At 61.7% G+C, this 55851-nt stretch carries 59 protein-coding genes and 1 pseudogene; 30 read left to right on the forward strand and 30 right to left on the reverse strand.

The window, feature by feature from the left end; all coding sequences use genetic code 11:
* Together DBR46_RS30485 and DBR46_RS05485 are read left to right on the forward strand one after the other, a co-directional pair.
* Positions 1 to 259 (forward strand): annotated as a pseudogene (locus DBR46_RS30485) (serine/threonine protein kinase); the annotation flags it as partial.
* Positions 252 to 1040: a VacJ family lipoprotein gene (locus tag DBR46_RS05485; protein WP_124525329.1), complete on the forward strand. Its 789-nt coding sequence runs from the start codon at positions 252 to 254 to the stop codon at positions 1038 to 1040. The pseudogene DBR46_RS30485 and the gene DBR46_RS05485, both read left to right, overlap by 8 nt.
* 57 nt (positions 1041 to 1097) lie before the next feature.
* Here DBR46_RS05485 and DBR46_RS05490 read toward each other — a convergent pair whose 3' ends face one another.
* Complete coding sequence (locus DBR46_RS05490; protein WP_124525330.1) at positions 1098 to 2012, reverse strand: DUF808 domain-containing protein; 915 nt, start codon at positions 2010 to 2012, stop codon at positions 1098 to 1100.
* 133 nt (positions 2013 to 2145) lie between these two features.
* On the opposite strand from DBR46_RS05490, the gene DBR46_RS05495 reads away from it, so the two are divergent.
* Both DBR46_RS05495 and DBR46_RS05500 read left to right on the forward strand, forming a co-directional pair.
* Positions 2146 to 2751: a TetR/AcrR family transcriptional regulator gene (locus DBR46_RS05495; RefSeq protein ID WP_124525331.1), complete on the forward strand. Its 606-nt coding sequence runs from the start codon at positions 2146 to 2148 to the stop codon at positions 2749 to 2751.
* A gap of 205 nt (positions 2752 to 2956) precedes the next feature.
* Positions 2957 to 3415 (forward strand): transposase, encoded by a 459-nt coding sequence (locus DBR46_RS05500; RefSeq protein ID WP_124525332.1) that lies wholly within the window; start codon positions 2957 to 2959, stop codon positions 3413 to 3415.
* A 134-nt stretch (positions 3416 to 3549) separates the two neighbouring features.
* On the opposite strand, the gene DBR46_RS05505 is transcribed toward DBR46_RS05500, so the two are convergent.
* A complete protein-coding gene (locus DBR46_RS05505) occupies positions 3550 to 3990 on the reverse strand; it encodes a heme-binding protein (RefSeq protein ID WP_124525333.1) in 441 nt (146 codons plus the stop codon).
* 256 nt (positions 3991 to 4246) lie between these two features.
* On the opposite strand from DBR46_RS05505, the gene gcl reads away from it, so the two are divergent.
* The 8 genes from gcl (at position 4247) to DBR46_RS05545 (ending at position 13712) form a co-directional block, all read left to right on the forward strand.
* Positions 4247 to 6022: a glyoxylate carboligase gene (gene gcl, locus DBR46_RS05510; protein WP_026136466.1), complete on the forward strand. Its 1776-nt coding sequence runs from the start codon at positions 4247 to 4249 to the stop codon at positions 6020 to 6022.
* A gap of 10 nt (positions 6023 to 6032) precedes the next feature.
* Positions 6033 to 6815: a hydroxypyruvate isomerase gene (gene hyi, locus DBR46_RS05515; RefSeq protein ID WP_124525334.1), complete on the forward strand. Its 783-nt coding sequence runs from the start codon at positions 6033 to 6035 to the stop codon at positions 6813 to 6815.
* Positions 6816 to 7004: 189 nt separating this feature from the next.
* Positions 7005 to 7895: a 2-hydroxy-3-oxopropionate reductase gene (locus DBR46_RS05520; protein ID WP_124525335.1), complete on the forward strand. Its 891-nt coding sequence runs from the start codon at positions 7005 to 7007 to the stop codon at positions 7893 to 7895.
* 172 nt (positions 7896 to 8067) lie between these two features.
* The gene (locus tag DBR46_RS05525) at positions 8068 to 9348 is read left to right on the forward strand and encodes a glycerate kinase (RefSeq protein WP_124525336.1); all 1281 of its coding nucleotides are present in this window, start codon (positions 8068 to 8070) and stop codon (positions 9346 to 9348) included.
* Complete coding sequence (gene pyk, locus DBR46_RS05530; protein ID WP_124525337.1) at positions 9338 to 10753, forward strand: pyruvate kinase; 1416 nt, start codon at positions 9338 to 9340, stop codon at positions 10751 to 10753. The genes DBR46_RS05525 and pyk overlap by 11 nt, the downstream gene beginning before the upstream one ends.
* A gap of 129 nt (positions 10754 to 10882) precedes the next feature.
* Entirely contained in the window at positions 10883 to 11746 is an 864-nt protein-coding gene (locus tag DBR46_RS05535; protein WP_124525338.1) for an urea transporter, read from the forward strand.
* Positions 11747 to 11777: 31 nt separating this feature from the next.
* Positions 11778 to 12602 carry an ion transporter gene (locus tag DBR46_RS05540; protein ID WP_124525339.1) on the forward strand — a complete coding sequence of 275 codons (825 nt, stop codon included), beginning with the start codon at positions 11778 to 11780 and terminating at the stop codon, positions 12600 to 12602.
* A 105-nt stretch (positions 12603 to 12707) separates the two neighbouring features.
* The gene (locus DBR46_RS05545) at positions 12708 to 13712 is read left to right on the forward strand and encodes a sulfate ABC transporter substrate-binding protein (RefSeq protein ID WP_124525340.1); all 1005 of its coding nucleotides are present in this window, start codon (positions 12708 to 12710) and stop codon (positions 13710 to 13712) included.
* Between the two features lie 44 nt (positions 13713 to 13756).
* Here DBR46_RS05545 and DBR46_RS05550 read toward each other — a convergent pair whose 3' ends face one another.
* Positions 13757 to 15118 carry a hypothetical protein gene (locus tag DBR46_RS05550; RefSeq protein ID WP_124525341.1) on the reverse strand — a complete coding sequence of 454 codons (1362 nt, stop codon included), beginning with the start codon at positions 15116 to 15118 and terminating at the stop codon, positions 13757 to 13759.
* Positions 15119 to 15242: 124 nt separating this feature from the next.
* Positions 15243 to 15857: a DUF5666 domain-containing protein gene (locus DBR46_RS05555; RefSeq protein WP_124525342.1), complete on the reverse strand. Its 615-nt coding sequence runs from the start codon at positions 15855 to 15857 to the stop codon at positions 15243 to 15245.
* 171 nt (positions 15858 to 16028) lie between these two features.
* On the opposite strand from DBR46_RS05555, the gene DBR46_RS05560 reads away from it, so the two are divergent.
* Positions 16029 to 17225, forward strand: coding sequence for an MFS transporter (locus DBR46_RS05560; RefSeq protein ID WP_124525343.1), 1197 nt, complete (start codon positions 16029 to 16031; stop codon positions 17223 to 17225).
* Between the two features lie 39 nt (positions 17226 to 17264).
* Here DBR46_RS05560 and DBR46_RS05565 read toward each other — a convergent pair whose 3' ends face one another.
* The 3 genes from DBR46_RS05565 to DBR46_RS05575 form a co-directional block, all read right to left on the reverse strand.
* On the reverse strand, positions 17265 to 17669 hold the full coding sequence (locus tag DBR46_RS05565; protein WP_016978509.1) for a type II toxin-antitoxin system HicB family antitoxin: 405 nt from the start codon (positions 17667 to 17669) through the stop codon (positions 17265 to 17267).
* 11 nt (positions 17670 to 17680) lie between these two features.
* Entirely contained in the window at positions 17681 to 17869 is a 189-nt protein-coding gene (locus DBR46_RS05570; RefSeq protein ID WP_026136468.1) for a type II toxin-antitoxin system HicA family toxin, read from the reverse strand.
* A 107-nt stretch (positions 17870 to 17976) separates the two neighbouring features.
* On the reverse strand, positions 17977 to 19104 hold the full coding sequence (locus DBR46_RS05575; protein ID WP_124525344.1) for a cytochrome P450: 1128 nt from the start codon (positions 19102 to 19104) through the stop codon (positions 17977 to 17979).
* 76 nt (positions 19105 to 19180) lie between these two features.
* Between DBR46_RS05575 and DBR46_RS05580 the strand changes: the two genes are divergently transcribed.
* The gene (locus DBR46_RS05580) at positions 19181 to 19867 is read left to right on the forward strand and encodes a helix-turn-helix transcriptional regulator (protein WP_124525345.1); all 687 of its coding nucleotides are present in this window, start codon (positions 19181 to 19183) and stop codon (positions 19865 to 19867) included.
* Between the two features lie 126 nt (positions 19868 to 19993).
* Here DBR46_RS05580 and phnN read toward each other — a convergent pair whose 3' ends face one another.
* The 12 genes from phnN to ccmA all read right to left on the reverse strand — a co-directional run bounded on the left by phnN (position 19994) and on the right by ccmA (position 28733).
* Entirely contained in the window at positions 19994 to 20554 is a 561-nt protein-coding gene (gene phnN / locus DBR46_RS05585; protein WP_124525346.1) for a phosphonate metabolism protein/1,5-bisphosphokinase (PRPP-forming) PhnN, read from the reverse strand.
* 50 nt (positions 20555 to 20604) lie between these two features.
* Positions 20605 to 21186 (reverse strand): histidine phosphatase family protein, encoded by a 582-nt coding sequence (locus DBR46_RS05590; protein ID WP_177414001.1) that lies wholly within the window; start codon positions 21184 to 21186, stop codon positions 20605 to 20607.
* Between the two features lie 200 nt (positions 21187 to 21386).
* Positions 21387 to 21785, reverse strand: coding sequence for a hypothetical protein (locus DBR46_RS05595; protein WP_124525348.1), 399 nt, complete (start codon positions 21783 to 21785; stop codon positions 21387 to 21389).
* A gap of 16 nt (positions 21786 to 21801) precedes the next feature.
* Positions 21802 to 22986 carry a c-type cytochrome biogenesis protein CcmI gene (gene ccmI, locus DBR46_RS05600; RefSeq protein WP_124525349.1) on the reverse strand — a complete coding sequence of 395 codons (1185 nt, stop codon included), beginning with the start codon at positions 22984 to 22986 and terminating at the stop codon, positions 21802 to 21804.
* Positions 22979 to 23452 (reverse strand): cytochrome c-type biogenesis protein, encoded by a 474-nt coding sequence (locus DBR46_RS05605; RefSeq protein WP_017734370.1) that lies wholly within the window; start codon positions 23450 to 23452, stop codon positions 22979 to 22981. Before DBR46_RS05605 ends, ccmI begins: the two co-directional genes overlap by 8 nt.
* A complete protein-coding gene (locus DBR46_RS05610) occupies positions 23449 to 23985 on the reverse strand; it encodes a DsbE family thiol:disulfide interchange protein (protein ID WP_017734371.1) in 537 nt (178 codons plus the stop codon). Before DBR46_RS05610 ends, DBR46_RS05605 begins: the two co-directional genes overlap by 4 nt.
* Positions 23982 to 25970, reverse strand: a complete 1989-nt coding sequence (locus DBR46_RS05615) for a heme lyase CcmF/NrfE family subunit (protein WP_124525350.1) — start codon at positions 25968 to 25970, stop codon at positions 23982 to 23984. The genes DBR46_RS05610 and DBR46_RS05615 overlap by 4 nt, the downstream gene beginning before the upstream one ends.
* 3 nt (positions 25971 to 25973) lie before the next feature.
* Complete coding sequence (gene ccmE / locus DBR46_RS05620) at positions 25974 to 26429, reverse strand: cytochrome c maturation protein CcmE (protein ID WP_026136470.1); 456 nt, start codon at positions 26427 to 26429, stop codon at positions 25974 to 25976.
* Complete coding sequence (ccmD, locus tag DBR46_RS05625; protein ID WP_124525351.1) at positions 26426 to 26602, reverse strand: heme exporter protein CcmD; 177 nt, start codon at positions 26600 to 26602, stop codon at positions 26426 to 26428. The genes ccmE and ccmD overlap by 4 nt, the downstream gene beginning before the upstream one ends.
* A complete protein-coding gene (locus DBR46_RS05630) occupies positions 26599 to 27354 on the reverse strand; it encodes a heme ABC transporter permease (RefSeq protein ID WP_124525352.1) in 756 nt (251 codons plus the stop codon). Before DBR46_RS05630 ends, ccmD begins: the two co-directional genes overlap by 4 nt.
* A 78-nt stretch (positions 27355 to 27432) precedes the next feature.
* A complete protein-coding gene (gene ccmB, locus DBR46_RS05635; protein ID WP_124525353.1) occupies positions 27433 to 28101 on the reverse strand; it encodes a heme exporter protein CcmB in 669 nt (222 codons plus the stop codon).
* Positions 28098 to 28733 carry a cytochrome c biogenesis heme-transporting ATPase CcmA gene (gene ccmA / locus DBR46_RS05640; protein ID WP_124525354.1) on the reverse strand — a complete coding sequence of 212 codons (636 nt, stop codon included), beginning with the start codon at positions 28731 to 28733 and terminating at the stop codon, positions 28098 to 28100. The genes ccmB and ccmA overlap by 4 nt, the downstream gene beginning before the upstream one ends.
* 200 nt (positions 28734 to 28933) lie before the next feature.
* On the opposite strand from ccmA, the gene DBR46_RS05645 reads away from it, so the two are divergent.
* Positions 28934 to 30511 carry a flagellar hook-length control protein FliK gene (locus DBR46_RS05645; RefSeq protein WP_124525355.1) on the forward strand — a complete coding sequence of 526 codons (1578 nt, stop codon included), beginning with the start codon at positions 28934 to 28936 and terminating at the stop codon, positions 30509 to 30511.
* Positions 30508 to 30837: an EscU/YscU/HrcU family type III secretion system export apparatus switch protein gene (locus tag DBR46_RS05650; protein WP_003210638.1), complete on the forward strand. Its 330-nt coding sequence runs from the start codon at positions 30508 to 30510 to the stop codon at positions 30835 to 30837. The genes DBR46_RS05645 and DBR46_RS05650 overlap by 4 nt, the downstream gene beginning before the upstream one ends.
* Positions 30838 to 30966: 129 nt before the next feature.
* On the opposite strand, the gene glp is transcribed toward DBR46_RS05650, so the two are convergent.
* Both glp and moaB read right to left on the reverse strand, forming a co-directional pair.
* The gene (glp, locus tag DBR46_RS05660; protein ID WP_124525356.1) at positions 30967 to 32184 is read right to left on the reverse strand and encodes a gephyrin-like molybdotransferase Glp; all 1218 of its coding nucleotides are present in this window, start codon (positions 32182 to 32184) and stop codon (positions 30967 to 30969) included.
* On the reverse strand, positions 32177 to 32716 hold the full coding sequence (moaB, locus tag DBR46_RS05665) for a molybdenum cofactor biosynthesis protein B (RefSeq protein ID WP_017734379.1): 540 nt from the start codon (positions 32714 to 32716) through the stop codon (positions 32177 to 32179). The genes glp and moaB overlap by 8 nt, the downstream gene beginning before the upstream one ends.
* A gap of 76 nt (positions 32717 to 32792) precedes the next feature.
* Here moaB and mobA point away from each other — a divergent pair, with 76 nt between their 5' ends.
* On the forward strand, positions 32793 to 33395 hold the full coding sequence (gene mobA, locus DBR46_RS05670) for a molybdenum cofactor guanylyltransferase MobA (protein WP_124525357.1): 603 nt from the start codon (positions 32793 to 32795) through the stop codon (positions 33393 to 33395).
* A gap of 79 nt (positions 33396 to 33474) precedes the next feature.
* A complete protein-coding gene (locus tag DBR46_RS05675) occupies positions 33475 to 33696 on the forward strand; it encodes a YgdI/YgdR family lipoprotein (RefSeq protein WP_016978480.1) in 222 nt (73 codons plus the stop codon).
* Positions 33697 to 33751: 55 nt separating this feature from the next.
* Here the strand turns inward: DBR46_RS05675 and DBR46_RS05680 are convergent, their stop codons facing one another.
* From DBR46_RS05680 to DBR46_RS05690, 3 genes are all read right to left on the reverse strand, one after another.
* Positions 33752 to 34642: a pseudouridine synthase gene (locus DBR46_RS05680; RefSeq protein WP_124525358.1), complete on the reverse strand. Its 891-nt coding sequence runs from the start codon at positions 34640 to 34642 to the stop codon at positions 33752 to 33754.
* 43 nt (positions 34643 to 34685) lie between these two features.
* Positions 34686 to 35021, reverse strand: a complete 336-nt coding sequence (locus DBR46_RS05685; RefSeq protein ID WP_003189932.1) for a hypothetical protein — start codon at positions 35019 to 35021, stop codon at positions 34686 to 34688.
* Positions 35022 to 35095: 74 nt separating this feature from the next.
* On the reverse strand, positions 35096 to 35332 hold the full coding sequence (locus tag DBR46_RS05690) for a glutaredoxin family protein (protein ID WP_124525359.1): 237 nt from the start codon (positions 35330 to 35332) through the stop codon (positions 35096 to 35098).
* A 243-nt stretch (positions 35333 to 35575) separates the two neighbouring features.
* Between DBR46_RS05690 and DBR46_RS05695 the strand changes: the two genes are divergently transcribed.
* Positions 35576 to 37300, forward strand: coding sequence for a monovalent cation:proton antiporter-2 (CPA2) family protein (locus DBR46_RS05695; RefSeq protein WP_124525360.1), 1725 nt, complete (start codon positions 35576 to 35578; stop codon positions 37298 to 37300).
* Here DBR46_RS05695 and DBR46_RS05700 read toward each other — a convergent pair.
* Complete coding sequence (locus DBR46_RS05700) at positions 37287 to 38495, reverse strand: ammonium transporter (RefSeq protein WP_124525361.1); 1209 nt, start codon at positions 38493 to 38495, stop codon at positions 37287 to 37289. The genes DBR46_RS05695 and DBR46_RS05700 overlap by 14 nt on opposite strands.
* A gap of 346 nt (positions 38496 to 38841) precedes the next feature.
* Here DBR46_RS05700 and DBR46_RS05705 point away from each other — a divergent pair, with 346 nt between their 5' ends.
* The 8 genes from DBR46_RS05705 to DBR46_RS05740 all read left to right on the forward strand — a co-directional run bounded on the left by DBR46_RS05705 (position 38842) and on the right by DBR46_RS05740 (position 47631).
* Positions 38842 to 39156 (forward strand): YqjD family protein, encoded by a 315-nt coding sequence (locus DBR46_RS05705; RefSeq protein ID WP_124525362.1) that lies wholly within the window; start codon positions 38842 to 38844, stop codon positions 39154 to 39156.
* Positions 39157 to 39158: 2 nt separating this feature from the next.
* Positions 39159 to 39542, forward strand: a complete 384-nt coding sequence (locus DBR46_RS05710; RefSeq protein ID WP_124525363.1) for a phage holin family protein — start codon at positions 39159 to 39161, stop codon at positions 39540 to 39542.
* Positions 39539 to 39880: a hypothetical protein gene (locus DBR46_RS05715; RefSeq protein ID WP_124525364.1), complete on the forward strand. Its 342-nt coding sequence runs from the start codon at positions 39539 to 39541 to the stop codon at positions 39878 to 39880. Before DBR46_RS05710 ends, DBR46_RS05715 begins: the two co-directional genes overlap by 4 nt.
* A 93-nt stretch (positions 39881 to 39973) precedes the next feature.
* Positions 39974 to 41137: an EAL domain-containing protein gene (locus tag DBR46_RS05720; RefSeq protein ID WP_124525365.1), complete on the forward strand. Its 1164-nt coding sequence runs from the start codon at positions 39974 to 39976 to the stop codon at positions 41135 to 41137.
* 71 nt (positions 41138 to 41208) lie between these two features.
* Positions 41209 to 42540 carry a deoxyguanosinetriphosphate triphosphohydrolase gene (locus DBR46_RS05725; protein ID WP_124525366.1) on the forward strand — a complete coding sequence of 444 codons (1332 nt, stop codon included), beginning with the start codon at positions 41209 to 41211 and terminating at the stop codon, positions 42538 to 42540.
* A gap of 173 nt (positions 42541 to 42713) precedes the next feature.
* Complete coding sequence (locus DBR46_RS05730) at positions 42714 to 43115, forward strand: response regulator (RefSeq protein WP_124525367.1); 402 nt, start codon at positions 42714 to 42716, stop codon at positions 43113 to 43115.
* 251 nt (positions 43116 to 43366) lie between these two features.
* Positions 43367 to 43990, forward strand: coding sequence for a response regulator transcription factor (locus tag DBR46_RS05735; protein ID WP_124525368.1), 624 nt, complete (start codon positions 43367 to 43369; stop codon positions 43988 to 43990).
* Positions 43991 to 43998: 8 nt separating this feature from the next.
* Positions 43999 to 47631 carry a transporter substrate-binding domain-containing protein gene (locus DBR46_RS05740; RefSeq protein ID WP_124525369.1) on the forward strand — a complete coding sequence of 1211 codons (3633 nt, stop codon included), beginning with the start codon at positions 43999 to 44001 and terminating at the stop codon, positions 47629 to 47631.
* A gap of 46 nt (positions 47632 to 47677) precedes the next feature.
* Here the strand turns inward: DBR46_RS05740 and DBR46_RS05745 are convergent, their stop codons facing one another.
* Together DBR46_RS05745 and DBR46_RS05750 are read right to left on the reverse strand one after the other, a co-directional pair.
* Positions 47678 to 48160, reverse strand: a complete 483-nt coding sequence (locus tag DBR46_RS05745) for a GAF domain-containing protein (protein WP_124525370.1) — start codon at positions 48158 to 48160, stop codon at positions 47678 to 47680.
* Complete coding sequence (locus tag DBR46_RS05750) at positions 48157 to 49047, reverse strand: ATP-binding protein (RefSeq protein WP_124525371.1); 891 nt, start codon at positions 49045 to 49047, stop codon at positions 48157 to 48159. Before DBR46_RS05750 ends, DBR46_RS05745 begins: the two co-directional genes overlap by 4 nt.
* 163 nt (positions 49048 to 49210) lie before the next feature.
* Between DBR46_RS05750 and DBR46_RS05755 the strand changes: the two genes are divergently transcribed.
* Entirely contained in the window at positions 49211 to 51520 is a 2310-nt protein-coding gene (locus DBR46_RS05755; protein WP_124525372.1) for a response regulator, read from the forward strand.
* Here DBR46_RS05755 and DBR46_RS05760 read toward each other — a convergent pair.
* From DBR46_RS05760 to msrB, 3 genes are all read right to left on the reverse strand, one after another.
* Entirely contained in the window at positions 51474 to 51965 is a 492-nt protein-coding gene (locus tag DBR46_RS05760) for a MarR family winged helix-turn-helix transcriptional regulator (RefSeq protein ID WP_124525373.1), read from the reverse strand. The two genes, DBR46_RS05755 and DBR46_RS05760, sit on opposite strands and share 47 nt — an antisense overlap.
* The gene (locus DBR46_RS05765) at positions 51962 to 52447 is read right to left on the reverse strand and encodes a glutathione peroxidase (RefSeq protein WP_124525374.1); all 486 of its coding nucleotides are present in this window, start codon (positions 52445 to 52447) and stop codon (positions 51962 to 51964) included. The genes DBR46_RS05760 and DBR46_RS05765 overlap by 4 nt, the downstream gene beginning before the upstream one ends.
* Before the next feature lie 124 nt (positions 52448 to 52571).
* Positions 52572 to 52964 carry a peptide-methionine (R)-S-oxide reductase MsrB gene (gene msrB, locus DBR46_RS05770; protein WP_124525375.1) on the reverse strand — a complete coding sequence of 131 codons (393 nt, stop codon included), beginning with the start codon at positions 52962 to 52964 and terminating at the stop codon, positions 52572 to 52574.
* Positions 52965 to 53166: 202 nt separating this feature from the next.
* Between msrB and DBR46_RS05775 the strand changes: the two genes are divergently transcribed.
* Entirely contained in the window at positions 53167 to 54378 is a 1212-nt protein-coding gene (locus DBR46_RS05775) for a pyridoxal phosphate-dependent aminotransferase (RefSeq protein WP_017734399.1), read from the forward strand.
* A gap of 304 nt (positions 54379 to 54682) precedes the next feature.
* Positions 54683 to 55570, forward strand: a complete 888-nt coding sequence (htpX, locus tag DBR46_RS05780; protein WP_124525376.1) for a protease HtpX — start codon at positions 54683 to 54685, stop codon at positions 55568 to 55570.
* Positions 55571 to 55851 lie beyond the last annotated feature (281 nt).

A 55851-nucleotide genomic window follows, 5' to 3' on the forward strand; every position in this document is an offset into this window, starting at 1 on the left:
GCGCGCCCGCACCGATGGCGGCAGCCTGCTGCAACTGGTTGACCAGGTCAGCCTGTACGCCCTCAAGGACTACCTGCACAGCAGCAAGAAAATCGCCGTCATGCACAACGCCGACGACGTGATCCTAGGCCCTGGCGACCTCGGCTTCCTGCGCAAAACCTTCGGCGATCGCTTGACCGTCTACCCGCTGGGCGGCCACTGCGGCAACCTCAATTACCGCGTCAACGCCGACGCCATGCTGGAGTTTTTCCGTGGCTAAATATCTTCTGCTACTCGCCGCCTTGATGTGCGCGGGCGTGGCCAATGCCGACAACAGCAAGGCCCACGAACCGATCAAGGTCGACTCCGATGGTTTCAAGGAGCCGCTGTCCAAGCTCAAATTCAACCCCGGCATGGACCAGCGTGAGTTCGAGCGTTCGTCGCTCACCGCACTCAACGTCTACGACCCGCTGGAGGCCTGGAACCGTCGGGTGTACCACTTCAACTACCGCTTCGACCAATGGGTCTTCATTCCCGTGGTCAACGGCTACACCTACGTGACCCCAAGCTTCCTGCGCACTGGCGTGAGCAACTTCTTCAACAACCTGGGCGACGTGCCCAACCTGTTGAACAGCCTGCTGCAGCTCAAGGGCCATCGCTCCCTGGAAACCACCGGGCGCCTGCTGCTCAACACCACCGTCGGCATCGCCGGCCTGTGGGACCCGGCCACCGCCATGGGCCTGCCACGCCAGAGCGAAGACTTCGGCCAGACCCTGGGCTTCTACGGCGTGCCCGGCGGTGCGTACCTGGTGTTGCCGGTCTTCGGCCCGTCGAACCTGCGTGACACCACCGGCCTGATCGTGGACTACACCGCAGAGAGCCAGATCAACTTCCTCAACGTCTCCGAAGTCAGCTCCAATCACCCGGAAATCTGGGCCCTGCGTGCGGTGGACAAGCGGTACCAGACCAGCTTCCGGTATGGCCAGATGAACTCGCCGTTCGAGTATGAAAAGGTGCGGTATATCTACACGGAATCACGCAAGTTGCAGATTGCCGAGTAAATAACGCCCACAAAAAAAGGCCATTCGATTGAATGGCCTTTTTTTATGGCCGCGAGATCAAGCCTTCACAGTTTTCCAGAGCTTGCCCAGCACGCTGACCAACGCCAGCACCACGGCCCCCGCAACAATCCCCGCCACGCCATTGAGCAGCATCGGCACCAACCAAGCCACCCCGCCTGCGCCTTGGCTTACCGTCTCGATCCAATGATGCACCACCGGCACACCATGGGTCAGGATGCCACCACCCACCAGAAACATCGCCGCCGTACCAATCACCGACAGGCTCTTCATCATGTACGGCGCCGCGCGCAGGATTGCGCCACCGATACTGCGCGCCATCTGGCCGGGCTTCTGCGTCAGCCACAGGCCCAGGTCATCCAGCTTGACGATGCCGGCGACCAGCCCATAAACCCCCACCGTCATGACGATAGCAATGCCGGAAAGCACGATCACTTGCTGCATCAACGGCGCATCCGCCACGGTGCCCAGGGTGATGGCGATGATTTCGGCGGAGAGAATGAAATCGGTGCGGATCGCGCCTTTGATCTTGTCCTTTTCGAACGCCACCAGATCGGTTGCCGGATCGGCTACCGCTTCAACCAATTGCGCGTGCTCGGCTTTGTCCTCGTCCTTGCTGTGAAGAAATTTGTGCGCGAGTTTCTCGAAGCCTTCAAAACACAGGTAAGCACCGCCGAGCATCAACAGTGGCGTAACGGCCCACGGCGCAAACGCGCTGATCAACAACGCCGCTGGCACCAGGATCAGCTTGTTGACGAACGAACCCTTGGCCACCGCCCACACCACGGGAATTTCCCGCTCGGCACGTACACCGGAAACCTGTTGGGCATTCAACGCCAGGTCGTCGCCCAATACGCCGGCGGTCTTCTTCGCGGCCATTTTTGTCATCAAGGCAACGTCATCGAGTACGGCGGCGATATCGTCGATCAGTACCAGTAAGCTGCTGCCTGCCATAAATCGGTCTTCCATAAAGAGGGGTACGCCGAGCATAGCGCGGCGCAAGGCTTTGCGGGCGCCTTGTTGAGGCTCGCGGATAGCCGGTGCTACCATGCGCAACCGCCGGTCTTGGCAAGGAATCACCTGGTTTATGAGCAGCATTCGCGAGCGCAACAAAGAAAAAATCCTGCGGGCGGCGAGCGAGGAGTTTGCCGACAAAGGCTTCGCCGCGACCAAAACCAGCGACATCGCCGCCAAGGCCGGGCTGCCCAAGCCCAACGTCTATTACTACTTCAAGTCCAAGGACAACCTCTACCGCGAGGTGCTCGAAAGCATTATCGAGCCGATCCTGGCCGCCTCCACACCATTCAACCCGGAGGGCGAACCCAAAGAAGTGCTGAGCAACTACATCCGCTCGAAAATCCGCATCTCCCGCGACCTGCCGTTTGCCTCCAAGGTCTTCGCCAGCGAAATCATGCACGGCGCCCCGCACCTCAGCGCGGAACAGGTCGAGCAACTCAACGCCCAGGCCAAGCACAACATCGACTGTATCCAGCACTGGGTGGATCGCGGCCTGATCGCGGCCATTGACCCCAATCATTTGATGTTCAGCATCTGGGCGGCGACGCAGACCTATGCGGATTTTGACTGGCAGATCTCGGCGATCACCGGCAAGGCCAAGTTGGATGAGGCGGATTATGAGGCGGCGGCGTTGACGATTATTCGGTTGGTGTTGAAGGGGTGTGAGCCGGACTGATACACCGTGGTGAGGCCATCGCAGGCAAGCCAGCTCCCACAGGTTCCTGCGTCGCACACAAAATGTAAGAACACCGCAAATCCCCTGTGGGAGTGGGCTTGCCCGCGATAGCGCCCGTCCAGACACATCCTGCCAAAAGCCGGACCATCAGCATCTACCACCGAGTTCTAACCTCTCAGAACCCCCACTGAAGAGAGGCCATGGAATGCCTGAACTCCCCGCGTCAAAACGCCTACGCTTCGGCCGGCATGATGAACCCAGCCGTATTTACCTGCTGACCACCAATACGCTTGACCGCGACCCCGTTTTCCAGGACTTCAAGCTCGGCCGCCTGGTGGTCCAACAATTCAGGATTGCCCAGAACCAGGGCCTGGCGACCTCCTTGGCCTGGGTCGTAATGCCGGATCATTTCCACTGGTTGGTCTCGCTGGAGAAAGGCTCACTGGCCGGTCTCATGCGCCAGGTAAAGTCCAAAAGCACCCGCGTCGTGAATGCGGTAGCCAGACGTCAGGGCCGCCTCTGGCAGCCGGGTTTTCACGACCATGCCGTGCGCCGCGAAGAAAGCCTTGAAGGGATCGCCCGGTATATCGTGGCCAATCCCCTAAGAGCTGGATTGGTAAAAAGATATGGCGACTATCCGTTGTGGGATGCCATTTGGGTTTGACCTGAGACCGAATCGCCGCCATCGCAGGCAAGCCAGCTCCCACAGTTGAGCGTATTCACAAATTTAGATATGTGAACCCAATCAATTGTGGGAGCTGGCTTGCCTGCGATGAGGCCCGACAGATCACCCAAAAATCAAGCCGACACCCCCGCATCCGCCAACAACCCCACCCCCTCAATCGCCGTTATCGCGCACTGCTCGTCAATATCCGACGTATCCCCGCTGATCCCGATCGCCCCCAACACCCGACCCTCCTGATCCCGGATCAACACCCCACCCGGCGCCGGCACCACGCTGCCCTGCCCCAGGCTGTTCAACGCGGCGATAAACGCCGGCCGTTGCTGCGCGTCCAGTGCCAGCAGGCGTGAGCCCTTGCCCAGGGCAATCGCGCCCCAGGCCTTGCCGATGGCGATCTGCGGGCGCAGCAGGCTGGCGCCGTCTTCCCGTTGCAGAGTGATCAGGTGCCCACCGCTGTCGAGCACCGCGATGGTCAGCGGTGCCGCCGAAATGGTGCGCCCGGCAGTAAGGGCCTGGCTGGCCAGTTGGGTGGCGAGTTTCAAGGTTAAAGCGCTCATGGTGCCGTCCTTATCTTGTTATGAGAAAAGCGGTGGAGGTCTGAAGGATCAGATGCTCGATCAAACAAATAGAACACAATGACATTTGTTTTTGTATACAATATTTTCGAACAAACCTCCCATACGTCGTAAAAATGCCTTCCGACGAACGCAAAGGCCCGCCGATAAAATGGATTGACCTGCGCAGCTCGCCGTGAATACACTTTGACCAGACACCACTTGTATACAATTACAAAACGCAAGAGGCACCAAAATCATGAGCAAAATGAGAGCAATCGAAGCCGCCGTTCTGGTAATGCGCCGTGAGGGCGTGGACACCGCCTTCGGTATCCCAGGCGCTGCGATCAACCCGCTGTACTCGGCCTTGCAAAAGGTGGGTGGCATCGATCACGTCCTTGCTCGCCACGTTGAAGGCGCCTCCCACATGGCCGAGGGCTACACCCGCACCAAGGCCGGCAATATCGGCGTGTGCATCGGCACCTCGGGCCCGGCGGGTACCGACATGGTCACCGGTCTGTACAGCGCCTCGGCGGACTCGATCCCGATCCTGTGCATCACCGGCCAAGCCCCTCGCGCCCGGATGCACAAGGAAGACTTCCAGGCCGTGGACATCACCAGCATCGTCAAGCCGGTGACCAAGTGGGCAACCACCGTGCTGGAACCTGGCCAGGTGCCTTACGCGTTCCAGAAAGCCTTCTATGAAATGCGCTCCGGCCGCCCAGGCCCGGTGCTGATCGACCTGCCGTTCGACGTGCAGATGGCCGAGATCGAGTTCGACATCGATGCCTACCAGCCGCTGCCCCTGGCCAAGCCACTGGCCACGCGCATCCAGGTGGAAAAAGCCCTGGCCCTGCTCGACCAGGCTGAGCGCCCGCTGTTGGTCAGCGGTGGTGGCGTGATCAACGCCGACGCCAGCGATCTGCTGGTGGAATTCGCCGAACTGACCGGCATCCCGGTGATCCCGACCCTGATGGGCTGGGGCACGATTCCCGATGATCACCCGCTGATGGTGGGCATGGTCGGCCTGCAAACCTCCCACCGTTATGGCAACGCGACGATGCTCAAGTCGGACGTGGTGCTGGGCATCGGTAACCGCTGGGCCAACCGCCACACCGGTTCGGTGGAGGTGTACACCGAAGGACGCAAATTCATTCACGTCGACATCGAGCCGACGCAGATTGGCCGCGTATTCACCCCGGACCTGGGCATCGTTTCCGACGCCGGTTCTGCCCTGACCATGTTCATTGAAGTGGCTCGCGAGTGGAAAGCCGCCGGCAAGCTCAAGGACCGCAGCGCCTGGCTGCACGATTGCCAACAGCGCAAAGCCACCCTGCACCGCAAGACGCACTTCGACAACGTACCGGTCAAGCCGCAACGGGTGTACGAAGAGATGAACCAGGTGTTCGGCAAAGACACCTGCTACGTCAGCACCATCGGTTTGTCGCAGATTGCCGGTGCACAATTCCTGCACGTCTATAAGCCACGCCACTGGATCAACTGCGGCCAGGCCGGCCCGTTGGGCTGGACCATTCCGGCTGCGCTGGGCGTGGTCAAGGCCGATCCAAGCCGCAAGGTCGTCGCGCTGTCCGGCGACTACGACTTCCAGTTCATGATCGAAGAATTGGCCGTGGGCGCGCAGTTCAAGCTGCCGTACATCCACGTGGTGGTGAACAACTCCTACCTCGGTTTGATCCGTCAGGCCCAGCGCGGGTTTGAGATGGACTACTGCGTGCAGCTGTCGTTCGACAACCTCAACGCCCCGGAACTCAACGGTTATGGCGTCGACCACGTGGCTGTCGCCGAAGGCCTGGGTTGCAAGGCCCTGCGTGTGTTCGAGCCGGGCCAGATCCAGCCGGCCTTGCGCAAGGCGCAGGAAATGATCGAAGAATTCAAGGTACCGGTGATCGTTGAGATTATTCTGGAGCGCGTGACCAATATTTCCATGGGCACCGAGATCAACGCCGTCAACGAATTCGAAGATCTGGCCCTGGTCGGCAACGATGCGCCGACCGCCATTTCCCTGCTCGATTAAGGAGAACCCTATGCCGCGCTTTGCCGCCAACCTGTCCATGCTGTTCACCGAGCACGACTTTCTTGCTCGCTTCAAAGCGGCCGCCGATGCGGGCTTCGAAGGGGTCGAATATCTGTTCCCGTATGAATTCAGCTCGGCTGAAATCAAGGCCCATCTCGACGCCAACGGCCTGACCCAAGTGCTGTTCAACCTGCCGGCCGGTGACTGGGCCCAAGGCGAACGCGGCCTGGCGTGCCACCCGGATCGGGTTGAGGAATTCCGTGCTGGCGTCAAGCTGGCCATCGCCTACGCACAGGTACTGGGCAATACCCAGATCAACTGCCTGGCGGGCATTCGTCCGGCCGGTGTGGATGACGAGACCCTCGAAAAAACCTTCGTTGCCAACCTCAAGTACGCCGCCGACAAGCTGCAAGCGGTGGGCATCAAGCTGGTGATGGAGATGATCAACACCCGTGACATCCCGGGTTTCTACCTGAACAACACGGCGCAAGCCCTGTCGATCCGTGAGCAGGTGGGCAGTGCCAATCTGTTCCTTCAATACGACATCTACCACATGCAAATCATGGAAGGCGACCTGGCCCGCACCATGGCCGCGCACCTGGATGAGATCAACCATATCCAGTTGGCGGACAACCCAGGGCGCAACGAGCCGGGCACCGGTGAGATCAACTACCGGTTCCTGTTCGAGCATTTGGACCGCATTGGATACAAGGGTTGGGTTGGCTGTGAATACAAGCCGTTGACCACCACCGAGGCAGGCCTCGGCTGGCTCAAAACCCACAACGCGATCTAACTGACACACCACAAAACCCAATGTGGGAGCGGGCTTGCTCGCGAATGCGGTGGATCAGTCGACGCAAATGTTGAATGAAAGACCTTTGCGAGCAAGTCGAATCGTCGCACCGCCGCTCCCACATTTGGATCTCCTGTGTCTGGCAGACCGAGACTGGCCTGCCTATCGAATAACAAGAGGATTTTCATCATGGCTAAAATCGGATTCATCGGCACCGGCATCATGGGCCAACCCATGGCCGCCAACCTGCAAAAGGCCGGTCACCAACTGTTCCTCTCCGAACACCACGGCAAGGCCCCGCAAGCCCTGGTCGACGCCGGCGCCATCGCCTTGGCCGACCCGCAGCAAGTGGCCCAGGAAGCCGAGTTCATCATCGTCATGGTGCCCGACACCCCGCAGGTCGAGGACGTGTTGTTCCGCGCCGACGGCGTAGCCGCTGGCCTGTCGCCAAACAAAGTGGTGATCGACATGAGCTCGATCTCCCCCACCGCCACCAAAGCCTTTGCCGCGAAGATCAACGCGACCGGCGCGCAATATCTGGATGCCCCGGTATCCGGCGGTGAAGTCGGCGCCAAGGCTGGCACCCTGAGCATCATGATCGGCGGCGAGCCGCAGACCTTCGAACGCGCGCTGCCGCTGTTCCAGGCCATGGGCAAGAACATCACCCTGGTGGGTGGCAATGGCGATGGCCAGACCGCCAAGGTGGCCAACCAGATCATCGTCGCGCTGAACATCCAGGCCGTGGCCGAAGCGCTGCTGTTCGCGTCCAAGAACGGCGCCGACCCGGCCAAGGTGCGTGAAGCGCTGATGGGTGGTTTTGCCTCGTCGAAGATCTTGGAAGTGCATGGCGAGCGCATGATCAAAGGCACCTTTGATCCGGGCTTCCGCATCAACCTGCACCAGAAGGACCTGAACCTGGCGCTGGCCGGTGCCAAGGAGCTGGGGATCAACCTGCCGAACACCGCTGGCACCCAACAGGTATTCAGCACGTGCACCGCCATCGGTGGCGGCAACTGGGACCACTCGGCGCTGATCAGGGGCCTGGAGCACATGGCGAATTTCTCGATTCGCGACAAGTAAACCTTGATTTGAAATGCGGTCAAATGTGGGAGCGGGCTTGCTCGCGAAAGCGGTGGACCAGTCAGCATGGATGTTGAGTGTAAGACCGCATTCGCGAGCAAGCCCGCTCCCACATTTGATCGCATTCCAATTGCTGCATCCCTAATAACAAGAATCCCCCGGGAGCCCGCTTATGTCGGTCGATCCGCAACACCTGCTTCGCGAGCTGTTTGCCACAGCCATCGACGCCGCCCACCCCCGGCAAGTCCTTGAACCCTACCTGCCCGCCGACCGCAGTGGTCGAGTGATCGTGATCGGCGCCGGCAAGGCCGCTGCCGCCATGGCTCTCGTCGTCGAAAACTGCTGGCAAGGCGAAGTCTCCGGCCTGGTGGTGACCCGCTACGGCCATGGCGCGCCCTGCAAGCACATCGAAGTGGTCGAAGCCGCCCACCCCGTGCCCGACGCCGCCGGCCTGGCCGTGGCCAAGCGCGTGCTGGCACTGATCAGCAACCTGAGCGAAGACGACCGTGTGATCTTCCTGCTCTCCGGCGGTGGCTCGGCCCTGCTGGCCCTGCCGGCCGAAGGCATCAGCCTGGTCGACAAGCAAACCATCAACAAAGCCCTGCTCAAATCCGGCGCCACCATTGGCGAGATGAATTGCGTGCGCAAGCACCTCTCGGCGATCAAGGGTGGCCGCCTGGCGAAAGCCGCCTGGCCCGCGACGGTGTACACCTACGCGATTTCCGACGTGCCGGGCGACCAGGCCACGGTGATCGCCTCCGGCCCCACGGTCGGCGACCCGAGCACCTCGGCCCAGGCCCTGGCGATCCTCAAGCGCTACAACATCGACGCCCCCGCCGCCGTGCGCAGCTGGTTGCAGAACCCCGCCTCGGAAACCGTCAAGCCCGGCGACCCGGCGCTCGCCCGCAGCCACTTCCAACTGATCGCCCGCCCGCAGCAATCCCTCGAAGCGGTGGCGGTAAAAGTCCGCCAGGCCGGGTTCAGCCCGCTGATCCTGGGCGACCTCGAAGGCGAAGCGCGGGACGTGGCCAAGGTGCACGCCGGGATTGCGCGGCAGATCGTGCAACACGGCCAGCCGCTGGCGGCGCCGTGCGTGATCCTGTCCGGCGGTGAGACCACCGTGACCGTGCGCGGCAATGGCCGCGGCGGGCGCAACGCGGAGTTCCTGCTGAGCCTTACCGACAGCCTCAAGGGCCTGCCCGGTGTGTACGCCCTGGCCGGCGACACCGACGGCATCGACGGCTCCGAAGACAACGCCGGCGCGATCATGACCCCGTGCAGCTACGCCCGCGCCGAAGCCCTTGGCCTGTCGGCCAGCGATGAGTTGGACAACAACAATGGCTACGGCTACTTCGCCGCCCTCGACGGGTTGATCGTCACCGAACCGACGCGCACCAACGTCAATGACTTCCGCGCCATCCTGATTCTCGAGACTGCCAAACATGACGCCTGACAAGAAGGTCAAAATCCTCGCCACCCTGGGCCCTGCCACTGACGGCATCGACGATATCCGCGAGCTGGTGGAAGCCGGGGTGAATATCTTCCGCCTCAACTTCAGCCACGGCGACCATACCGACCACGCCCAGCGCTACCAGTGGATTCGCCAGGTGGAGCGCCAGCTGAACTACCCGTTGGGCATCTTGATGGACTTGCAAGGGCCGAAGCTGCGCGTCGGCCGTTTTGCCGAGGGCAAGGTGCAACTGGTGCGCGGCCAGGCCCTGCGCCTGGACCTGGACCCGACACCGGGCGACCAGTGCCGGGTCAACCTGCCGCACCCGGAAATCATCGCAGCGCTGGAACCCGGCATGGACCTGTTGCTGGACGACGGCAAGCTGCGCCTGCGGGTGATCACCAAACACCCCGAGGCCATCGACACCACCGTGCTGAATGGCGGCGAATTGTCTGATCGCAAAGGCGTGAACGTCCCACAAGCCTTGCTGGAGCTGAGCCCATTGACCGCCAAGGATCGGCGCGACTTGAGCTTTGGCCTGGAACTTGGCGTGGACTGGGTGGCGCTGTCGTTCGTGCAGCGCCCGGAAGACATCCGCGAAGCCCGCGAGCTGATCGGCGACAAGGCGTTCTTGATGGCTAAGATCGAGAAGCCATCGGCCGTGCAGCGCCTGCAGGAAATCGCCGAGTTGAGCGACGCGATCATGGTGGCCAGAGGGGATCTGGGTGTGGAAGTGCCGGCCGAGAGCGTGCCGCAGATCCAGAAAGACATCATCAGTGTCTGCCGCCAGTTGGGTAAGCCAGTGGTGGTGGCCACGCAGATGCTCGAATCCATGCGCTTCTCCCCGGCGCCGACCCGTGCCGAGGTGACCGATGTTGCCAACGCCGTGGCCGAAGGCGCGGATGCGGTGATGTTGTCGGCGGAAACCGCGTCGGGCGAGTACCCGCTGGAAGCCGTGCAGATGATGAGCAAGATCATCCGCCAAGTGGAAAGCGGCCCGGACTACCAGACGCAACTGGATGTGAGCCGGCCGAAGGCGGATGCCACGGTGTCGGATGCCATCAGCTGCGCAATCCGGCGCATCAGCAACATCCTGCCGGTGGCGGTGCTAGTCAACTACAGCGAGTCCGGCAGTTCCAGCCTGCGCGCGGCGCGGGAGCGGCCGGTGGCGCCGATCCTCAACCTCACGCCGAACCTGTCCACGGCGCGGCGCTTGAGCGTGGCGTGGGGGGTGCACTCGGTGGTCAATGACCGGCTGCGCCAGGTGGACGAGGTGTGCTCTACGGCGTTGGAGATTGCCCAGGCCCAGGGCATGGCGCAGCGCGGGGATACGTTGGTGATTACCGCGGGGGTGCCGTTTGGGCAGCCGGGGTCGACCAATTCGCTGCGTATCGAGACGCTGATTTAGCGCCTGTAAGGGCCCCTTCGCGAGCAAGCCCGCTCCCACATTCGACTGCATTCCAAGGGATGTACTCGGTCAAGTGTGGGAGCGGGCTTGCTCGCGAAGGGGGCAACTCGGTCTAACTGACTTACCCCTATGCACAACCAGACCTGCCCCGACTGGGCCGAAGCCCTGCTCAACGGCTTCAGCCAGATATTCCTCCAGCGCCAGCCGCTGTGCGGCCTGCTGTGCCTGCTGGCCATCCTGATCGGCGCCCCGGCCTTGTTCGGCGGGGCGTTGCTGGGTGGCGTCGCGGGTTTGCTCACGGCCCAGCGCCGGGGCTATCCCAAGGCCGAGCGCCAGGCCGGGCTCTATAGCTATAACGGCGTGCTGCTGGGCTTGTTGATCAGCCAGCACTTCCCCTGGTCGGCCTTGTTGCCGCCGCTGATCCTCGCGTGCGGCGGGCTGGCGGCGATGCTTACGCGACAATGGCTGAAGCAGACGACCTTGCCGCCCTACACAGCGCCCTTCGTGGGCATGGGTTGGTTGCTACTGGGCACGGTGCCGCCAGGCGACCTTGCCCTGACCGAGCCAGATACCTTCGCCGTCGTTGCCGCGCCCTTTACCGGGCTCGCACAAATCATGCTGCTGGACCAACCGGCGGCTGGCGTTTTGATTGCCCTCGGCCTGTGGCTGGCCAACCGGCGTGCCGCACTGTGGGCCTTGCTCGGCGCCAGTCTCGGCGGGCTGGTCGCGCTGCTGTTGGACGAACCGACCGGCGCCCTCCTCGGGCTGCACAGTTACAACCCCGCACTCGCTGCCCTGGCCCTGAGCCAATTGCGCCGCCAACCCTGGTTGCCACTGTTCGGCATCGGCCTAGCGATCCTTTTGACGCCTGCCTTCACCTCCCTGCACCTGCCTGCGTTGACCGCGCCCTTTATCCTCGCCTGCTGGCTGGTGCGCGCCGGTGTGCGCCTGCTTCAGAAACCCCGCATGGACAGCCCCTTCGAATCCCCCTAGGCTTGCTCGACATCTGATTCAGGCGGGCTTTATGGACAGCAACAACGACTGGCGCCAGCGGCTCTACGTCATGATTTTCCAGACCGACACCAACGCCGGGCGGCGCTTTGACGGCATCTTGTTGCTGATCATCCTCGCCAGCCTGGTGATCGTGATGCTCGACAGCATCGACGAGATACACCAGAACTACGCCGACGTGCTGGCCTATATCGAATGGGGCTTCACCGTCATCTTCGCCATCGAGTACGGGCTGCGGCTGTATTGCTCACCCAAACCGTTGCGGTATGCCTTCAGCTTTTATGGGCTGGTGGATCTACTGGCCATCGTGCCGGGCATCCTCGCCCTGTATTACAGCGACGCCCAGTACCTGTTGATCATCCGCATCATCCGCATGCTGCGCATCTTCCGTGTGCTCAAGCTCAGCCCGTACCTCAAGCAGGCCAACTACCTGATGGCGGCGCTGCGCGGCAGCAAGCAGAAGATCGTGGTGTTCCTGGTCAGCGTGTGCACCCTGGTGACGGTGTTCGGCACCTTGATGTACGTGATCGAAGGCCCGGAACACGGTTTTACCAGCATTCCCAAGGGCATCTACTGGGCCATCGTCACCCTGACCACCGTAGGCTTTGGCGATATCGTGCCGAAGACGCCCTTGGGCCAGGTGATTTCATCGCTGGTGATGATCACCGGTTATTCGATCATCGCCGTGCCCACCGGGATTTTCACCGCCGAACTGGCCAGCGCCATGCGCGGTGAGCAGTTGCAGCACGACTGCCCGGTGTGCAAGAAAAACAGTCACGAGCCCAACGCCGCATTCTGCGCGCGCTGTGGGAGTAATCTTTTTCGTAAAGTGGAATAAGCAAAGTGCGTTTTAATCTTTAAACGTCTATGCAGGCCCGGCTATAGTCGCTGGCAAATTGCCGTCATTTACACCGTCACCTTCTCGAACAACAAGGAATGAGCAGTGAAAAAACTCGTTAGCGCCTCCCTACTGGCCGCCGGCCTTGCCCTGGCGGGCGCCGTCCAGGCCGCCCCCGTGACACTGCTTAACGTCTCCTACGACGTAATGCGCGATTTCTACAAGGACTACAACGCCGCCTTCCAGAAGCACTGGGACGCCGAGCACCCGAACGACAAGCTGACCTTGCAGATGTCCTTCGGCGGTTCGAGCAAACAAGCGCGCTCGGTAATCGACGGCCTGCCGGCTGACGTGATTACCATGAACATGGCCACCGACATCAACGCCCTGGTGGACAACGGCAAACTGGTGCCGGACAACTGGGTCACCCGCCTGCCGAACAACAGCGCACCGTTCACCTCCGCCACCGTATTCATCGTGCGCAAAGGCAACCCAAAAGCCCTGAAAGACTGGCCGGACCTGTTGAAAGATGGCGTGCAAGTGATCGTGCCCAACCCGAAAACCTCGGGTAACGGCCGCTACACCTACCTGTCGGCCTGGGGCTATGTGCTGAAAAACGGCGGCGACGAAAACAAGGCCAAGGCCTTTGTCGGCAAGCTGTTCAAGCAAGCGCCAGTACTGGATACCGGTGGTCGTGCGGCCACCACCACGTTCATGACCAACCAGATCGGCGACGTGCTGGTGACGTTCGAAAACGAAGCGGAAATGATCGCCCGTGAATTCGGCCGCGACCAGTTCGAAGTGATCTACCCAAGCGTCTCCGCCGAAGCTGAGCCACCGGTGTCGGTGGTCGACAAAGTGGTCGAGAAGAAAGGCACCCGCGCGGCGGCCGAAGACTACTTGAAGTACCTGTGGTCGGCAGAAGGCCAGGAAATCGCAGCCAACAACTACCTGCGTCCACGTGACCCGAAAGTGCTGGCCAAGTACACCGACCGCTTCCCGAAAGTCGACTTCCTGTCGGTGGAGAAGACCTTTGGTGACTGGCGCACCGTGCAGAAAACCCACTTCAATGATGGTGGGGTGTTTGACCAGATCTACAGCGGTCAATAAGCCCTGAGTCAGCTAAAAGCCCCTCAATCCAGGGGCTTTTACTTTTATGCACGGACACACCAGGCATTGCCATCACCTTTTTCGGGGAAAGGCACATCGATCTCCATCCCCTGCCTTTTCAGTTGCAGACGCCTAGCCTGCCCGTCCGGAAACGCCCCGACAGCGAACGGCACCACCACAAACCCACCCTCCTCGCCGCAGGACTTGCTGACCGCCAGCGCAACGGTCGCGCCTTCGAATGTGGCATGGCCTCCCGGCAGCGAAAACCGCGCCAGTAACCCCACGAAAAACTCTTCGGGCACGTGTTCCACCTGGTAAATGCCGCTCAAGCCGATGGAGCCCGCAACGGCCGCCATCGGCAGCAACAGACGTAGGGTAGCGGCATCCTGCAACTGGCTGACGACAGGGTCGATGGCCGGTGCCAGATGTCGATTGCGCTCTTTCACATCTTCTGCGATTCGATGATTGAGCCTCGCGTCTGGAACATCGACCCTTCGCGCAACGGACGCCAACAAGCGTTGCGCTGGCGCCTGCCCCTCGATGATTGCCTGCCACCCCGACGCATCCTTACCTTCCAGCAAGTAAATGGCCAAGGCACCCAATGCATAGCTTTCACCGTCCAACGACAACACCGCCGCTTCCGGGAAGCGCGCCCGCACACTTTGTGCCCATGTTTCAGACGAGTCCGGGGCACCACTCGCCAACTGCCGGGCGAGCCCCTCAATATATTCGGCGGTGCCTTCGACAATATCGTAAAAGTGGATGTCCTGCGCCTCCTGGGGGAACTCGGCCTGCCAACGATCATGCCAGTAGCGCGCCTTGCCCAGCGCGTCGGCATCGCCTTGCAGTGAGGCATATAACGCGCTGATCAGGTGCTGCCGATACTGACGGGGCAACGCCTGTTCAGGGTAGCGCGTGGAGCGCGAGCCCGAAGGCAGTTGCCAACTGTTCTGCGCAAAAAAATGAAAGGCTTCATGGGTTGCCAGTGCAAACAACTCGGGCACGGCGGCGGGATCGCTGAACAGGCGCTGCACCTCTTGCTCAGGCAACTCCTGGCCCAACCCCATGTAGACCGTCGGGCGACCGCCCCACGACAGCTGTTGAAAGTTCTCGTAGTCCGATGACAAGCCAAGCGCTTGTACCGGTTCCACGGCAATTGCTTTGTAGCCGTTTGCATCGATCAACCAGGCGGCCGTGCCGTCGTAAGCCAGTATTTGCGCCTCAGCATAGAACCCAGTCTGTCGCTTCAAGCGCTCCATTGCCGCCAACCTTGGCCAAGCGAGGGCGCTGGCGACAGCCATCCGTTCGACGTAGGCCTTGTTGCTGATCGTCGTAAGATTCTGCTCCGCGGCCCCTGTGGTTCCTGGCACAAACGCCCACAGCAACAACATCCTGATCATCCGCATGGTGACGCTCCCATCCTGATTCAGCCTGCAAAGGTGCAGGCGTCGAATCTAAAACGGATGCGTCATGCGGTCTTGCCAGACCAGCCCTATAACAGTGTCGGAATCGGCCCATACGAAAAATCCTTCACATCGGTGGTGTCACCCCATCCTTGCCCGCCGAAATTGCTTGAGCCGTGATAGTCCCATCCGCCCCCTTCGCCGCAAACAACACCACCTTCACCCCCGCCTTCAACAAGCTGCGATCCCCCGGCTCCAGGTTGACGATCGGCACATCCTCCGGCACCACGATCTTCTGCTCGCCGCCCTTGTACTTCACCGTCAGCGTACGCCCGTTGCTCACCACCAAGTCACCCACGGTGCCGTTGGTCATGCTGCTGCCTTCCTTCAAGTCAAAGGCGCGATGCCCGTCGCCGGTGCCGGCCATGGCCGGTGGGAACACGTGCACTTCCAGCGCGGTCAGGCTGCCGTCGGCATTGGGCATGGCGGCGGAACCGATGTAGCTGCCCGGCTTGATCTCATCGATCTTGGCCAGGGTGACGGCGCGCACCTGGGTGGCTGGGGTCAACAACACAGTGACGTCTTCGCCGCTGTTGACCTTGACGTGCATCGCGTCACCGTCGATGGCGGTGATGGCACCGCGCACGCCCACGCGCGGCGCTTCGGCAGCGTGGGCCAGGCCCACGGCCATGGCGGCGGCGAGGGTTGAAGCCAGGAGCATCTTGTTCAGCGTGATCTTCATGGGATTTCCTGTTTCGGCAGTTGTGTCTGAATGTATCATCACCCTTCGTGCAGAAAGTTAACGATTCACTCATCAATACCGGACATGAGTGTTATCACTGCCAGCGGCCTACCCGGGCTACGGTGTTGTCTTTAGGCTCGCCTCACTTTCCCTCGCTTTTATGAGAACACCATGAACGCTACTTCCCACGCTACAAGCACCATGACCCGGAGCATGGTGATGCTGTTTGCGTTTTGCTGCGGCGCCATCGTTGCCAACATCTACTACGCGCAGCCGATCATCGAACTGATCGCCCCGGACATCGGCCTCACACCGGCCATGGCCAGCCTGATCGTGTCGCTGACGCAAATCGGCTACGCCCTCGGCCTGTTTTTCCTGGTACCCCTGGGCGACTTGCTGGAAAACCGCAAGCTGATGATCAGCACCACCGTGCTCGCCATCGCCAGCCTGCTCGGTGCGGCGTTTATCCAGCAGCCGAACCTGTTCCTGCTGGTGTCGTTGCTGATCGGCTTCAGCTCGGTGTCGGTGCAGATCCTCATCCCGCTGGCCGCGCACCTGGCGCCGGCCGAGTCCCGTGGCCGGGTGGTCGGCAGCATCATGGGCGGCCTGTTGCTTGGCATCCTGCTGGCACGGCCGGTATCCAGCGTGGTAGCGGACCACTTCGGCTGGCGCGCGATGTTCATGGCCGCCGCTGGGTTGATGGCGTTTATCAGCGTGGTCCTGCTGATCACCATCCCCAAGCGCCAGCCAGACCACAGCGCCACCTACAGCCAACTGCTGCGCTCCCTCGGCACCCTGCTGCGCAAGCAACCGGTGCTGCGCCAACGGGCGTTCTACCAGGGTGGTATGTTCGCCACCTTCAGCCTGTTCTGGACCGCAGCGCCGCTGGAACTGGCACGCAATCACGGCCTGAGCCAAAGCGAGATCGCCCTGTTTGCCCTGGTCGGTGCCCTGGGTGCCATCGCCGCGCCCATCGCCGGCCGCCTGGCGGATGCTGGCCACACCCACCGCGCTTCGCTGCTGGCCATGCTGTTTGCAGCGCTGAGCTTCCTGCCGGCCTTTGTCCACCCGCTGTACAGCGTGATCGGCCTGGCTGTCACCGGGGTGGTGCTGGACTTCTGCGTGCAGATGAACATGGTGCTCGGCCAACGTGCCATCTACGCCCTCGACGCCAACAGCCGCAGCCGCCTGAACGCGCTGTACATGACCAGCATCTTCATCGGCGGCGCCTTCGGCTCGGCGATTGCCAGCAGCGTGTACGAACACGGCGGCTGGCTGGGCGTGATGCTGGTGGGCAGCGCGTTCCCGCTGGTGGCGTTGTTGCGGTTCTTGAGTGTTCCCCGCGAAGCCGCCCCGGTTGCCGCTTAAACGCCTGCCCCGTGGGAACTGGCTCCCACAGGACCAAGCTCAGGAGCGCACCAACTTCTCCAAGGCCGCATCCGCCAGGAATGACGAGCGGCTTTTGACCTTGTGCTCGCGCACATAGCGGTCGATACGCTGGATGACATAACCGGGCAAGGTCACATTGACCTTCTCGGTCTTGCCCAGATAGGGCGAGATGTCCAGCTCCAACATGCCCCAGCCCATGCCGGCATAGTCTTCGTGAGCATGATGATTGGCCACCGAGGTGGGCATCGGAATCGGCCCGCCCTCGGCGGCGATCTCCTGCAGCATGATGTGGGCAACTTCCACGGCGGCGTTGTACGCCTCTTCAAAACTGTCCCCGGCGGTGACGGCGCCTGGAATATCGGGGATCTGAATACCGGTGGCGGTGAAGTCATCGCCCCATTCGATACAGATTGGGTATTGCATGAATGCTCTCCTTAAAACTCAAACAAGCCAGCACGCTTTCTGATGCTTCTCACGGTGCCCAGCGGCAGGTCCTTCTTGGGGTGCGGCACCGGGATCGTGTACGGGTTATAGCGATGGGTAAAAATATGATGGCTACCCGTGACCCGATCCAACACCCAACCTGCCTCTTGCAGTTCCTTGATCAATAACCTGCTTTGCACCGCAGCCTCCTTGGCTTGGCCTGAATAAAAGTAACCCTAGAGTTATATTTACTCAAGCACAAAATACGCAAGACTGACTGACGGCTGTTTTGCTGGATGTTGAAAAACTATCCGTTCACAACGCCCGGGCCTGGCGCTACGTGGTGAAACCAGGGAATGCGGCCGTTCAGCGACGGCCAATACGTGAACGGCACAGGCAAGACCGGCTGGCGCTGCAACAACGCCAGAATCACCTGTGAAGCAAGGGTCAGCGCGAGTTGCTGGCCGGGGCACTGATGCCGGCCCACGCCAAAGCTGAACACCCGTCGCTGCGGGCGCTCAAGCAGGAAGCGGTCCGGGTCCGGGTTTGCAGCGCTATCCCGGTTGGCCGAAGCCAGAAGCACCAGAATCGTAGCGCCCACTTCCAGGACTTGGCCGCCAATCGTGCAGCGCTGCGCCACGAATCGCCGGGTGTTTTGCACTGGCGCATCAAAACGCGCCACCTCTTCCACCAGCGCCATCGCCAGTGCTGGCGCGCGTTGAACCTGCTCCAGCAGGTCTGGCCGCCGCGCGAGCGTCACCAGCGTATTGCCGATCAGGCCGGCGGTGGCTTCGCAGGTCTGCGACAACAGGCCGATCAGGTTGGCATTCAGCACGTCTGCGCCCAACCATTCACCGTTGCGGATGGCGGCCAGCAGCGCCGTCTCTTCGAGCACCTTGCTGAACATCTGCCGCAACTGCGAAGCCCCTAGATCGGCGTTGCGCAGTTGCGCTTCGTCACTCAACGGTGAAAGGCAAGCGACAAAATCCCGCGTCAACTCGGCGATCACACGCAACTGATCGCCGGGCACACCGAGCAAATGGGCAATCACCGACACCGGCAAGCGGAACATCCAGTCGTCCAACTGAGTGGCATCACCGCTGAGGTGCTGCACGACGCCCGCGACCTGCTGTGCGCTCACAGCCGCCAGCGCCGGCTCGATGGCGGCCCGTGGGCAGCGATGGGCGATGCCTTCGTTCATGCGCATCAACTGCGCAAACACCTGGCCTGCGGCGCGTTGCGCGATGGCCGCCGGCACCGGCTCGTGCAGTGGCCGTACGCGGCAGTCGGGATGGACCAAGACCGCTTCGACGGTCGTCGCGCGGCTGGCTATCCACAGTCCTAGGTCGACATCGAACAGCAAGCCGCCAGTGCGCCGCAAACTGGCGTAGTAGTCATAGGGATCAGCATGGGTCGCAGCTTGCAGCGGTGTCATTCAGCACATCCTGTTCTCATGAAGAACCGTTACTATCCGCCCCCCCGCACGGCAACGATTCGCTCAGGAACGAAATATGAATGGCTACGACGAAGACGCCGCCCTCTCACAAGTCGCCGGCGCGATTGCCGAACCTGCACGTACGAAAATGCTCTGCGCACTGATGGACGGCCACGCCCGCACCAGCACCGAAATGGCGGTGATTGCCCAGGTCAGTGCCTCCACCGCCAGCGCCCATCTGGCGCGGCTCAAGGACGACGGGCTGATCCAGCTCCACACCCAGGGGCGCCATCGTTACTACAGCCTCACTGGCCCGCATATCGCCCAGGCCATTGAAGGGTTGATGGTGATCAGCCGCCAAAGCGCCAAGGCGTTTGTGCCGAACACGCCAAGTCGCTTGCAGTTCGCGCGTACCTGTTACGACCACATGGCCGGAACACTGGCGGTGCAGTTGCATGACCACTTCATCGCGGCCGGCTGGCTGACGGGCGAAGGGACTTACCAGCTCAGCCCAGCCGGGGAAACAGCCATGCTCGAACTTGGGATTGATCTCCCCGCACTGCACGCCCAACGCCGGCGTTTTGCCTGTGGGTGCCTGGACTGGAGCATGCGCCGCCCCCACCTGGCCGGAGCATTGGGCGCGGCACTGCTGAACAGTGCGATCTGCAAGGAATGGGTGATTCAGGATCTGGATAGCCGCGCACTGGCGCTGACGCCCAAGGGCCGCAGGGCACTGGCAACGCGATTTGGAATACAGGTGTAAGGGCGGTGAACATCAAAGTGTGGGAGCGGGCTTGCTCGCGAATGCGGTGGATCAGTCAGCACATCTGTCACTGATAGACCGAATTCGCGAGCAAGCCCGCTCCCACAGGGGTATGGGGTGCTCAAATCAAATGGCGTTGTCCAGGCAACACAACAGCCGCTCGACCGTATGCTCCAGCGGCCCGGAGTTATCCAGCACAAACAACCCCGACGCATTCCCCGCGATCAGCTCTGCGGTGAACTGCGCATTACGCGCCAGGCGCGCTTCAATGTCCGCCAGTGATTCACGGCCACGCGCAATCAAGCGCTGGCGCAACACCGCCTGATCAACCGTCAGCAACAACACCAACAGCGCCGGATAACGCGCGCGGGTCTGCGCCAGGTGCGCGCGGGAGCCATTGACCAGCACGTCGTCCCCGGCCGCCAGCCAGTCGTCGATTTCCTTGGGAATACCGTAGGACAAACCATTCGCCTGCCAGCTCAGGGCAAACGCGCCCTCGGCTTCCATCGCGGCAAACTGGTCCGAGCTCACACCTTGCGCGGCCTCGCCCACCGCCTCCGCCGAGCGGGTGATGACGCGCCGCACGATGCGGCAACCGCGCGCCGCCAGGCGCGGTCGCGCGGCATCCAACAGGCTGTCCTTGCCCGAACCCGATGGCCCGATGAGATAGATCAACCTGCCTGCCATCCACACACCCTCTTTACCTGTTGCCGGTCAGCCCGCCGGCGGCGGCCACTTTACAGCAGCGCACCCGTGGGCAGCGCCCCAGGGTGAAAATTTTCCAGCACCAGCCGCTCGCCATTCGGCAGTTGCCAATTGTAGAAGTCCGAAAAGTCCCTACGCGCCAGACCACGGATCACCTTGGCCACGAAACCATGGGCCACCAGCAACACAGTACCCGATGGATGGCGTACCGCCAGTTCGGCCAAGCCTTGGTGCACACGGCTGACCACCTCGGCAATCGACTCGCCGCCCGTGGGCCCAACCGCCCATTGCCGGGTGATGTTCTGCGCCCACAGCTGCGGATACTGTGCCTGGGCTTGCGCTTGGGTCAGGCCCTCGAAGACGCCTACATCGCGTTCGCGAAAGCTGTCCATGGTCTCGGGTTCAAGATGCAACGCCTGGTTCAGGATCTGCGCGGTTTGCTGGGCGCGCAAGCGTGGGGAGACGATCAGTGCGTCGATGCCGGTGGGTAGGTTTTGGCTGAGGGAAAAGGCTTGTTCGCGACCGCGTTCGGTCAACTCAGGATCAAGCGCACCTAGGTAACGCTGCTCGGCGTTGGCCCAGGTTTCGCCGTGGCGCACGACGTGTAGGTGCATGAGGTCCATCTCGCAGTTCTGTGGGTGAAGGAGATCCCTGTGGGAGCTGGCTTGCCTGCGATGGCGGTGTGCCGGCAATGAATTCGGTGCCTGACACACCGCCATCGCGGGCAAGCCCGGCTCCCACAGTGGATCTTTATTGAACGGGAGAGAGTGTTTCAAAGGCATGAAAAAAGCGACCTTTCAAAGGTCGCCTTTTGTCATTGCGCGTACTTTTTGCTCAACCCCGGCGGCACGCCCTGAACATTGGTTTCTTCCCACGGCCCGTTCGGGCTGATAGAGCGGCTCCAGCCGTTGCTCCAGCGGTAATACGTGCGCTGGCGGTAGAAGGTGTCGGGCTGATCCTCCAGCACATAGACCTTCATGGTGCCATCCCAGTGGCTCGCCGCACCCGGTGGTGGGGCGAAGGTGGGCGATGACGTCGGTACGGGCTTTTTCGGCGGCGCCGTCACCGGGGTGCTGGGCCTGGTGCTCGGCTGGGTCGCCGGGCCCGACGGCGGGATGGTCGGGCCGGTCGGCGCGGGAGGTGGCCGGTGGACCGCACAAGCACTCAAGCCCAATACCAGGCTGAGCAGGGTAATACGTGCGAATGCGGTCATGGGCGTTTCCTCGAAGTTACTTATCCGGACTGTCGATGGTCAGCTGCTGCAGCGCAGTGGTGGTGCTGGCCAAGGGTTGGCTGCGGCCGATCCACTCGCCAGCGGTCGGAAGACCGGCCCGGGATATGCGCGCAACCAGTTGGACTTCGGGGAAGTTCGACAGTTTCAACTGCGGCATCATTGCGTCGGCATCGCCCAGTTCGACGGTCACCGGCAGTTCCGCGACGGTGACGCGCTTGGCCGCCAACGGTGCTGGCGGGCCGGACACGGCGCGGGCGAAGATGAACACGCTGTCGCCTGGCAGAGCTTTGGCCTTCACTTCAGGCGCCAGGTCTACGCGAACCTTGAGCAAGGCTTTTTGCGCGACGCTGCCACCGCTCTCTTTGAGCTTGTCGGCGGCGCGGTCGATGCCGCCTTGCAGGGCGGCGCGGGAGCCATCTTCGGCGGGCAGTTGCGCCAACAGGCGGCTCCAGTAGTCGATCGCTTCCTGGTAGCGCTGGCCTTCAAAGGCGGCGATGCCCAGCAGGCCGAGGCTGGTGACTTCCTTGGGGTCCAGCTTCAGCGCTTCGTCGGTCAAGGCCTGGACCTTGGGCGACCACTGTTTGTTGTCGGCAAAGTACTGCGCCTGGGCCCACTGGCCGAGCAGTTCCGGCTGGCGCCCGGCCAGGGCCGCCGCACGCTCGAAGACCTTGGCCGCATCCGCCGCGCGGTCCTGGGCCATGTAGGCGCGACCGAGGAAGTACAGGCCTTCCGGCGAGTCCGGCTGGGCGATGGCGGCACGTTCCAGGCGCTGGGTCATGTCTTCCATGGACACCGGCGGCTGGGAGAATTCGCGGGTCAGTTCGACCTTGTCGCTGGCGCCGAAATGCAGGTACAGGCTCACGCCCAACACCGGCACCAGGAAGGCGGCGAGCAACGGCAGCGGTTTGCCCAGGCGCGATTCGCGGGGTTTTTCCACGCCTTCGGTGTCGGCCAGCAATTCGCGCGCGGCTTCGGCGCGGCCGGTGTCGAGTTGGGCGGCGTTGAGCACGCCTTCGTCCTGCTGCACTTGCAGCTCGGCGACGCGTTCCTGGTACAACGCCACGTTCAACGCGGTGCGATCCTCTTCACGCTGGGCACGGCGGCCGCGCAGTACAGGGATCAACAGGAAACTCAGGGCAATCAGAAGCAGCAAGCCGGCTGCGAGCCAGAAATCAATCATCAGTCTTGGTGTCCAGCAATTGGTCGAGGCGTTTACGCTCTTCGGGGGACAGCGCGTCGGAGCCGTCAGTCGGTGCGGCGCGGCGCCGGCGGATGATCACCGCCATCACCACCACACCGCTCAGCAACAGCCCGGCGGGGCCGAACCAGAGCAGCGCGGTCTTGCCGGTGAGCGCCGGTTTGTAGCGCACGAAGTCACCGTAGCGATCGACCATGAAGTCGATGATCTGCTGGTTGTCCTTGCCCTCCCCCAACATGCGGAAGATCTCGCGGCGCAGGTCGGTGGCGATGGGCGCGTTGGAGTCGGCGATGTCCTGGTTCTGGCACTTGGGGCAGCGCAGTTCCTTGGTCAAGTCGCGGAAACGCTCGCGCTCGGCGTCGTTGGCAAATTCATAGGTGTCGATGGCGGCGTGGGCCACGCCGGCCAAGCCCAACGCCAATACAGCGGCGGCTAACAGACGCTTCATGGCTTGGCCTCATCGACCAGCGCCTGGTACTTGGCGGCCAGTTGCTCACGCCACACCACTTCGTCGATCACGCCGACGTACTTGTCGCGGATCACGCCCTTGGCATCGATAAAGAAGGTTTCCGGGGCGCCGTACACACCGAGGTTGAGGCCGAGGTTGCCGTCCTCATCGCGGATGTCCAACTGATACGGGTTGTGGAACTCCGCCAGCCACTTCAAGGCGGCGGCGTTGTCGTCCTTGTAGTTGATGCCGTAGATCACCACGCCCTTCTCGGCCAGCTTGTTGAGCACCGGGTGTTCGACGCGGCAGGAGATGCACCAGGTGCCCCACACGTTGACCAGCGCCGGCTTGCCCAGCAGGTCGGCCTGGGTCAGGGTCTTGTCGCCCTGCACGGTGGGCAGGCTGAACGCCGGGAACGGCTTGCCGATCATGGCCGAGGGCAGCTCGGACGGATCCAGGTAGAGGCCGCGATACAAGACCACCGCCCCCAGCAAAAACACGATCAGGGGGATCGCCATCAACCAACGTTTCATACCGCCGCTCCCTGCATACCGAGGGCTTCACGCACCCGGCTCTTGACCTTGACCCGATAACGCCGATCCAGCGCCGCCAGCAAACCACCAAAACCGGTGAGCAGGCCGCCGAACCAGATCCAACGCACAAACGGCTTCACATGCACACGCACCGCCCAGGCACCGTCGCCCAGCGGTTCACCGAGGGCCACATAGAGGTCACGGGTGAAACCGGCGTCGATGCCGGCTTCGGTCATCATCGAACTCTGCACGGTGTACAGACGTTTTTCCGGGTGCAGCACGGCCACTTCCTTGCCGTTGCGCACGACGCGCACGGTGCCTTTGTCTGACGTGAAGTTCGGCCCTTCGAAGTGCTTGGCGCCTTCAAAGATGAAGTGGTAACCGGCCAGGTCCATGGACTCGCCCGGCGCCAGGCGCAGGTCGCGCTCGGCGCTGTTCTGGCTGGACAGCACCACGCCAAGGGCGCACACGGCGATGCCGATGTGTGCGATCTGCATGCCCCAGTAGCTGCGGGTCAGGCCTGGCAAACCCTTGAGCAAACCTTTGTGGCGGGTCTTGTCGAAGATGTCCCGCACGCCGGCCAGCAATACCCAGGCGGCGAGCAGGAAGGTGGCGAGCACGGCCCAGTTGAAGTCGCCGTAAGCGAAACCGGCGATCACCGCCAGGGCCACGCTGCCGAGCAATACTGGCATCAGCATACCCGCCAGCCATTTCACCGGGGTGTCTTTCCAGCGCACCAGCACACCGACGGCCATCACCACCATCAACAGGCCCATCAACGGAATAAACAACGCGTTGAAATACGGCGGGCCGACAGACAGCTTGGCGCCGCTCAGCGCATCCAGCACCAACGGGTACAGGGTGCCGAGCAAGATCATCGACGCGGCCACCACCAGCACCAGGTTATTGCCCAGCAGCAGGGTTTCCCGCGACCACAGGTTGAAGCCGACCTGGCTCTTGACCACCGGCGCGCGCAGGGCGAACAGGGTCAGGGAACCACCGACGACAAACAGCAGGAAGATCAGGATGAAAATGCCCCGCGCCGGATCGGAAGCGAACGCATGCACCGAGGTCAGCACGCCCGAACGCACGAGGAACGTGCCGAGCAGGCTGAGGGAAAATGCCGCGATGGCCAGCAACACGGTCCAGCTCTTGAACACGCCGCGTTTTTCGGTGACGGCCAGCGAGTGGATCAACGCCGTGCCCACCAGCCAAGGCATGAAGGACGCGTTTTCCACCGGGTCCCAGAACCACCAGCCGCCCCAGCCGAGTTCGTAATAGGCCCACCACGAACCGAGGGTGATGCCGATGCCGAGGAAGGCCCAGGCGACGATGGTCCATGGCCGCGACCAGCGCGCCCACGCCGCATCCAGGCGCCCACCAAGCAAGGCGGCGATGGCGAAGGCGAAGGCCACCGAGAAACCGACGTAACCCATGTAGAGCATCGGCGGGTGCACGATCAGGCCGATGTCTTGCAGCAGCGGGTTGAGGTCGTGCCCGTTGGTAGGAATCTGCGGCAGGATGCGGCTGAACGGGTTGGACGTCATGATCAGGAACAGCAGGAAGCCGATGCTGATCATGCCCATCACCGCCAGCACCCGGGCCAGCATGACTTGCGGCAGTTGGCGCGAGAACACCGACACGGCGAAGGTCCAGCCGCCGAGGATCAGCGCCCACAACAGCAACGAGCCTTCGTGGGCGCCCCACACGGCGCTGAACTTGTAGTACCAGGGCAAGGCGGTGTTGGAGTTATTGGCGACGTAGGCGACGGAAAAGTCGTCGGTCATAAAGGCGTAGGTCAGGCAGCCAAACGCGAACAGCAGGAAGGCAAACTGGCCCCAGGCGGCCGGCTGCGCCAGGCTCATCCACAGACGGTCACCGCGCCAGGCGCCGAGCAACGGCACCACGGCTTGCACGATGGCAAAGCACAGGGCGAGGATCATCGCCAACTGGCCGAGTTCGGGAATAAACAAAGCGGCGTTCATGACTCAACCCTCCTTGGCGGGGGTGGGGGCGGACTGGCCGCTGTCCTTGAGGGCTTTGGTCACCTCAGGCGGCATGTATTTTTCATCGTGCTTGGCCAGCACTTCATCGGCCACCACCACGCCATCGGCGTTGAGCTTGCCCAGGGCGACGATGCCCTGGCCTTCGCGGAACAGGTCCGGAAGGATGCCGCGGTAGCTGATGGTCACCGACTTGCTGAAGTCGGTGACCACGAAGGTGACGTCGAGGGAATCGCCAGAACGCTTCAAGGAGCCGGCCTCGACCATGCCGCCGGCGCGGATGCGCGTGTCCAGCGGGGCTTCGCCGTTGGCGATCTGGGTCGGGGTGTAGAACAGGTTGATGTTCTGTTGCAGGGCGCTCAAGGCCAGCGCCACGGCAATGCCGACGCCGGCCAGGATGGCAAGGATGATCAACAGACGCTTTCTACGCAGCGGATTCACTTTTCGGTCTCCCGGCGCAGACGACGCGCCTCTTGTTGCAGGTAACGCTTGCGCGCCAGGATCGGCGCGGCGACGTTGAGGGCCAGCACTGCCAGGCAGATGCCATAGGCCGTCCAGACGTACAGGCCGTGTTGGCCCATGGCGAGAAAATCACTGAACGAAGCAAAACTCATCCGCGCGCTCCCAGGCTGTGTTGCACTTCGGCCTTGACCCAACTGGCGCGGGCTTCGCGCTTGAGCACTTCGAGGCGCATGCGCAGCAGCAGCACGGCGCCGAAGAAGCAGTAGAACCCCAGCACCATCAGCAGCAGCGGCGCCCACATTTCCACGGGCATCGCCGGTTTTTCGGTGAGGGTGAAGGTGGCGCCCTGGTGCAGGGTGTTCCACCACTCCACCGAGTATTTGATGATCGGGATGTTGATCACGCCCACAATGGCCAGCACCGCGCAGGCCTTGGCGGCGCTGTCACGATTACTGATGGCGTTGCCCAAGGCAATCAGACCGAAGTACAGGAACAGCAGGATCAGCATGGACGTTAGTCGCGCATCCCACACCCACCACGAACCCCAGGTCGGCTTGCCCCAGATGGCGCCGGTGACCAGCGCCACGGCGGTCATCCACGCACCGATGGGGGCGGCGCATTGCAGGGCGACGTCGGCGAGTTTCATCTTCCACACCAGGCCGACGATGCCGCACACCGCCAGCATCACGTAGCAGGACTGGGCCAGCATCGCGGCGGGCACATGGATATAGATGATGCGAAAGCTGTTGCCTTGCTGGTAGTCCGGCGGCGCGAAGGCCAGGCCCCAGACCAGGCCGATGCCGATCAGCAACACGGCGGCGATACTCAACCACGGCAGCAGCTTGCCACTGATGCCGTAGAACCATTTGGGCGAGCCGAGCTTGTGAAACCAGGTCCAGTTCATTGCTGTTTCCATCACGGGTGCTTTTCGTCGATGCGAAAAGCTTAGGGTCTTTACTGGCTAACGCTTAGCCAGACCTCATTATTCGCCGACGCTGATCTTCAGGCCGGCCGCTATCGCAAAAGGTGTCAGGGTTACCGCCAGGGCGGTCAGGCTGCCAAGCCACAAGAGGTAACCCATCGCCGGCATACCCATAAGCGCGGCTTGCAACGCACCGCTACCGAGGATCAACACCGGGATATACAAAGGCAGAATCAGCAGGGCCAGCAACAGGCCGCCGCGCTTCAGGCCCACGGTCAACGCCGCGCCTACCGCCCCCAGCAAGCTGAGGACCGGCGTACCGAGCAACAGGCTCAGGAGCAGGATCGGCAGGCATTCAGTGGGCAGGCCGAGCATCATCGCCAGCAGCGGCGAAAGCAAGACCAGCGCCAGGCCGGAAAAAGCCCAGTGTGCCAGTACCTTGGCCAGAACCAGTAGTGGCAGGGGGTGCGACGAAAGGACCCACTGCTCCAGGGAACCGTCCTCGAAATCACTGCGAAACAGCCCGTCCAGCGAGAGCAGCACGGACAAAAGCGCCGCCACCCACACCAGTCCCGGAGACAAGGTTTGCAACAGTTTAGTCTCGGGACCAACCGCCAACGGGAACAACGCGATGACGATGGCGAAGAACACCAGCGGGTTGGCCAACTCGGCCGGACGCCGGCACAACAGCCGCGCTTCGCGGGCCACCAACAGGGCGAACACACTCATGCTGACCACCGTCCAAGGTCGAGGTCGCGGTAACCGGCGGGCATGCGATCCAGGGTGTGGTGGGTGGTGAGCACGACCAGGCCGCCGTTCTCGCAGTGCTGGGCCAGGTGTGCTTCCAACTGAGCGACGCCTTGTTTATCGAGGGCGGTGAAGGGTTCGTCGAGAATCCACAACGGCGGGCCCGGCAGATACAAACGGGCCAGCGCCACGCGGCGCTGCTGGCCGGCGGACAGGGTGTGGCAAGGCACGTCTTCAAAACCCTTGAGGCCGACGGCGGCGAGGGCCTGCCAGATGGCGTCACGGGACGCGGGATGATGCAGGGCGCTGAGCCAGCTGAGGTTTTCTTCGGCAGTGAGCACATCCTTGATGCCGGCGGCGTGGCCGATCCAGATCAGGTTACGGGCAAGTTCCGTGCGTTGTTCGTTGAGGGGTTTGCCGTTGAGCCGCACTTCTCCGGCTGTCGGTTGCATCAACCCCGCCAGCAGGCGCAGCAAACTGGTCTTGCCGCTGCCGTTGGGTCCGCTGATTTGCACCATGTCGCCGCCCGTCAGCCGCAGTTCGAGGTGCTCGAACAGCAGGCGCAGGTCGCGTTCACAGGAGAGCGCTACGGCTTCTAGAAGAGGGCTGGTCAAAAGATCGCGGGCCTTTACGGTTCAAGTCGGCGGTGCAGCGGCCGTTAAAGAGAAGTGCACAATAACGGCTTCGGCGACCGATTTTAGAGAGCTGGATCAAATAGTTGTGAGGTTTTTAGCGCTCTCTTTGCAGACGGGCCGCATTATACATGCGATGCCCTACTCTAAAGAGGGCAATTTCCTTCAAGACGGCGCGCGCGATGACCGGTGAGATCAACCTTCCTACGCTTCCACCTGCAACGGCGACCGGGCCCAGCCCTGCGCCCGCCACCGGTGAATTGCTGAAACTGCTGGAACCGCAGATCGGCTTGATCACCCCGGGGAAAACCGTGAACGCCGAGGTCATCGCCCTGAAACAAGGCGGTGAAGCCTTTCAGCTATTGCTCAAGCTGACCCTGGAAAGCGGGCGCCAGACCCTCGTACAAGCCAGCAGCGCACAGCCCTTGCCCCTGGGCAGCAATGTCGCGGTGAGCCAGACCCCCGCCGGCAACCTGACCCTCAGCCTGCAACAGGCCTTGAGCGCCAATGTGGCCGCCCTGACCCGCATCGACACCAGCAAAATGCCCGAAGGCACGCTGCTGCAAGCCAAGGTGCTGACCACCCAGATGCTGCCACAGGGTGCGGCGCAACCGGCGATCTATCGCTCACTGGTGACCGTGCTCAACAACGCCCTGGCCGGTGCCACGCTGACCCTGGAAAGCCCGCAACCCCTGCGCGTCGGCAGCTTGCTCAGCGCCGTGGTGCAGAACGCACAGACCTTGAACTTCGTGCCGCTGAGCGGGCTCAAGGATCAACTGGCGATCACCCAACAACTGGCCACCCAACAAAGCCGTCAAGGCTCGCTGGATGCGGTCTTCACCGCCTTGCAGAACCTGCCACGGGGCGCCGGCACCTCCGCCGAACTGCGCGCCGCCGCCGACCGCCTGCTGGCCTCCCTGCCCGATCTGGCTCAGGTCAGCAACCCGAAAATCCTCGCCCAGGTGATCCAGAACAGCGGCGCCTTTCTGGAGGCCAAGCTGCTCGCCGGGCAAAACCCAGGGGTTCCGCCGCTGGACATGAAAGGTGCCTTGCTGCGCCTGGTCGCCGACCTCCTGCCGGCCCTGCCCACCAGCACCAACCTGAATGCGATCCTTGCCGCCAACACCCTGGCCCAGGTGCTGCCCAACTTCGTGCGCAGCCCGCTGAACACCCTCGGCCAGGTCAGCGCGCGCCAGGCCCCCGTGGGCTTCCCTCTGCCCGAGCGGCTGATGGCGAAACTGGAAGGCGAAGGCGACCTGGAAAACCTCCTGCGCCTGGCCGCCGGAGCCATCTCGCGCTTGCAGAGCCACCAACTGTCGAGCCTGGAACAGACCGGCACCACCGCCGATGGCCGCGTGCAAACCACCTGGCAGCTGGAAGTCCCCCTGCGCACCCTGCAAGACATCGTGCCATTGCAGGTCAAGTTCCAGCGCGAAGAACCGGCGCCGGACAAGGACCAGCCGGAACGCAAGGACAAGAAAGACCCCAAGCAGATGCTCTGGCGCGTCGAACTGGCCTTCGACATGGAGCCGCTGGGGCCGTTGCAGGTTCAGGCGCAATTGAACCAGGGCAAGCTGTCCAGCCAGTTGTGGGCCAGCCGGCCCTTCACCGCGAGCCTGATCGAAAGCCACCTGGGCACCCTGCGCGAACGGCTGGTGACCTCGGGCATCAACGTCGGCGACCTCGACTGCCACCTCGGCACCCCGCCACGCGGGCCGAAAACCGGACTGGAACAACGCTGGGTGGATGAAACCGCATGAAGAACCCCAACCCGCCGCGCCAGGCGATTGCCCTCAAGTACGACGGCCAGCAAGCGCCGACCCTGACGGCCAAGGGCGACGATGCATTGGCCGAGGCGATCCTCAAGCTGGCGCGGGAAAATGAAGTACCGATCTATGAAAATGCCGAGCTGGTGAAGCTGCTGGCGCGCATGGAGCTGGGGGACAGCATCCCGGAGGAGTTGTACCGCACGGTGGCGGAGATCATTGCGTTTGCCTGGACATTGAAAGGCAAGTTCCCGGTGGGGTATGACCCGGATGCGGGGCCGGTGGAGCGGGATGTTACCGAGCGTGGTGACGACTACTGAGCACCTCCAGACGTACATCAATCCAAATGTGGGAGCGGGCTTGCTCGCGAATGCGGTGTATCAGCTAACAGATGTATCAACTGACCCACCGAATTCGCGAGCAAGCCCGCTCCCACAGGGGATTTGTGTTCAGTTCAAGACTTCACTCAGCGGAATGAAGTTGACCACATCTCCCTCCGCCAACGTCGTCCCCTCCAACACCTCCACAAACCCCTGCGCCCACGCCGCGCTGCGCAGCACGCCGGAGCTCTGGTTGCGGTAGATGATCGCCTTGCCCTGCTCGATGCGCCCACGCAAATACTCGCGGCGGTTGCCCGGTTTGGGCCATTCGAACCCCACCGGCACTTCGAAACGCAATGGCTCGACATCCGCCACGCCTTGGCGGCGCAAAAGGTACGGCCGCGCCAGCAGTGCAAACGTCACCAACGTCGAAGCCGGGTTGCCCGGCAGGCCGATCACCGGCACGCCACGGAAGTGCCCGAAGGTCAGCGGTTTACCCGGCTTGATCGCGAGTTTCCAAAGCGCCAGCTCGCCTTCTTCACGCAGGGCAATGCCAAGGAAATCCGCCTCGCCCACCGACACGCCGCCGGTGGACAGGATCAGGTCGACGTTGCCCACGCCAGCCAGACGCGTGCGGGTCTGCTCCAGATCGTCGGGCAGGATGCCGGCGTCGATCACCTCGCAGCCCATGCGTTCAAGCCAGGTGCACAGCACGCGACGGTTGCTGTTGTAGATCTGCCCGGGGCCCAGCGGCAGGCCGGGTTCGATCAGCTCGTCACCGGTGGACAGCACAGCGACGCGCGGGCGGCGGACGACTTCAAGGCGGTCCCGCCCCAGTGAGGCGGCGAGCCCCAGTTCGATCGGCCCCAGGCGTGTACCGGCGTTCAAGACCAACTCGCCGACCGTGGTTTCCTGGCCCTGGGGGCGGATGTTCTGCTGGAGCTGCAACGGCTCGGTAAAGCTCACGCGCTCGTCGGCGTGGACCATGGCGTTTTCCTGCATTTCCACGCAGTCCGCCCCTTCCGGTACCGGCGCACCGGTGAAGATGCGCGCACAGGTGCCAGCGGCCAATGGCTGCGGCGCCTGCCCGGCGAAGATGCGCTGGCTGACCACCAGCGGCTCGCCGTGCCAGTCCGCCAGGCGCAGGGCGTAACCGTCCATGGCGCTGTTGGGCCAGGGCGGCAGGTCGAGGGTGGCGATCAGGTCTTGCGCCAGGACGCGGCCATCGCATTCGGCCAGGGGCAAGGCTTGTTGCTCGCGGATCGGCGCAGCCTCGGCCATCGCCAGCAGTTGCGCCAAGGCGTCTTCCACCGGCATCAGGGCGCCGGTCTTGCCGGGCTTACCCACGGGAGGCGCAGGGTTCGGCCTGCTTCAAGTGAGGGACGAAATTGCACGGGCGGTGACGGTTGTCCAGTTGCTCGGCGAGGATGCCATCCCAACCGGTGCGCACCGCATTGGTGGAACCCGGCAGGCAGCACACCAGCGTGCCATTGGCCAGGCCGGCCAAGGCGCGGGATTGCACGGTGGAGGTGCCGATATCGGCCACGGAGATCTGGCGGAACAGTTCGCCAAAACCGTCGACCTGCTTGTCCAGCAGGCAGCTCACCGCTTCCGGGGTGCTGTCGCGGCCGGTGAAACCGGTGCCGCCGGTGATCAGCACGACCTGCACCACGTCTTCGGCGATCCAGTGGGCAACCTGGGCGCGGATCTTGTAGAGGTCGTCCTTGAGCAACACACGCTCGGCCAGGTTATGGCCAGCGGCGGTGAGGCGATCGACGAAGACCTGGCCCGAGGTGTCGGTGTCCAGGGTGCGGGTGTCGCTGACGGTCAATACAGCGATATTCAGGGGTACGAAGGGCGCATCTGCCTTGGCGGTCATGGCACGGTCCGGTTGTCGAAGAAACAGGCCGGTGTTATATCACAGGCCCCCCTTTTGCTGCCGCTGCGGAACTGCCATGCCAATCGATTCATCTGCCCTGCCCTGTTCGGTGTTGCTGTTGTCCGGTGGCCGTGGCCAGCGCATGGGCGGCCTGGACAAGGGCCTGCTGGAATGGCGCGGCCAACCGTTGATTGCGCATCTGCACGCCCTGGTGCGGCCGCTGACGGACGACCTGATTATCTCGTGCAATCGCAACCCCGAGCACTACGCCGGCTTTGCCGACCAATTGGTCAGCGACGACAGCCCGGACTTCCCCGGCCCGCTCGCCGGGATTCGTGCAGGCCTCGCCGCCGCGCGTCATGGGCACCTGCTGATCCTGCCGTGCGATGTGCCGCAACTCGACGCACGATTACTGACCGAGCTGCGTGAGACGGCGCAGCGCAATCCCCGTGTGCCGGTGATGGTGCGCCATGGTCAATTCTGGGAGCCGCTGATCTGCATCCTGCCCACGGCCCTGCGGGACGCGGTCGAGGCGGCCTGGCATGCCGGCGAGCGCAGCCCACGGCAGATCTTCATGAAACTGGGCGCGGTGGGCCTGGAGTGCCCGGCAGATGATCCGCGCCTGGCCAACCTGAATACCCCCGAGCTGTTACTTCCCAGTCCCGGCGTGTCAGAATGAACCTTGCACAAGGAACTTTGCCGGCGCCTCGCGCGTCACAAGGTCAGCTTTTCAAAAGAATTCTCTCGGAGACAACACCATGACTCAACGGACCATCGCCGCTCTCATGCTTGCACTGGGCCTCGCTACCCTCGCCGGTTGCGCCTCGCCAACAGTGATCACCCTGAATGACGGTCGCGAAATCCAGGCCGTCGACACCCCTAAATTCGACAAGGATTCGGGCTTCTACGAATTCGAACAGCTGGACGGCAAGCAGACCCGCATCAACAAGGATCAGGTCCGCACCGTTAAAGACCTGTAAGTCTTAGCGTTTGCCAACAAGGCCCGCCATGTGCGGGCCTTGTCATTTGCGGGGGTTACCAGTCGAGGGTGATCTGGCTGCGGAACTGGCGCTCTTCGCCGCTCACCGGGTCGATAAAACGCACGCCCTGGGCCAGCAGTTTCAGCGGGTTGGCGTAGTCGTCCACGGCATCTTTGATCACTTCGGGATAGAACGGGTCGTTGCAGATACTCGCGCCGAGTGCGGTCATGTGCACGCGCAACTGGTGCTTCTTGCCGGTCACCGGGAACAGGCCGTAGCGCCACAGATTGCCGTGTTTTTCACGCACTTCCACCGCCGTTTCGGTGTTGCTGGCGCCAGGACCTTCCTGCATGCGGAAGAACGGTTCGCCATCCACCAGGCGGCTTTTGTGCACGAGCGGAAAGCTCAGGTCTGGCAGCGCTGGCGCAATGGCTTCGTAGAATTTATCGATCTGGCGCGTGGGAAACAGCTGTTGATACGCCGAGCGGCTGGCCGGGTTGGCCGAGAACAACACCAGCCCCGCCGTGTGCCGGTCGATGCGGTGCAGAGGCACCAGTGAAGGGTTGTCCAAACGGCGAATCAGGCGGCGCAGCAGGGTTTGCTCGACGTACTCGCCGGCCGGTGTCACGGGCAGGAAGTGCGGCTTGTCGGCGACCACCAGGTGCTCGTCGGCGTAAAGGATGGTCTCCTCCACCGGGATCACTTTTTCGTTCGGCACTTCGCGGAAGTAGTAGATGCACAGACCTTCCTTGTAGGCCAGGTCCAGGTGGATCGGGTTGCCATTGATATCCAGCACCCGACCCCGCGCGATGCGGTCCAGCCAGTGTTCACGGCTGATCGCCGGGAAGTGCCCGCACAGGCACTCCAGCACCGTGGCCCAAGGCCCGGGTGGCAGGTACAAGGTGCTGGCCTGGTGCTCGGACGGGATATAAATCGAAGTGGACATGCGTCAAGCCTAGGGAAAACCGGCGGGCATTATCCCGCATGGCTCAGGCCTTGGCCAATTGCGCCCGCAGGACCGGCGAGGCGCTGGCGGCCTCGGTGAACTCCTTGAGCCAGCGCAACACGTCCACCGCTTCCCAGCGGCCCGGATCGTACAACGCGTACAGCAAGCCCTGGTAACCCACCACATCCAACTGTTTGTGATAACCGGCGCGCTGGAACAGCGCCTCGATCTCGGCAAAGCAGGTATTGAAATGCACTTTGTTAAACGGCGTCTTGCCTTCCGTGACCAGGCCGTCGAGGCGCAGCTCGTTCACCGCATCGCGCACGACATCGGCGGACATGCGATTGACGCTGCTTTTCAGTTGTTCAACATTCACCACGGGCGTTCCCTCTATTCAATCGCTGTACAAACATACAGTAACGTAATATTTGGAAACCCGCCATCGCCTAAATCTCAGCGCAGGAAGGCGGCAACCTGATCACCGTCGAAGGGCCAGTCCAGCTCAGCCCCTGTGTCTACCCGCCGAAGCACCGGAATCCTTAGGCCATAGGCGTCAGTCAGGTCTACGGGGTCGGTTATATCCACCAATTCAACCAGCAGCCCGCGTTCGACGAGCGGCATGATTTCGGCTTCGGCAATCTCGCAAAGATGGCAACCCAGGGTGCCGAACAGCTGGCATTCAGGAAGCATGACGAATGGCCCTGATCAGAAAGTAGGCGCTCATTCTATGCCCGCACTATCCCTGTGGCGAGGGAGCTTGCTCCCGCTGGGGCGCGGAGCGGCCCCAAAATCCTGGGAGCGCTTCGCACTCCAGCGGGACGGTGCGACGATTCGACAAGCTCCCTCGCCACAATAAACCGTGACCTAAATCAGCATGGCCTATAACTGATTCAGCGATTCTCGCGGCTTTTTTGCCGCCCCCTTGCAACGGAGATGCGTGTGTTTGCCAACCTGCTGATCATTCTGGCCTCATCCCTGGTGGTGATTGCACTGTTTCGCCGACTGCAATTGCCGCCCGTGCTGGGCTATCTGTGCGTAGGCCTGGCCGTGGGGCCGACCGCTCTGGACTGGGTGAATGACAGCGAAGAGCTGCCCGATCTCGCCGAACTGGGCGTGGTGTTCCTGCTGTTCTCCCTGGGCCTGGAGTTTTCCCTGAGCAAAATGTTCGCCCTGCGCCGTGTGGTGTTTGGCCTGGGCAGTTTGCAAGTGCTGGGCTGCGGCTTGCTGCTGGGGCTGTTGCTGATGATCCTCGGTGTGGCGCCGGGCATCGCATTGTTGCTGGGCGCGGGGCTGGCGTTGTCTTCCACCGCCATTGTCAGCAAGGAGTTGACCAGCCTCGGCGAAATCTTCAGCAGCCATGGGCAGAATGCGATTGGCGTGTTGCTGTTCCAGGACGTGGTAGCCGTCTTGCTGCTGACCTTGGTGCCAGTGTTTGCCGGCACCGGCGAGCAAGCCTGGTATATCGCACTGCCGCTGACCCTGGCCAAGACCGTGGTGTTGTTTGTCGGTTTGTTGCTGGCCAGTCGCTGGTTATTGCCGCGGCTTTTTCATGAGGTGGCGGCGTCCCATTCGGCGGAGCTGTTTGTGCTGCTGGCGCTGGTGATCGTGTTGCTCACCGCGTGGCTCACGCACCTGCTGGGCCTGTCCCCTGCCCTCGGCGCCTTCCTCGCCGGCATGCTGCTGGGGGAAAGTCATTACCGCCATCAGATCGAAGCGGATATCCGCCCGTTTCGCGACATCTTGCTGGGGCTGTTTTTCGTCAGCATCGGCATGCTGATCGACCTGCAACTGTTCGTCAGCCACAGCCTGTTGATCCTCGGCCTGACCCTGACCTTGATGCTGGTCAAAGGCTGCGTCGTAGCAGTGCTGGTCAAATGGCGCGGCAGCGACAGTGAAACCGCCTGGCGCAGCGGCCTGGCCCTGGCCCAGGGCGGCGAGTTCTGTTTTGCCTTGATGGCACAAATGCAGCAGAGCCGGTTGATCCCCGACGAGTTCAACGGACTGCTGCTGGCCGCCACCTTCTGTTCGATGCTGCTCACGCCACTGCTGTTGCGCGCCGCGCCGGCCATCGCCCTGCGCCTGCACCGCAAGCCCAACCAACAAGTGCAACTGGAAGAAATCACTGCGCTCAACGCCGAGCTGCGCGGGCACGCGGTGATTTGCGGGTATGGCCGCGTCGGGCAATCCATCGGGCGTTTTCTGCGCAAGGAACAACAGGCGTTTATCGCCCTGGATGACGACCCGGAGCGGGTACAGGAAGCCGCCACCGAAGACAGCAGCGTGCATTACGGCGACTGCCGGCGCGGCGCGTTGCTCAGTGCGGTGGGCCTGGAACGCGCGCGGCTGGTGGTGATTGCCGTGGACAACACCGAAGTGGCCCTGGCGGTGTTGAAGGAAGCGCGACGCATCAACTGCGAGGTGCCGATCCTGGTGCGCACTCGCGATGACAGCCAACTGGCCGAATTAAAAGCCGCAGGCGCCAGCGAAGTGGTGCCCGAGCTATTGGAGTCGAGCCTGATGCTCGCCTCCCACGCCTTGATCCTGCTGGGCCTGCCGGACCAACAGGTGCAGGCGCGGGTCGATGAAGTGCGGCAGAACCGCTATCGCCTGCTGCACGGTTTTTACGCGCAGGCCGACAACCCGATCAATCCTGACTGACCGCGCCAATCTTATGGATCGACAAGTCCGCGCCGTAGTATTCCTCTTCCTGGCTCAGGCGCAGGCCCGATACGCGCTTGATGGTGCCGTACACCAGGAACCCGCCTGCCAGCGCCACCGCCACGCCGAGGGCGGTACCGATCAACTGGCTGATCAGGCTGACGCCGCCCAACCCGCCGAGCGCGGTCTGGCCGAAGATGCCGCAGGCGATGCCGCCCCATACACCACACAGACCGTGCAGCGGCCACACGCCGAGCACGTCATCGATCTTCCAGCGGTCCTGAGCGGCAATAAAGCACCAGACGAACAGGCCGCCGGCGACCGCCCCCGTGACCAGTGCGCCCACCGGATGCATCAAGTCGGAACCGGCACAGATCGCCACCAGCCCGGCCAATGGGCCGTTGTGCAGGAAGCCTGGGTCATTGCGGCCGATGATCAGCGCCGCCACCGTGCCGCCGACCATGGCCATCAGCGAGTTGACCGCCACCAGGCCACTGACGCCGTTCAGCGTCTGCGCACTCATGACGTTAAAGCCAAACCAGCCCACGATCAGAATCCACGAGCCCAACGCCAGGAACGGAATGCTCGACGGCGCAAACGCCACCAGCCGGCCGTCCCGGTAGCGCCCGTTACGCGGGCCCAGCAACAGCACCGCCGCCAGCGCCAGCCAGCCGCCCATGGCGTGCACCACCACGGAACCGGCGAAGTCGTGGAAGCTGGCGCCAAAGGTCGCCAGCAGCCAGGCTTGCAGGCCGAAATTGCCGTTCCACACCATGCCTTCGAAAAACGGGTAGATAAACGCCACGATCAGGGCCGTGGCGCACAGTTGCGGAACAAACCGTGCACGTTCGGCAATGCCGCCGGAAATGATCGCCGGGATCGCCGCCGCGAAGGTCAGCAGAAAGAAGAACTTCACCAGGCCATAGCCGTGATCGGCGCTGATCACCGCCGCCGGTTGCAGGAAGCTGACGCCGTAGGAGATCCAATAGCCTATAAAGAAATAGGCCAGGGTCGAGATGGCGAAGTCGCTGAGGATTTTCGACAGCGCGTTGACCTGGTTTTTCTGGCGCACGGTACCGACTTCCAGAAACGCGAAGCCGGCGTGCATGGCCAGGACCATGACCGCACCAATCAGGATAAACAGGGTGTTGGAACTGTGGACCAGCGTGTCCACTGCACTTTGCAAATTTTCCATGGAGGTTGGCAGGCCTGCATTAAAGGCAAAAAGCACCAAAGCGGTTCAAGCCAGGGTTGCGCGCACTAAATTGGCACCACCGGTTCCACCCCTCTTCAGAGGGCGTGAACCGCTTTAGCGCAGCGATCAACGCAACAGGCCGATGCCGACAGGGTTTTTCCGCGAGTTTCAGTTATTTAGGGTAAGGTTTTTGAAGGCTTCCTGCCCGACCGCCCGGATTTCGCGCAAGCCCCGTGGCGTGCGCACCAAGGCAAAGCAAAAGCTGTACCAGACAATTGCACTGAACCTTCACCGATACCGGTGACTCGAAAGCCACAGTACAGATCAGCCCATCACGGAGATAACCATGGCCAGAAAAACCGCAAAGACTGCTCAAGAAATCCTGCTAGAGGATTTTCAAACCCTGGTCAGCGACACCGAGAAGCTGCTGGACGACACCAAGGTGCTGGCCGGCGACCAGGCTGACGAGCTGCGCAGCAAGATTCACGACAGCCTGCTCAAGGCCCGCGAAACCCTGCAAGTGACCGAGGACTCCCTGCGCGAGCGCGGCCAGGCGGCCGTTACCGCCACCGAAGACTACGTGCAGGCCAACCCTTGGCAGTCGGTGGGCATTGCCGCCGGCGTGGGCTTTTTGATCGGCCTGCTGGCCACAAGGCGCTAATCATGTCTATCGGCGAAACCGGCTCGTCAACGGGCACTACTTCAAGGCGTCTGGGCGCGGCCGTGCTGGGCTTGCTGCACAGTCATGTCGAGTTGTTTGGCATCGAATTGCAGGAACAGAAGGCCCGCACCGTCAGCCTGCTGCTGTTTGCCGGCCTGGCACTGGTGTTTGCCCTGCTGTTGCTGGTGGGGTTGTCGACGCTGGTGATGATCCTCGTGTGGGACACCGGCTACCGCCTCACCGGGATCATCTGCCTCTGCATGTTCTACAGCCTGGCCGCAGCGTTCTGCGGGGTGCGTTTGAAAGCGGCAGTGTTCGATGAGTCCACGCCGTTCCACGCCACCCTCGAAGAGCTGGCCAATGACCGGGAGCGCCTGCTGCCATGAGCCTGACTGAAATCCCGCAGAACACCTCACGCCGGGAAATGCGCAAGGCGTTGATCCGCCTGCGCATGGAAATGCACCGCCAGGAGATTCGCCACGAGTCCCAGCAACTGATGGCGCCGCTGACCAAGGTGCGCAACATGGGCCAGAACTGGCAGGACAACCTTGGCATCAAGCATGCGCCGCTGTGGGGCGTGGCGGCGGTGACGCTGCTCGGCTTCTTTACCGGCAAGGGCGCCAAGGGCGGCAGTATCAGCAGCCTGACGCGCCTGGTGCGGCTGGGGGCCGGGTTGATCCCGTTGATAAAGTTGGCCATGCAGGGCGCCTCGCGCAAAGGTTGAGCCACGCTGGCTGCATTCTTGCAAACAGAAGCGGCCCGGCTCTCATGTTCGAGAGCCGGGTCTTTTTTTTCGCCAACTATTCAAGGAGGCCCTGTGATCGACGGGCAACCGCTCGCCTGCTTCCAGCCGTTTATCGACACCGCCACCGGGCGCATTGCCGGCGTCGAAGCCCTGGGTCGCTTGCGTCAACCTGATGGCCGCCTGCTCTCCGTGGGCCCGCTGTTCGCCGACCCGCGCACACCTGGCGTGACCTTGCGCCGCCTCGACCGGCAAATCCGCGACAACGCGTTGAGCCGCTTGCATGAAGTGCCCGAAGACTGGTTCCTCAGCCTGAACATCTCGCCACGCTGGATCAACCGCCTGCGCCCAGGCCAAGCGCTGCCCAGCCTGAAGCAGGTACATGCCCAGGGTGTGGATCCGCGGCGGATCGTGTTCGAGATCACCGAATTGGGCGGTGATATCCAACGCCTGGCCGACGTGGTGGCGCGCTATCGCCAAGCCGGTGCGCGCATTGCCATCGATGATTTCGGCGCCGGTTATTCCCAGCTCGACCGGGTGCTGGCCCTGCAACCGGATATCCTCAAGCTCGACATGCGCCTGTTCCAGGACGCCGCACGGGGCGGGCCGAGCAGTGAAGTGGTGCGGGCGCTTGCGCAAATGGCCGAGAAAACCGGCTGCTGGATCATTGCCGAAGGCGTGGAGACCGAAGCGCAGTTGAGCTTTGCACTGGAGTGCGGTGCGCGGTATGTGCAGGGTTATCTGTTCGCCCAGGCGCAGCTGGACTGGTTCGCCGCTGACGCCTTCGTGCCGCGTTTTGCGCAACTGCGCACGCAGTACGTACAGCAAAAACTCGCCGAGCGTGGACGCATCATGCTGCTGCGCCAGCAGTTGGCCGAACTGATGAAAATCCTCCAGGCCTGGGCCCAGGGCCAGGCGCCGCTGAGCCATCTGCCGCAATTGCCGGACTTCCCTTGGCTGTTGCGCTTCTACCAGTGCGACCGCCATGGCACCCAACTGACCCCCAACTTCGAGTGGCGGCACGACGCCTGGCAGTCCGACAGCCGCTACCTGGGCCACAACTGGTCGTGGCGCCCGTATTTCTATCACTTGCTGGCCGAAGGCTGGGAGGAGCGCCGGCTGAATCTGTCCTCGACCTACCGCGACGCCACCACCAACCAATACTGCCTGACCGCCGGACAATTCTTCGATAACGGTCAGCGCTTGCTGTTAATCGATATCGACGCCGCCGGCCTGTAGATTTTCGCTTGCCCCGCCAAGGCGGAACCGGGAAGCTGGGGGGGTCATTCACCGAACGGAGAGTCCCCGCCTTGGATTGGCCCACCCTACTGACCCGCGAACGTCTTGGAAAAACCCTGCACAGCCCGGAAGAGCTGGGGCGCAGCCCGTTTCACAAGGATCACGACCGCATCATTTTCTCCGGCGCGTTTCGCCGCCTGGGCCGCAAGACCCAAGTGCACCCGGTGTCGAGCAATGACCACATCCATACGCGCCTGACCCACTCGCTGGAAGTCAGCTGCGTAGGCCGTTCCCTGGGCATGCGCGTCGGCGAAACCCTGCGCAGCGCCCTGCCCGACTGGTGCGACCCGAGCGATCTGGGCATGGTGGTGCAATCGGCCTGCCTGGCCCACGACATCGGCAACCCACCGTTCGGGCACTCCGGCGAAGACGCCATCCGCCACTGGTTCCAGCAAGCGGCCGGGCGCGGCTGGCTGGACGACATGAGCAGCGCCGAGCGCAATGACTTCCTCAATTTCGAGGGCAACGCCCAGGGCTTCCGGGTGCTTACCCAGTTGGAATATCACCAGTTCGACGGCGGCACCCGGCTGACCTATGCGACCCTGGGCACCTACCTCAAATACCCTTGGACCGCCCGCCACGCCGACGCATTGGGCTACAAGAAACACAAGTTCGGCTGCTATCAGAGTGAGTTGCCGATTCTTGAGCAAATCGCGCAAAAGCTCGGCCTGCCGCAGTTGGAGGAACAACGTTGGGCGCGTCATCCGCTGGTTTACTTGATGGAGGCGGCAGACGACATCTGCTACGCCTTGATCGACCTGGAGGACGGCCTGGAAATGGAGTTGCTGCAATACGCCGAGGTCGAAGCACTGCTGCTCAACCTGGTGGGCGATGACTTGCCGCAAACCTATCGACAGCTGGGCCCCGGCGACTCGCGCCGACGCAAACTGGCGATCCTGCGCGGCAAGGCCATCGAACACCTGACCAACGCTGCGGCACAAGCCTTCGTTGAACAACAGGACGCCTTGCTCGCCGGCACCCTCCCCGGTGACTTGGTGGAACATATGCACGGCCCGGCTCAACGCTGCGTGCTGGATGCCAAGGACATGGCGCGCAAGAAAATCTTCCAGGACAAACGCAAGACCCTGCATGAAATCGGCGCCTACACCACCCTGGAAATCCTCTTGAACGCCTTTTGCGGCGCCGCGCTGGAGCAGCACGGCGGCCGTACGCCGTCGTTCAAGAACCGGCGCATTCTCGACTTGCTCGGCAACAGCGCGCCAAACCCGGCCTGGCCGTTGCACGCATCGTTCCTGCGCATGATCGATTTCATCGCCGGCATGACCGACAGCTACGCCACCGAAATGGCGCGGGAGATGACCGGGCGCTCCAGCCCGCAATAACCTCGGTAACCAAGCAGTCTGTTCCCTGAAAAGAATCGCCCTACGACGGGAACAGAGCTGCCTGATCGAATTCGCACAACCACTCAAAGAATAATCACGCGCGCTTCTGGCCGACCTTGAAAGCAATTCCTACGCTCCGCCCCATCGACGCTTGACTCAGTGTGTGCCCTTTTATGCCCCAACATTGCCTGCATATTCTGCTGGTGGAGGACCATCCCTTTCAGCTTCTGGCAACCCAGTGCCTGCTCAAGAGCTTCGGCTTCGAGCAGCTGACGCTGGCGGAAAATGCCGAACATGCGATTCGCCAGATGACCCGGTCCCGGACGCCTTTCGACCTCATGCTCTGCGACCAGTGCCTGCCGGACCTGCCTGGGCTGGAACTGGTCGAAATAGCCAGCCGTCGGGGCTTCATCAGCGCGGCCATCCTGCTCAGTGGCCTGTCCACGCTAGAACTGTCGACGCTCTATACCCAGGCACGGCGACGCGGCCTACCATTATTGGGTTACTTATCGAAGCCATTGAATCGAGATGAACTTACCGCACTGATAAATCAGACTTCTGACATACAGCTGTAAGACTTTAAACATCAACCCATACGAAAAGCACATTACAAAACCAACCTCGGATCGTTATGCACGCCATTGCCACCATACAATGGTCGACACACTGACACACCCAAGCATTAATTCCTGACAAATCGTAAGCAGATGCCTTTTTTGTCGTAGGAATTTTCCTGTTTTGTATCCAGCACCACTGAGACTCATGCTCACAACACGCCATCTGAGCTAATGTGCCCGCTTTATTTGCACTTGCATGGAATGGGATTATGAACTCAGTTTTCATTATCGATGACCACCCTGTTATAAGGCTGGCGATTCGAATGCTGTTGGAACACGAAGGCTATAAAGTCGTCGGCGAAACAGATAACGGTTGTGATGCGATACAGATGGTCCGCGAATGCCTACCGGACCTGATCATTCTTGATATCAGTATTCCAAAACTTGACGGGCTCGAAGTACTGTGCCGGTTCAACGCCATGAACACCCAGATGAAAACCCTCGTCCTGACCGCCCAGAGCCCCACGCTGTTCGCCACGCGCTGCATGCGTTCGGGTGCCGATGGCTACGTATGCAAGGAGGGCGATCTGAGTGAACTGCTGAGTGCCATCCGTGCCGTATTGTCAGGCTACAACTACTTCCCTAGCCAGGCATTGAATGCCAGCGGCGTGGACACCAACTCCCAGGAACTTGAACTGTTCAAGTCCGTTAACGACAGGGAATTAATGGTATTGCAACTTTTTGCACAAGGCCGCACCAACAAAGAAATCGCCAAAGGTATGTTTTTAAGTAACAAAACAGTCAGCACCTACAAAAAGAGGCTCATGCAAAAACTGAAAGCCAAATCCTTGGTAGAACTTATCGAGTTGGCAAAACGAAACGCGCTAGTGTGAGAAAGCGGATGCCCAGGCGTATAAAGGATTATCTGATTGTATTGAGTGCAGGCCTATGCTTGAGCACGGTCGTGTTTGCGGTTCAAACCGAACCGCAACATTTCACCCTGTTGAGCCGTGTGGGGTCCCTTCAACTGGACACTCAGCTGGACAAATCCCAGCGCCAGTGGCTACAGAACAAACGCGAATTGGTGCTGGGCACTGCGCAACCGGACTACCCGCCCTTTGACCTTACGTCCAGCGGGCAAGACTACGAAGGGCTCACTGCCGACTATGCAGGGATTCTCGCCAAGGCACTGGCGATGCCAGTCAAGGTGTTGCGCTATCCCACCCGAGAGGCCGCCATTCAAGCACTCGAAACAGGTGAAATCGATCTGCTCGGTTCCTCCAATGGCTTTGAGGCTGCAAACCCTCGGCTCACGCTTTCCACGCCGTACGCCGTAGACCAACCGGTATTGGTGACCCGTGAGCGCGAGACCCGCAGCCTCAGCGAGGGGCTGGCGGGGCTGCGTTTGAGCCTGGTTTATCACTACCTGCCACTGGACGAAGTACAAAAGCTGTACCCCAAAGCAGTCATCCGTGCCTATCCCTCGTATCAGAATGCCTTGAACGCGGTGGCATTCGATCAGGCAGACGTGTTTCTCGGCGACACCATTTCTACCCACTACATGATCAACAAGGGCTACCTGAAGAATATCCGCATGGCCAACTTCGGCAAGCACGAGGCCTACGGATTCAGCTTTGCCCTGCGCCAGGACCAGCAGATGCTTCTGTGTATCGTCAATTCGGTGCTGGCGACGATACCCAGCAACGAACGGGACAGCATTGCCAAACGCTGGAGTGCAGGCAGCGACATCCTGCTCACCGACCAGAAACTGCAACTGAACGACCGCGAGGAGCGCTGGCTGAGGGAACACCCGGTGGTCAAGGTGGTTGTGAACGAAACCTTCGCGCCGGTAACGTTCTTTGACGCCGACGGCAACTTCCGTGGCATTGCTGCCGACCTGCTGGAGCTGATTCGCCTGCGTACCGGGATGCGTTTCGAGATCGTCCGTGTACGGGGTATCAGCACGATGATCGAACAGTTGGAGACTGGCAAATCCGACATGATCAGCGCCATCGCGCCCAGCGCCGAGCGGGAAGCCCAGCTCAACTTCAGCCGGCCCTACCTGGAAAACTCCTATGTGATGTTGACGCGCAAAGAAGATCAGGCGCCAGCCAGCCTGGAGGCAATGGACGGTAAACGCCTGGCATTGACCCAAGGCAGCCCGATTTCAAAATTCCTGCGTGAAAACTTCCCGAGGATTCAACTGGTAGAGACGATCGACACGTTCAAATCCGCCGAACTACTGGTCCAGGGCCATGTGGATGGCGCAGTGAACACCTTGGTGGTTGCCAACTATTTTCTGTCCTCACCGATGTTCCAGGACAAGATTCAGACCAGCTTCAGCATTGGCACGACGCCAGCCGCCTTTGCCCTGGCGACGTCACGCTCAGCGACCGAACTGAGTTCAATCCTGGACAAGGCCTTGCTGAGCATCGACCCGGATGAACTGGGGGTCATCAACAGTCGGTGGCGAGGCTACACCGCCGCCTCCGACAGTTACTGGCGCAACTACCACGACATGATTGCCCAAATCATTCTCGGTACCGGGCTCTTGCTGTTGATATCCCTGGCGTGGAACGCCTACATGCGCCGGCAGATCAGGCATCGCAAGATGGCCGAGCGCGCTCTCAACGATCAGTTCGAGTTCATGCGGGCGCTGGTCAACGAAACCCCACACCCCATTTACGTGCGTGACCGCAAAGGGTTACTGCAGACCTGTAACGACAGCTATCTGCAAGTATTTGACGTCAAGCGCGAGGACGTGATCGGCAAAAGTGTCATGCAGATCAGCACGGCCCTCGACACTGAAGCCGCTCATTACCACGCCGACTACCAACGCGTCGTGGCGCAAGGCAATCCGCAAATTCTCGATCGTCCCCTGCATATCCGTGGCAAAAAACACACGATCTACCATTGGATCCTGCCTTACCGGGATTCCACTGGAGAGGTCCAAGGCATCATCGGTGGCTGGATCGACATCAGCGAACGGCGCCAGCTATTCGATGAGCTGCGCACGGCCAAGGAGCGTGCCGACGAGGCCAACCGCGCCAAAAGCACCTTTCTGGCAACGATGAGCCACGAAATCCGCACCCCGATGAACGCGGTGATCGGCATGCTGGAGCTGACGCTCAAGCGGGCTGACCAGGGCCATCTGGACCGCCCGGCGATTGAGGTGGCCTACAACTCGGCGAAGGACCTGTTGGAGTTGATCGGTGACATCCTCGACATCGCGCGTATTGAATCCGGTCGCCTGAGCCTCGCCCCCGAGCGCGTTAACCTGAAAGAGGTGATCGAGTCAGTGGTGCGCGTGTTCGACGGCCTGGTACGTCAGAAAACCCTCAGCTTGCTGCTTGAGTACAAGCCTGATCTGGATGACAACGACGTACTGATCGATCCGTTGCGCTTCAAGCAGGTGCTGTCCAACCTGGTCAGCAATGCCATCAAGTTCACTGAGCGCGGTCAGGTGAAGATCCGGGTCGAGGTTCTTGCCACTAACCTGCCGCAGCAGGTCGAGATGAAACTGGTCGTGGAAGACACCGGCATTGGTATCAGCCGCGACGATCAACTTCGCCTGTTCGAACCCTTCGCCCAGGCAGATAACTCAGGGCACCTGGCCCGCAGTGGCGCGGGTCTGGGACTGGTCATCTGCCGCAGCCTGTGCGCGATGATGGGCGGGCAATTGAGCCTGAGCAGCGTACCCATGGTGGGCACCCAGGTGCATATCAGCTTGAAAATGCCGCGCCTGCCACCGCTCCAGGCAGTGGATGAACTCAAGCCGGCGACACCCGCTTCTGCTTCGGTGCTTAACGTACTGGTGGTGGACGACCATCCCGCCAATCGCTTGCTGATGTGCCAGCAACTGGGCTACCTGGGGCACCAGTTCACGGCCGCCCAGCACGGTGCCGCAGGGTTCCAGGCCTGGCGCCAGGAACACTTCGACCTGGTGATCGCCGACTGCAACATGCCCATCATGAACGGCTACGAATTGAGCCGGTCTATCCGCGAGTACGAACTGCGCGAGCAGCGACCGCCGTGCATTGTGCTGGGCTTTACTGCCAACGCCCAACCCGAAGAGAAACAGCGCTGCGCCGAAGCGGGCATGGATGACTGCCTGTTCAAACCCATCAGCCTCACGGCGCTGGAACGCCAATTAACACAAATCAGACCACACCCCAGCAACGTAAAGCTGGACCTTGGTAGTCTGGACGCGCTGACGGGAGGCGACCCGCAACTCAGCCAACGCCTGCTGGAGGAGCTGCTCAGCAGCAGTCGCCATGATCGGGAAAAATTGGTGGCGTTGTCGGTACATCAGGCACCGGCACAGGACATCATCGAGCAGGCCCACAAGATCAAAGGTGCCGCGCGTATCGTGCAGGCTCGCGATTTGGCCGGGCAATGTGAGGCGTTGGAGCAAGCCTGTGCCCGAGGGGAGCAGCAGCCGGCGATCGAAACAGGGATCAAGGCCCTGGAACAATGCATGCTTGAGCTGGAGAGAATGCTGCAAACACAACTCAACGAGCTCAATCGTGCCTGACAGCCTGCCTCAGGGAGCGAAATTGCTCGCTCCCTGAGGGATCAGATCAGCAGTCGGTCAAACGCAGGAAAATCGCCACCAGCTGTTCGATGCCCACCTGATCTTGCGCAGTGAAGCGCGCCAGCGAAGGGCTGTCGAGATCGAGGACGCCAACCAGCCGGCCATCCTTGACCAACGGGACCACCAGCTCGCTGTTGGAGGCGCTGTCACAGGCGATATGCCCTGGGAATGCATGCACGTCTTCCACCCGCTGGGTTTGCCGCGAGGCTGCCGCCGCACCGCACACACCACGGCCAAACGGGATACGCACACAGGCGATCTGGCCCTGGAACGGCCCGAGCACCAGTTCTTCATTGCGGTTGAGATAGAAGCCGGCCCAGTTCAGGTCGTCCAGCTGATTGAACAGGAACGCGGAAAACTGCGCACTGTTGGCGATGAAGTCACGCTCATCGGCAAGCAGCGATTGCAGTTGCGCACACAGCATGGCATAGCCATCAAGGCCGGTGCCGGCTTGTTGTAGATCGATCACGGTTGACGCTCCAGCAATTTGAGGCCTACCCAGTAACGGGCGAATTGATACGCGCAACGGCCGTTGCGATTGCCGCGCCCGGTTGCCCAGCGCACAGCAAGGATGTCGAGGTTTTCATCACGCTGCCACTGCAAGCCGGCCTTGCCCGCCAGCTCGCCGATCCAGTGCTCCACTACATCCAGGAAGTGTTCCTGGGTGAACGGGTAGAACGACAGCCACAGGCCAAAACGGTCAGACAAGGCAATCTTGTCTTCTACGGCTTCGCTTGGGTGCAGCTCGCCGTCCACGCGCTTCCAGTTGTCATTGTCGCTCTGGTTTTCCGGGACCAGGTGACGACGGTTCGACGTGGCGTACAGCAGCACGTTTTCCGGCGCCTGTTCGAGGGAGCCATCGAGCACGCTCTTGAGCACGCGGTAATCGCCCTCGCCCGCTTCGAACGACAGGTCATCGCAAAACAGGATGAAGCGTTGCGGCAGCTTGAGCAGTTGCTCGACCACGCGCGGCAGGTCGGCCAGGTGGTCGCGTTCGATCTCGATCAAGCGCAGGCCGGCCTGCGCATGCTGGGCCAGCAAGGCGCGCACCATGGACGACTTGCCGGTGCCACGCGAACCCCACAGCAACGCATGGTTGGCGGGCAGGCCATCGAGAAACTGCTGGGTATTGCGTGCCAGGGTTTCACGCTGCTTGTCGACGCCGATCAGGTCGGACAGGCGCATGTCCAGGCTGACTTCCAGTGGCAACAAGAAGCCGCTGCGGCCTTCACGCTGCCAACGGGCAGCCAGGCACTGGTTCCAGTCGATGGCTTGGCGCGGCGCGGGCAACAAGGGTTCCAGGCGGGCGAGCACTGCATCGGCCCGCTCAAGAAAGGCATTCAATCGAGAATCCACGATTATTCCTCTGGCAAGTTCTTGCAAAAGATGGCGTATTGGCAGCCCCGCGGCAGAACACACGAGGCTGCGTAAAAACCGATTAATGCCGGGCAAGCCAGAGCCGGTGGATGTTCAGCTATGCTTGCCGGGCGAAGGGAAACGTGAAGTGGTTCAACACCCGATGGATATCAAGTTCGCCCACCGCTTGTCTTATAAACAAGCCAGATTGACTGTGCTGGTCGGTTTCGTCTTGGGAACCTTGCTCAGTCTGATCCAAATCGGCATTGATTATGCCAGCGAAGACGCATCCATCAACCGTGAAATACGCTCGCTGCTCGAAATCAGCCACAACCCCGCGTCCCGTATCGCCTACAACATCGATGCCGAACTGGCGCAAGAGCTGACCCTGGGCCTGCTGCATTCTCCGGCGATCATCCGCGCCCGGTTGGTCGACAACAACGGCGTGGTGCTCGCTGACGTCAACCGACCCCGCGCGCAAAGCCCCTACCGGCCCATCAGCGACTTCCTGTTTGGTGCCAACCGCCAGTTTGAAGATCGATTGTTTCTTACACACATGCCCAACGAATCCCTCGGCGAGCTGCACCTGGATGTCGATACCTACGCGTTTGGCAGCCGCTTCCTGCGCCGCGCCGAGATCACCCTGCTCAATGGCTTTGCCCGCAGCCTGCTGCTGACCGGGATCCTGCTCGGCCTATTCTACGTGATGCTGACCCAACCCCTGGTGCGCATCATTCGAGCGCTGAGCACCAGCAAACAAACACGCCTGGATTGCCCGCCCGGTCACGAAAACGACGAGATCGGCGTGTTGGTGAACGTGGCCAACCAGCAATTCGAAAACATGGAAACCGAGATCCAGCAGCGCCGCCACGCCGAAGACCGCCTCACCGAATACCTGGGGCAACTGGAACATATTGTCTCGGCCCGCACCCTGGAGCTCAAGACCAGCAACCAGCGGCTGAGCCAGTCCAATGACGAACTGGAAGCCGCCAAGGTCAACGCGATGGCCATGGCCCAGGCAAGAGCCGCGTTCCTGGCCAACATGAGCCACGAAATCCGTACGCCGCTCAATGGCCTGCTGGGGATGATCGCCCTGTCACTGGACAGCCCGCTGAACGCCGAGCAGCGCCAGCAACTGTCCATCGCCCATGATTCGGGCAAGGTGCTGGTGGAGTTGCTCAACGATATTCTCGACCTGTCCAAGTTCGATGCCGGTCAGCTTGAGCTGGAGTCGATCCCCTTCGACCTCGGTTCATTGGTGGAAGACACCGCGAACCTGCTGTCGCAGAACGCCGCGTCGAGCGTCGAGCTGACCTGCCTGATCGATCCGCTGTTTCCAGCCCAGGTCATCGGCGACCCGACGCGGGTGCGGCAGATTGTCAGCAACTTGCTTTCCAACGCGCTGAAGTTCACACGCTTCGGCCGTGTGGACGTGCGCCTCAGCACCCACAACGGCCTGGTGAGGATTGAGGTGTGCGACACCGGGATCGGCATTGCGCCAGAAGCACAGTTGAAGATATTCCAGCCGTTTACCCAGGCGGGCGCGGGCATCACCCGGCAGTTTGGCGGCACCGGGCTGGGCCTGGCCTTGACCCACAACCTGTGCGAAGCGATGCGCGGCCGCTTGAGCATCAGTTCCGAAGTGGGCTTCGGCAGCCAGTTCTGCGCCGAACTGCCGCTGCCCACCCACTTGCCCGCCGCCCGCCAGGCGCCACTCCAGGGTGAAGTGATCGCCATTACCAGTGCCGGCAGTGGCCTGGCAGAGCTGCTGACCAGCCTGCTGCCCCATTGGGGGCTCACGCCACAGTGCTATCCCCGTGACGCGGATATGAGCGGGCAAAAACCCGACCTGTTGATCACCGACTGCCCCGAATGCCTGTTCCGCCTGCGCCCTACCCTCAGCGCGCCGATCCTGCTGGTGACCGCCTATGGCAGTTTCATGCCCAGCGAAGAAGTCGCAGCGCTGGCACCGTTGCAACAACAGGCGCGCCCTTTGAGCCGCAATGCGCTGTACCAGATCCTGCAACGCAACCTGCGCAGCGACGCGCAACCGTTCCTCGACCCGATCCAGATGGACGCCCCACCTCTCACGCACCGGGCGCGCGTCCTGTTGGTGGAGGACAACCCGGTCAATCAACTGGTGGCCAAGGGCATGCTCGGCAAGCTGGGCTGCGAAGTGATCGTCGCCGCCCATGGCGGTGAAGCGCTCAAGTGCCTGGAGGAACAGCACTTTGACTTGGTCTTGATGGACTGCAACATGCCGGTCATGGATGGCTACGAGGCCAGCCGGCAGATTCGTCGCAGCGGGCGCTGGCCGGACCTGCCCATCGTGGCCTTGACCGCCAACGCCCTGGCCGAAGAACGCGAGCGCTGCCGGGCGGCGGGGATGAATGACTACCTGGCCAAGCCGTTCCGTCGTGAAGAGCTCAAGGGCCTGCTGGATCTGTGGGTGCCGCGTTCGACAAGCCTCTGATTTGCGCGAGTAACTGATCAAGACCGTCGCGCAGGGCGTCGGCCTGGTTCAGATCGACACCGCTGTCGCACAGCAGGCGGGTTTTCAGGGCGTGGGCCTGATCCCGCAACTGCACACCCGCCTCGCTCAGACTCAAATGCACTTCGCGCTCGTCCCGCGCACTGCGCTGGCGTCGCACCAGCCCAAGCTGCTCCAGGCGCTTGAGCAGCGGCGTGAGCGTGCCCGAATCCAGCATCAGCCGCTCCCCCAGCGCCCTGACCGTGGGCTGAGCCGGTGATGCGCCGTGCCATTCCCATAGCACCAGCATCGCCAGGTATTGCGGATAGGTCAGGCCGAGTCGGTCCAGCATGGGTTTGTAGGCGCGGGTCACCGCCCGTGACGCCGCGTACAGCTTGAAACACAACTGATCGTCGAGGGCCAGGGACGCGTTGGGCTGGTCGGTCATTTGAGCAGGGCTTCGATCTCTTGGGTCAGGTCTTGCGGCTTGGTGGTCGGGGCGAAACGCTTGACGACCTGGCCGTCGCGACCGATGAGGAACTTGGTGAAGTTCCACTTGATACCTTTGGAACCCAGCAAGCCCGGCGCCTGTTGTTTCAACTGCACGAACAACGGGTGGGCATCGCTGCCATTGACATCGATCTTCTTGAACAACGGGAAACTGACACCGAAGTTCACCTCGCAAAACTCGGTGATCGCGCCTTCGTTGCCTGGCTCCTGCTTGCCGAACTGGTTGCAGGGAAAGCCCAGCACCACCAGGCCCTGGTCCTTGTAGTCCTGCCAGAGTTGCTCCAGGCCCTTGTACTGCGGGGTGAAGCCACATTTGCTGGCGGTGTTGACCACCAGGATGGCCTTGCCGGCGAAATCGGCCAAGGTCTTTTGCTCACCCTTAATGGTGGTGCAAGGGATGCTCAGCAGGTTGTTGCTCATGGCAGTGCCTCAAGGAATAGGAAAGAATACAAAACATAGCGAGCAATTGAATTGTGCGCAATTTAATTGCCAAAAATGATACCTCCCTATTGATCGTTCCCACGCTCTGCGTGGGAACGATCATTCAGCGGGGTACGAAGTCCAGGCACACCGAGTTGATGCAGTAGCGCAGGCCCGTCGGCGGCGGGCCGTCCGGAAACACGTGGCCCAAGTGCGCATCGCACTTGGCGCAGGTGACTTCGGTACGGATCATGCCGTGGCTGACGTCACGGATCTCGATCATCGCGCTGTCGGCAATCGGCTCGTAGAAGCTCGGCCAGCCGCAACCGGCATCGAATTTGGTGCGCGAATCGAACAGCGGCTCGTTGCAGCAAATGCAGTGGTACACACCGTCGGTGGTGGTGGCGTTGTACTTACCGGAAAACGGGCGCTCGGTACCTTTGAGGCGGCACACCTGGTACTGCGCCGGGTCGAGCATGTCCTGCCATTCCTGAAGGGTTTTCTGCAACTTTTCCATCGGTACACCTCGGCAACTGAAAAACCCTGATCTGTGTCTTTTCCGTAGATCAGGTGGCACGTATGATTGCGCCTCTTCAAAACGCCAGTCTGGCACCCGCGCTACCGGCATTCAAACGTATTTATGGGGGCCGGCCCCGCAGGATTCACAGTACGGTAGTGCCCCTACCTTCTGGATCGTTCATTTTCAGGATCACATCGCCATGCAGGTCAGCAAATCGAACAAGCTCGCCAACGTCTGCTATGACATTCGCGGCCCAGTGCTCAAGCACGCCAAACGCCTGGAAGAGGAAGGCCATCGCATCCTCAAGCTGAACATTGGCAACCCGGCGCCCTTTGGTTTCGAAGCGCCGGACGAAATCCTCCAGGACGTGATCCGCAACCTGCCAACCGCCCAGGGCTACAGCGATTCCAAGGGCCTGTTCAGCGCGCGCAAGGCGGTGATGCAGTACTACCAGCAGAAGCAGGTCGAAGGCGTTGGCATCGAAGACATCTACCTGGGCAATGGCGTGTCCGAGCTGATCGTGATGTCCATGCAGGCCCTGCTCAACAACGGCGACGAAGTGCTGGTCCCGGCGCCGGACTACCCGCTGTGGACTGCCGCCGTGACCCTGGCCGGTGGCCATCCGGTGCACTACCTGTGTGACGAAGGCGCCGACTGGTTCCCGGACCTGGCCGACATCAAGGCCAAGATCACCCCGAACACCAAGGCCCTGGTGATCATCAACCCGAACAACCCGACCGGCGCCGTGTACTCCAAGGAAGTGCTGCTGGGCATGCTGGAGTTGGCACGCCAGCACAACCTCGTGGTGTTCTCCGACGAGATCTACGACAAGATCCTCTACGACGACGCCGTGCACGTGTGCACCGCCTCGCTGGCGCCGGACCTGCTGTGCCTGACCTTCAACGGCCTGTCCAAGTCCTATCGCGTGGCGGGTTTCCGCTCCGGCTGGATCGCCATTTCCGGGCCCAAGCACAATGCCCAGAGCTACATCGAAGGCATCGACATGCTTGCCAATATGCGCCTGTGTGCCAACGTGCCGAGCCAGCACGCCATCCAGACCGCCCTCGGCGGCTACCAGAGCATCAACGATCTGGTCCTGCCCCAGGGCCGCCTGCTGGAACAGCGCAACCGTACCTGGGAGCTGCTCAACGCGATCCCCGGCGTGAGCTGCGTAAAACCCATGGGCGCACTGTACGCGTTCCCCCGGATCGACCCGAAAGTCTGCCCGATCTTCAACGACGAGAAGTTCGTGCTCGACCTGCTGCTGTCGGAAAAGCTGCTGGTGGTCCAGGGCACTGCATTCAACTGGCCGTGGCCGGATCACTTCCGCGTGGTGACCTTGCCGCGTGTGGATGACCTGGACATGGCCATTGGTCGCATCGGCAACTTCCTGAAGTCCTATCGCCAGTAGCGACAATGGCGCTGTGCGACCGACATTCGGTCGTACAGCGAGTATCTGGCAACACTTCTCTGCCCTTAGCCCCCCTTCTGATATCACTGCCTGCCAAGGATCGGTAAGCCCCCTATAATTACGGGACGCAAAGGCATGGGAGTGACGATCACGAGAGGTTTTCCAGGTCGGAAAATCCCTTCAAGGCTCTACATTCAAGCTGTAGGACACAGTTTGAAATAGTCGCTCGGTTGAATAGCCCCATGCCGCACCTTATATACCCCGCAGTACGCGACATATTAAGCATGAGGAGAATTCTACAACCATGATGCGCATCCTGCTGTTCTTGGCCACTAACCTGGCGGTCGTGCTGATTGCCAGCATCACCCTGAGCCTTTTTGGCTTCAACGGGTTCATGGCGGCCAACGGGGTTGACCTGAACCTCAATCAGCTGCTGGTTTTCTGTGCGGTCTTTGGTTTTGCCGGTTCGCTGTTCTCGCTGTTCATCTCCAAGTGGATGGCGAAAATGAGCACCAGCACCCAAGTCATCACCCAGCCACGCACCCGGCATGAGCAATGGTTGCTGCAGACCGTCGAGCAATTGTCCCGCGAGGCCGGCATCAAGATGCCTGAGGTCGGGATCTTCCCGGCTTATGAAGCCAACGCCTTTGCCACTGGCTGGAACAAGAACGACGCGCTCGTTGCAGTGAGCCAGGGCATGCTGGAACGCTTCTCGTATGACGAAGTGAAGGCGGTACTCGCCCACGAGATCGGCCACGTGGCCAACGGTGACATGGTCACCCTGGCGCTGGTGCAAGGCGTGGTGAACACCTTCGTGATGTTCTTCGCACGGATCATCGGCAACTTTGTCGACAAGGTGATCTTCAAGAACGAAGAAGGCCGCGGCATTGCCTACTACGTGGCGACCATCTTCGCCGAGTTGGTACTGGGCTTCCTGGCCAGTGCGATCACCATGTGGTTCTCGCGCAAACGGGAATTCCGCGCAGACGAAGCCGGTGCCCGCCTGGCCGGTACCGGGGCGATGATCGCAGCGCTGCAACACCTGCGCTCCGAACAAGGCCTGCCGGTGCACATGCCGGACAGCCTGACCGCCTTCGGCATCAACGGTGGCATCAAGCAGGGCTTTGCCCGACTGTTCATGAGCCACCCGCCGCTGGAAGAGCGGATCGACGCACTGCGTCGTCGGGGCTGATAGGCCACGGGTGACACAAAAAGGGGCGATCTGATCGCCCCTTTTTTGTGCTTTGTCGCCATCGCGGCATAGGTATCTACACAACTACTGAACCTGACAAAACCCAAAGTTTTGGCTTTGGCTCTTGCTCTTGCTCTTGCTCTTGCTCTTGCTCTTGATTTTGATCTTAGGCGCCCCGTTAACCACGCTGGCCGAACGCAGGCTTGAATCCGTGGGTAACCCGGCAGGACGCCGGGTTAGCCGTCCTGGGCCAAGGATGACCCATGACGGCGGCCCACGGA

Source organism: Pseudomonas sp. KBW05 (genome assembly GCF_003852405.1).
Classification (GTDB): Bacteria; Pseudomonadota; Gammaproteobacteria; order Pseudomonadales; family Pseudomonadaceae; genus Aquipseudomonas.

Bases quoted from the DNA above. Each gene is read 5' to 3' on its own strand.
- DBR46_RS05490 (WP_124525330.1), bottom strand. From the start codon at position 2,012: ATGGCAGGCAGCAGCTTACTGGTACTGATCGACGATATCGCCGCCGTA.
- DBR46_RS05495 (WP_124525331.1), top strand. From the start codon at position 2,146: ATGAGCAGCATTCGCGAGCGCAACAAAGAAAAAATCCTGCGGGCGGCG.
- DBR46_RS05500 (WP_124525332.1), top strand. From the start codon at position 2,957: ATGCCTGAACTCCCCGCGTCAAAACGCCTACGCTTCGGCCGGCATGAT.
- DBR46_RS05505 (WP_124525333.1), bottom strand. From the start codon at position 3,990: ATGAGCGCTTTAACCTTGAAACTCGCCACCCAACTGGCCAGCCAGGCC.
- gcl (WP_026136466.1), top strand. From the start codon at position 4,247: ATGAGCAAAATGAGAGCAATCGAAGCCGCCGTTCTGGTAATGCGCCGT.
- hyi (WP_124525334.1), top strand. From the start codon at position 6,033: ATGCCGCGCTTTGCCGCCAACCTGTCCATGCTGTTCACCGAGCACGAC.
- DBR46_RS05520 (WP_124525335.1), top strand. From the start codon at position 7,005: ATGGCTAAAATCGGATTCATCGGCACCGGCATCATGGGCCAACCCATG.
- DBR46_RS05525 (WP_124525336.1), top strand. From the start codon at position 8,068: ATGTCGGTCGATCCGCAACACCTGCTTCGCGAGCTGTTTGCCACAGCC.
- pyk (WP_124525337.1), top strand. From the start codon at position 9,338: ATGACGCCTGACAAGAAGGTCAAAATCCTCGCCACCCTGGGCCCTGCC.
- DBR46_RS05535 (WP_124525338.1), top strand. From the start codon at position 10,883: ATGCACAACCAGACCTGCCCCGACTGGGCCGAAGCCCTGCTCAACGGC.
- DBR46_RS05540 (WP_124525339.1), top strand. From the start codon at position 11,778: ATGGACAGCAACAACGACTGGCGCCAGCGGCTCTACGTCATGATTTTC.
- DBR46_RS05550 (WP_124525341.1), bottom strand. From the start codon at position 15,118: ATGCGGATGATCAGGATGTTGTTGCTGTGGGCGTTTGTGCCAGGAACC.
- DBR46_RS05555 (WP_124525342.1), bottom strand. From the start codon at position 15,857: ATGAAGATCACGCTGAACAAGATGCTCCTGGCTTCAACCCTCGCCGCC.
- DBR46_RS05560 (WP_124525343.1), top strand. From the start codon at position 16,029: ATGAACGCTACTTCCCACGCTACAAGCACCATGACCCGGAGCATGGTG.
- DBR46_RS05565 (WP_016978509.1), bottom strand. From the start codon at position 17,669: ATGCAATACCCAATCTGTATCGAATGGGGCGATGACTTCACCGCCACC.
- DBR46_RS05575 (WP_124525344.1), bottom strand. From the start codon at position 19,104: ATGACACCGCTGCAAGCTGCGACCCATGCTGATCCCTATGACTACTAC.
- DBR46_RS05580 (WP_124525345.1), top strand. From the start codon at position 19,181: ATGAATGGCTACGACGAAGACGCCGCCCTCTCACAAGTCGCCGGCGCG.
- phnN (WP_124525346.1), bottom strand. From the start codon at position 20,554: ATGGCAGGCAGGTTGATCTATCTCATCGGGCCATCGGGTTCGGGCAAG.
- DBR46_RS05590 (WP_177414001.1), bottom strand. From the start codon at position 21,186: ATGCACCTACACGTCGTGCGCCACGGCGAAACCTGGGCCAACGCCGAG.
- DBR46_RS05595 (WP_124525348.1), bottom strand. From the start codon at position 21,785: ATGACCGCATTCGCACGTATTACCCTGCTCAGCCTGGTATTGGGCTTG.
- ccmI (WP_124525349.1), bottom strand. From the start codon at position 22,986: ATGATTGATTTCTGGCTCGCAGCCGGCTTGCTGCTTCTGATTGCCCTG.
- DBR46_RS05605 (WP_017734370.1), bottom strand. From the start codon at position 23,452: ATGAAGCGTCTGTTAGCCGCCGCTGTATTGGCGTTGGGCTTGGCCGGC.
- DBR46_RS05610 (WP_017734371.1), bottom strand. From the start codon at position 23,985: ATGAAACGTTGGTTGATGGCGATCCCCCTGATCGTGTTTTTGCTGGGG.
- DBR46_RS05615 (WP_124525350.1), bottom strand. From the start codon at position 25,970: ATGAACGCCGCTTTGTTTATTCCCGAACTCGGCCAGTTGGCGATGATC.
- ccmD (WP_124525351.1), bottom strand. From the start codon at position 26,602: ATGAGTTTTGCTTCGTTCAGTGATTTTCTCGCCATGGGCCAACACGGC.
- DBR46_RS05630 (WP_124525352.1), bottom strand. From the start codon at position 27,354: ATGAACTGGACCTGGTTTCACAAGCTCGGCTCGCCCAAATGGTTCTAC.
- ccmB (WP_124525353.1), bottom strand. From the start codon at position 28,101: ATGAGTGTGTTCGCCCTGTTGGTGGCCCGCGAAGCGCGGCTGTTGTGC.
- DBR46_RS05645 (WP_124525355.1), top strand. From the start codon at position 28,934: ATGACCGGTGAGATCAACCTTCCTACGCTTCCACCTGCAACGGCGACC.
- DBR46_RS05650 (WP_003210638.1), top strand. From the start codon at position 30,508: ATGAAGAACCCCAACCCGCCGCGCCAGGCGATTGCCCTCAAGTACGAC.
- moaB (WP_017734379.1), bottom strand. From the start codon at position 32,716: ATGACCGCCAAGGCAGATGCGCCCTTCGTACCCCTGAATATCGCTGTA.
- mobA (WP_124525357.1), top strand. From the start codon at position 32,793: ATGCCAATCGATTCATCTGCCCTGCCCTGTTCGGTGTTGCTGTTGTCC.
- DBR46_RS05675 (WP_016978480.1), top strand. From the start codon at position 33,475: ATGACTCAACGGACCATCGCCGCTCTCATGCTTGCACTGGGCCTCGCT.
- DBR46_RS05680 (WP_124525358.1), bottom strand. From the start codon at position 34,642: ATGTCCACTTCGATTTATATCCCGTCCGAGCACCAGGCCAGCACCTTG.
- DBR46_RS05690 (WP_124525359.1), bottom strand. From the start codon at position 35,332: ATGCTTCCTGAATGCCAGCTGTTCGGCACCCTGGGTTGCCATCTTTGC.
- DBR46_RS05695 (WP_124525360.1), top strand. From the start codon at position 35,576: ATGCGTGTGTTTGCCAACCTGCTGATCATTCTGGCCTCATCCCTGGTG.
- DBR46_RS05700 (WP_124525361.1), bottom strand. From the start codon at position 38,495: ATGGAAAATTTGCAAAGTGCAGTGGACACGCTGGTCCACAGTTCCAAC.
- DBR46_RS05705 (WP_124525362.1), top strand. From the start codon at position 38,842: ATGGCCAGAAAAACCGCAAAGACTGCTCAAGAAATCCTGCTAGAGGAT.
- DBR46_RS05710 (WP_124525363.1), top strand. From the start codon at position 39,159: ATGTCTATCGGCGAAACCGGCTCGTCAACGGGCACTACTTCAAGGCGT.
- DBR46_RS05715 (WP_124525364.1), top strand. From the start codon at position 39,539: ATGAGCCTGACTGAAATCCCGCAGAACACCTCACGCCGGGAAATGCGC.
- DBR46_RS05730 (WP_124525367.1), top strand. From the start codon at position 42,714: ATGCCCCAACATTGCCTGCATATTCTGCTGGTGGAGGACCATCCCTTT.
- DBR46_RS05735 (WP_124525368.1), top strand. From the start codon at position 43,367: ATGAACTCAGTTTTCATTATCGATGACCACCCTGTTATAAGGCTGGCG.
- DBR46_RS05740 (WP_124525369.1), top strand. From the start codon at position 43,999: ATGCCCAGGCGTATAAAGGATTATCTGATTGTATTGAGTGCAGGCCTA.
- DBR46_RS05755 (WP_124525372.1), top strand. From the start codon at position 49,211: ATGGATATCAAGTTCGCCCACCGCTTGTCTTATAAACAAGCCAGATTG.
- DBR46_RS05760 (WP_124525373.1), bottom strand. From the start codon at position 51,965: ATGACCGACCAGCCCAACGCGTCCCTGGCCCTCGACGATCAGTTGTGT.
- DBR46_RS05765 (WP_124525374.1), bottom strand. From the start codon at position 52,447: ATGAGCAACAACCTGCTGAGCATCCCTTGCACCACCATTAAGGGTGAG.
- msrB (WP_124525375.1), bottom strand. From the start codon at position 52,964: ATGGAAAAGTTGCAGAAAACCCTTCAGGAATGGCAGGACATGCTCGAC.
- DBR46_RS05775 (WP_017734399.1), top strand. From the start codon at position 53,167: ATGCAGGTCAGCAAATCGAACAAGCTCGCCAACGTCTGCTATGACATT.
- htpX (WP_124525376.1), top strand. From the start codon at position 54,683: ATGATGCGCATCCTGCTGTTCTTGGCCACTAACCTGGCGGTCGTGCTG.